Origin of the sequence: Falsiroseomonas sp. HW251 (genome assembly GCF_050563545.1) — a bacterium.
Taxonomy (GTDB): domain Bacteria; phylum Pseudomonadota; class Alphaproteobacteria; order Acetobacterales; family Acetobacteraceae; genus Falsiroseomonas.
Map to the genome: position 1 here is coordinate 1 of NZ_JBNXUM010000035.1, position 55,078 is coordinate 55,078.

General features: G+C 72.3%; 52 protein-coding genes (1 of these 52 cut by a window edge). 28 read left to right on the forward strand and 24 right to left on the reverse strand.

All coding sequences use genetic code 11. The features are described 5' to 3' along the window. The first annotated feature begins 243 nt into the window (after positions 1–243). A complete protein-coding gene (locus ACLF3M_RS29445) occupies positions 244–426 on the forward strand; it encodes a hypothetical protein (RefSeq protein ID WP_430660652.1) in 183 nt (60 codons plus the stop codon). A gap of 41 nt (positions 427–467) precedes the next feature. Then, positions 468–578 carry a hypothetical protein gene (locus ACLF3M_RS29450; RefSeq protein WP_430660648.1) on the forward strand — a complete coding sequence of 37 codons (111 nt, stop codon included), beginning with the start codon at positions 468–470 and terminating at the stop codon, positions 576–578. A 196-nt stretch (positions 579–774) separates the two neighbouring features. On the opposite strand, the gene ACLF3M_RS29455 is transcribed toward ACLF3M_RS29450, so the two are convergent. Next, positions 775–1,170: a response regulator gene (locus ACLF3M_RS29455; protein ID WP_430660580.1), complete on the reverse strand. Its 396-nt coding sequence runs from the start codon at positions 1,168–1,170 to the stop codon at positions 775–777. Between the two features lie 253 nt (positions 1,171–1,423). Between ACLF3M_RS29455 and ACLF3M_RS29460 the strand changes: the two genes are divergently transcribed. Both ACLF3M_RS29460 and ACLF3M_RS29465 read left to right on the forward strand, forming a co-directional pair. Then, entirely contained in the window at positions 1,424–1,675 is a 252-nt protein-coding gene (locus ACLF3M_RS29460; protein WP_430660581.1) for a hypothetical protein, read from the forward strand. 356 nt (positions 1,676–2,031) lie between these two features. After that, positions 2,032–2,826: a DUF2189 domain-containing protein gene (locus ACLF3M_RS29465; RefSeq protein WP_430660582.1), complete on the forward strand. Its 795-nt coding sequence runs from the start codon at positions 2,032–2,034 to the stop codon at positions 2,824–2,826. 164 nt (positions 2,827–2,990) lie between these two features. Here ACLF3M_RS29465 and ACLF3M_RS29470 read toward each other — a convergent pair whose 3' ends face one another. From ACLF3M_RS29470 to ACLF3M_RS29505, 8 genes are all read right to left on the reverse strand, one after another. Then, positions 2,991–3,341, reverse strand: a complete 351-nt coding sequence (locus ACLF3M_RS29470) for a cytochrome C oxidase subunit IV family protein (RefSeq protein WP_430660583.1) — start codon at positions 3,339–3,341, stop codon at positions 2,991–2,993. Positions 3,342–3,351: 10 nt separating this feature from the next. Further along, positions 3,352–4,074: a heme-copper oxidase subunit III family protein gene (locus tag ACLF3M_RS29475; RefSeq protein WP_430660584.1), complete on the reverse strand. Its 723-nt coding sequence runs from the start codon at positions 4,072–4,074 to the stop codon at positions 3,352–3,354. 8 nt (positions 4,075–4,082) lie between these two features. Next, positions 4,083–4,784 (reverse strand): cytochrome c oxidase subunit 3, encoded by a 702-nt coding sequence (locus ACLF3M_RS29480; RefSeq protein ID WP_430660585.1) that lies wholly within the window; start codon positions 4,782–4,784, stop codon positions 4,083–4,085. Continuing rightward, positions 4,781–6,565, reverse strand: coding sequence for a cytochrome c oxidase subunit I (ctaD, locus tag ACLF3M_RS29485; RefSeq protein ID WP_430660586.1), 1,785 nt, complete (start codon positions 6,563–6,565; stop codon positions 4,781–4,783). The genes ACLF3M_RS29480 and ctaD overlap by 4 nt, the downstream gene beginning before the upstream one ends. Before the next feature lie 57 nt (positions 6,566–6,622). After that, positions 6,623–7,426, reverse strand: coding sequence for a cytochrome c oxidase subunit II (locus ACLF3M_RS29490; RefSeq protein ID WP_430660587.1), 804 nt, complete (start codon positions 7,424–7,426; stop codon positions 6,623–6,625). Between the two features lie 420 nt (positions 7,427–7,846). Further along, positions 7,847–8,824 carry a Bug family tripartite tricarboxylate transporter substrate binding protein gene (locus tag ACLF3M_RS29495; protein WP_430660588.1) on the reverse strand — a complete coding sequence of 326 codons (978 nt, stop codon included), beginning with the start codon at positions 8,822–8,824 and terminating at the stop codon, positions 7,847–7,849. A 46-nt stretch (positions 8,825–8,870) separates the two neighbouring features. After that, positions 8,871–10,262, reverse strand: coding sequence for an amidohydrolase family protein (locus ACLF3M_RS29500; protein WP_430660589.1), 1,392 nt, complete (start codon positions 10,260–10,262; stop codon positions 8,871–8,873). Between the two features lie 473 nt (positions 10,263–10,735). After that, positions 10,736–12,004 carry an FAD-dependent monooxygenase gene (locus ACLF3M_RS29505; protein WP_430660590.1) on the reverse strand — a complete coding sequence of 423 codons (1,269 nt, stop codon included), beginning with the start codon at positions 12,002–12,004 and terminating at the stop codon, positions 10,736–10,738. A gap of 230 nt (positions 12,005–12,234) precedes the next feature. Here ACLF3M_RS29505 and ACLF3M_RS29510 point away from each other — a divergent pair, with 230 nt between their 5' ends. From ACLF3M_RS29510 to ACLF3M_RS29530, 5 genes are all read left to right on the forward strand, one after another. After that, positions 12,235–12,573: a P-II family nitrogen regulator gene (locus ACLF3M_RS29510; protein ID WP_430660591.1), complete on the forward strand. Its 339-nt coding sequence runs from the start codon at positions 12,235–12,237 to the stop codon at positions 12,571–12,573. Between the two features lie 31 nt (positions 12,574–12,604). Then, positions 12,605–13,936 carry an ammonium transporter gene (locus ACLF3M_RS29515; protein ID WP_430660592.1) on the forward strand — a complete coding sequence of 444 codons (1,332 nt, stop codon included), beginning with the start codon at positions 12,605–12,607 and terminating at the stop codon, positions 13,934–13,936. A 249-nt stretch (positions 13,937–14,185) separates the two neighbouring features. Then, positions 14,186–14,593 carry an alternative ribosome rescue aminoacyl-tRNA hydrolase ArfB gene (gene arfB, locus ACLF3M_RS29520; RefSeq protein WP_430660593.1) on the forward strand — a complete coding sequence of 136 codons (408 nt, stop codon included), beginning with the start codon at positions 14,186–14,188 and terminating at the stop codon, positions 14,591–14,593. Between the two features lie 91 nt (positions 14,594–14,684). Further along, positions 14,685–15,662, forward strand: a complete 978-nt coding sequence (locus ACLF3M_RS29525; protein WP_430660594.1) for a tripartite tricarboxylate transporter substrate binding protein — start codon at positions 14,685–14,687, stop codon at positions 15,660–15,662. A gap of 1 nt (position 15,663) precedes the next feature. Then, on the forward strand, positions 15,664–16,572 hold the full coding sequence (locus ACLF3M_RS29530; protein WP_430660649.1) for a DUF1835 domain-containing protein: 909 nt from the start codon (positions 15,664–15,666) through the stop codon (positions 16,570–16,572). Here the strand turns inward: ACLF3M_RS29530 and ACLF3M_RS29535 are convergent. After that, positions 16,559–17,725, reverse strand: a complete 1,167-nt coding sequence (locus tag ACLF3M_RS29535) for a sensor histidine kinase (protein WP_430660595.1) — start codon at positions 17,723–17,725, stop codon at positions 16,559–16,561. The two genes, ACLF3M_RS29530 and ACLF3M_RS29535, sit on opposite strands and share 14 nt — an antisense overlap. Positions 17,726–17,793: 68 nt before the next feature. Beyond that, positions 17,794–18,234, reverse strand: a complete 441-nt coding sequence (locus ACLF3M_RS29540) for a nucleoside deaminase (RefSeq protein ID WP_430660650.1) — start codon at positions 18,232–18,234, stop codon at positions 17,794–17,796. Between the two features lie 54 nt (positions 18,235–18,288). On the opposite strand from ACLF3M_RS29540, the gene ACLF3M_RS29545 reads away from it, so the two are divergent. Genes ACLF3M_RS29545 through rsmD form a run of 3 tightly spaced genes read left to right on the forward strand, consistent with a single transcriptional unit; the run spans position 18,289 to position 20,442 of the window. Next, entirely contained in the window at positions 18,289–19,005 is a 717-nt protein-coding gene (locus ACLF3M_RS29545) for a gamma-glutamyl-gamma-aminobutyrate hydrolase family protein (RefSeq protein WP_430660596.1), read from the forward strand. Continuing rightward, positions 19,002–19,883: a pseudouridine synthase gene (locus ACLF3M_RS29550; RefSeq protein ID WP_430660597.1), complete on the forward strand. Its 882-nt coding sequence runs from the start codon at positions 19,002–19,004 to the stop codon at positions 19,881–19,883. The genes ACLF3M_RS29545 and ACLF3M_RS29550 overlap by 4 nt, the downstream gene beginning before the upstream one ends. After that, positions 19,849–20,442 (forward strand): 16S rRNA (guanine(966)-N(2))-methyltransferase RsmD, encoded by a 594-nt coding sequence (rsmD, locus tag ACLF3M_RS29555; protein WP_430660598.1) that lies wholly within the window; start codon positions 19,849–19,851, stop codon positions 20,440–20,442. Before ACLF3M_RS29550 ends, rsmD begins: the two co-directional genes overlap by 35 nt. Here rsmD and creD read toward each other — a convergent pair. Beyond that, complete coding sequence (gene creD, locus ACLF3M_RS29560) at positions 20,384–21,721, reverse strand: cell envelope integrity protein CreD (RefSeq protein WP_430660599.1); 1,338 nt, start codon at positions 21,719–21,721, stop codon at positions 20,384–20,386. The genes rsmD and creD overlap by 59 nt on opposite strands. Positions 21,722–21,825: 104 nt before the next feature. Here creD and ACLF3M_RS29565 point away from each other — a divergent pair, with 104 nt between their 5' ends. Both ACLF3M_RS29565 and ACLF3M_RS29570 read left to right on the forward strand, forming a co-directional pair. Next, entirely contained in the window at positions 21,826–22,494 is a 669-nt protein-coding gene (locus tag ACLF3M_RS29565; protein WP_430660600.1) for a response regulator, read from the forward strand. Between the two features lie 183 nt (positions 22,495–22,677). Further along, the gene (locus tag ACLF3M_RS29570; RefSeq protein ID WP_430660601.1) at positions 22,678–24,192 is read left to right on the forward strand and encodes an ATP-binding protein; all 1,515 of its coding nucleotides are present in this window, start codon (positions 22,678–22,680) and stop codon (positions 24,190–24,192) included. Here the strand turns inward: ACLF3M_RS29570 and ACLF3M_RS29575 are convergent. Together ACLF3M_RS29575 and purD are read right to left on the reverse strand one after the other, a co-directional pair. Continuing rightward, positions 24,170–25,543: a glycosyltransferase family 4 protein gene (locus ACLF3M_RS29575; protein ID WP_430660602.1), complete on the reverse strand. Its 1,374-nt coding sequence runs from the start codon at positions 25,541–25,543 to the stop codon at positions 24,170–24,172. The genes ACLF3M_RS29570 and ACLF3M_RS29575 overlap by 23 nt on opposite strands. A gap of 41 nt (positions 25,544–25,584) precedes the next feature. Continuing rightward, entirely contained in the window at positions 25,585–26,859 is a 1,275-nt protein-coding gene (gene purD / locus ACLF3M_RS29580; RefSeq protein ID WP_430660603.1) for a phosphoribosylamine--glycine ligase, read from the reverse strand. 62 nt (positions 26,860–26,921) lie between these two features. On the opposite strand from purD, the gene xseA reads away from it, so the two are divergent. From xseA to ACLF3M_RS29600, 4 genes are read left to right on the forward strand one after another with little or no spacing between them, the layout of a single operon-like run. Then, positions 26,922–28,397 carry an exodeoxyribonuclease VII large subunit gene (xseA, locus tag ACLF3M_RS29585; RefSeq protein ID WP_430660604.1) on the forward strand — a complete coding sequence of 492 codons (1,476 nt, stop codon included), beginning with the start codon at positions 26,922–26,924 and terminating at the stop codon, positions 28,395–28,397. Further along, complete coding sequence (locus ACLF3M_RS29590) at positions 28,394–29,194, forward strand: M23 family metallopeptidase (protein WP_430660605.1); 801 nt, start codon at positions 28,394–28,396, stop codon at positions 29,192–29,194. Before xseA ends, ACLF3M_RS29590 begins: the two co-directional genes overlap by 4 nt. 54 nt (positions 29,195–29,248) lie before the next feature. After that, complete coding sequence (locus ACLF3M_RS29595; protein ID WP_430660606.1) at positions 29,249–30,004, forward strand: SDR family NAD(P)-dependent oxidoreductase; 756 nt, start codon at positions 29,249–29,251, stop codon at positions 30,002–30,004. 11 nt (positions 30,005–30,015) lie between these two features. Further along, entirely contained in the window at positions 30,016–31,158 is a 1,143-nt protein-coding gene (locus tag ACLF3M_RS29600; protein ID WP_430660607.1) for an epoxide hydrolase family protein, read from the forward strand. Between the two features lie 54 nt (positions 31,159–31,212). Here ACLF3M_RS29600 and ACLF3M_RS29605 read toward each other — a convergent pair whose 3' ends face one another. Genes ACLF3M_RS29605 through ACLF3M_RS29620 form a run of 4 tightly spaced genes read right to left on the reverse strand, consistent with a single transcriptional unit; the run spans position 31,213 to position 35,703 of the window. Then, positions 31,213–31,746 (reverse strand): N-acetyltransferase family protein, encoded by a 534-nt coding sequence (locus tag ACLF3M_RS29605; protein ID WP_430660608.1) that lies wholly within the window; start codon positions 31,744–31,746, stop codon positions 31,213–31,215. Continuing rightward, positions 31,743–32,318: a helix-turn-helix domain-containing protein gene (locus ACLF3M_RS29610; protein ID WP_430660609.1), complete on the reverse strand. Its 576-nt coding sequence runs from the start codon at positions 32,316–32,318 to the stop codon at positions 31,743–31,745. The genes ACLF3M_RS29605 and ACLF3M_RS29610 overlap by 4 nt, the downstream gene beginning before the upstream one ends. Before the next feature lie 27 nt (positions 32,319–32,345). Then, a complete protein-coding gene (locus ACLF3M_RS29615) occupies positions 32,346–33,161 on the reverse strand; it encodes an alpha/beta hydrolase (protein WP_430660610.1) in 816 nt (271 codons plus the stop codon). A 1-nt stretch (position 33,162) separates the two neighbouring features. Next, positions 33,163–35,703, reverse strand: coding sequence for a DNA translocase FtsK (locus ACLF3M_RS29620; RefSeq protein WP_430660611.1), 2,541 nt, complete (start codon positions 35,701–35,703; stop codon positions 33,163–33,165). A 155-nt stretch (positions 35,704–35,858) separates the two neighbouring features. On the opposite strand from ACLF3M_RS29620, the gene ACLF3M_RS29625 reads away from it, so the two are divergent. The 5 genes from ACLF3M_RS29625 (at position 35,859) to ACLF3M_RS29645 (ending at position 42,829) form a co-directional block, all read left to right on the forward strand. Continuing rightward, the gene (locus tag ACLF3M_RS29625; protein WP_430660612.1) at positions 35,859–36,644 is read left to right on the forward strand and encodes an SDR family NAD(P)-dependent oxidoreductase; all 786 of its coding nucleotides are present in this window, start codon (positions 35,859–35,861) and stop codon (positions 36,642–36,644) included. 111 nt (positions 36,645–36,755) lie between these two features. Beyond that, complete coding sequence (locus tag ACLF3M_RS29630; protein ID WP_430660613.1) at positions 36,756–37,244, forward strand: hypothetical protein; 489 nt, start codon at positions 36,756–36,758, stop codon at positions 37,242–37,244. Positions 37,245–37,320: 76 nt separating this feature from the next. Further along, a complete protein-coding gene (locus tag ACLF3M_RS29635) occupies positions 37,321–39,045 on the forward strand; it encodes a GGDEF domain-containing protein (protein WP_430660614.1) in 1,725 nt (574 codons plus the stop codon). A gap of 91 nt (positions 39,046–39,136) precedes the next feature. Next, the gene (locus ACLF3M_RS29640) at positions 39,137–40,570 is read left to right on the forward strand and encodes a mannose-1-phosphate guanylyltransferase/mannose-6-phosphate isomerase (protein ID WP_430660615.1); all 1,434 of its coding nucleotides are present in this window, start codon (positions 39,137–39,139) and stop codon (positions 40,568–40,570) included. A gap of 153 nt (positions 40,571–40,723) precedes the next feature. Continuing rightward, on the forward strand, positions 40,724–42,829 hold the full coding sequence (locus ACLF3M_RS29645) for a glycosyltransferase (RefSeq protein WP_430660616.1): 2,106 nt from the start codon (positions 40,724–40,726) through the stop codon (positions 42,827–42,829). Positions 42,830–42,941: 112 nt separating this feature from the next. On the opposite strand, the gene ACLF3M_RS29650 is transcribed toward ACLF3M_RS29645, so the two are convergent. Genes ACLF3M_RS29650 through ACLF3M_RS29670 form a run of 5 tightly spaced genes read right to left on the reverse strand, consistent with a single transcriptional unit; the run spans position 42,942 to position 47,843 of the window. Then, entirely contained in the window at positions 42,942–44,780 is a 1,839-nt protein-coding gene (locus tag ACLF3M_RS29650) for a polysaccharide biosynthesis/export family protein (protein ID WP_430660617.1), read from the reverse strand. Continuing rightward, positions 44,780–46,003, reverse strand: coding sequence for a capsule biosynthesis protein (locus ACLF3M_RS29655; RefSeq protein ID WP_430660618.1), 1,224 nt, complete (start codon positions 46,001–46,003; stop codon positions 44,780–44,782). Before ACLF3M_RS29655 ends, ACLF3M_RS29650 begins: the two co-directional genes overlap by 1 nt. After that, positions 45,972–46,622, reverse strand: a complete 651-nt coding sequence (locus tag ACLF3M_RS29660; protein ID WP_430660619.1) for an ABC transporter ATP-binding protein — start codon at positions 46,620–46,622, stop codon at positions 45,972–45,974. The genes ACLF3M_RS29655 and ACLF3M_RS29660 overlap by 32 nt, the downstream gene beginning before the upstream one ends. A gap of 4 nt (positions 46,623–46,626) precedes the next feature. Further along, a complete protein-coding gene (locus ACLF3M_RS29665; RefSeq protein WP_430660620.1) occupies positions 46,627–47,451 on the reverse strand; it encodes an ABC transporter permease in 825 nt (274 codons plus the stop codon). Then, positions 47,448–47,843 (reverse strand): DVU3141 family protein, encoded by a 396-nt coding sequence (locus ACLF3M_RS29670; RefSeq protein ID WP_430660621.1) that lies wholly within the window; start codon positions 47,841–47,843, stop codon positions 47,448–47,450. The genes ACLF3M_RS29665 and ACLF3M_RS29670 overlap by 4 nt, the downstream gene beginning before the upstream one ends. 123 nt (positions 47,844–47,966) lie before the next feature. Between ACLF3M_RS29670 and ACLF3M_RS29675 the strand changes: the two genes are divergently transcribed. Together ACLF3M_RS29675 and ACLF3M_RS29680 are read left to right on the forward strand one after the other, a co-directional pair. Beyond that, positions 47,967–49,772, forward strand: a complete 1,806-nt coding sequence (locus tag ACLF3M_RS29675) for a hypothetical protein (RefSeq protein WP_430660622.1) — start codon at positions 47,967–47,969, stop codon at positions 49,770–49,772. Continuing rightward, complete coding sequence (locus ACLF3M_RS29680) at positions 49,769–50,542, forward strand: SDR family NAD(P)-dependent oxidoreductase (protein ID WP_430660623.1); 774 nt, start codon at positions 49,769–49,771, stop codon at positions 50,540–50,542. Before ACLF3M_RS29675 ends, ACLF3M_RS29680 begins: the two co-directional genes overlap by 4 nt. A 4-nt stretch (positions 50,543–50,546) precedes the next feature. Here the strand turns inward: ACLF3M_RS29680 and ACLF3M_RS29685 are convergent, their stop codons facing one another. Continuing rightward, the gene (locus tag ACLF3M_RS29685) at positions 50,547–51,119 is read right to left on the reverse strand and encodes a glycine zipper 2TM domain-containing protein (RefSeq protein WP_430660624.1); all 573 of its coding nucleotides are present in this window, start codon (positions 51,117–51,119) and stop codon (positions 50,547–50,549) included. A 366-nt stretch (positions 51,120–51,485) separates the two neighbouring features. Here ACLF3M_RS29685 and ACLF3M_RS29690 point away from each other — a divergent pair, with 366 nt between their 5' ends. From ACLF3M_RS29690 to ACLF3M_RS29700, 3 genes are all read left to right on the forward strand, one after another. Next, positions 51,486–52,829 (forward strand): transglycosylase SLT domain-containing protein, encoded by a 1,344-nt coding sequence (locus tag ACLF3M_RS29690; protein WP_430660625.1) that lies wholly within the window; start codon positions 51,486–51,488, stop codon positions 52,827–52,829. 136 nt (positions 52,830–52,965) lie between these two features. Then, a complete protein-coding gene (locus tag ACLF3M_RS29695) occupies positions 52,966–53,571 on the forward strand; it encodes a NeuD/PglB/VioB family sugar acetyltransferase (protein ID WP_430660626.1) in 606 nt (201 codons plus the stop codon). Positions 53,572–53,613: 42 nt separating this feature from the next. After that, positions 53,614–55,078 carry the 5' portion of an acetate--CoA ligase family protein gene (locus ACLF3M_RS29700; RefSeq protein ID WP_430660627.1) on the forward strand. 605 nt of this gene lie beyond the right edge of the window, so the window shows 1,465 of its 2,070 coding nt (coding positions 1–1,465); the start codon lies at positions 53,614–53,616; its stop codon lies beyond the right edge, outside the window.

Consider the following 55,078-nt stretch of genomic DNA (forward strand, 5'->3'; position numbering starts at 1 on the left):
CTAGCGCCTTTTCACATCATGCGTGGATAGCCGGAGTGGGCGATGTAGTTGGCGCACTCGGCGGAGGAGAAGCAGCCGAGGCTCTGTCCGATGGCGTCCGAGAGGGTCTCGACGTCGCGCAGTGCTGCGGCGCGGACGAGGCTCTTGAGCTTGGCGAAGACCTCTGGTGAAGTGCCTCTGGTCTGACGTTGTCGGCCTCTGCCTGCTGACCAAGCGCATCGAGCGCCGACCGGCCATTCCATCGTGCCCGATGACGTTATGGAACTGCGCAGCGCGCTCGCCGCGGCCGAGGCGCACATCGCCGGCCTCGAGCAGCTCATCCACGACCTGTGGCGAGCGCGCTTCGGGCAGAGCGCCGAGCATGTCGATGCAGCGCAACTCGCGCTGACCCTCGGGGCAGCACCTCCGGCACGCGCACGACGCTGATCCGCACCGCCATCATCAACGGCGTCAACCCGCAGGCTTGGCTGACTGACGTGCTGGAGCGGATGGTCCGCGGCGCGGTCCGATCGACAGAACTCGCCACGCTGCTGCCCTGGACCTGGCAAGCGCCCGGCACCGCAGTCGCCGCAGCATAGACCTAGAGGTCCGGTACCAGAGACTCGCCAGGCGCCCCGTGGGGTCAGGACAACGCCTACCGCATCTCCTCGCAGTCGTGAACGAGCGCTGGCGCACTGAAGTGTCGCCCTTCCGCAGCGCCAACGCGGACTTTTCCCGACGGCGTTCCTGTTCGAATGGTTCGGCGGCAATGAACAGCGGTGCTAGCGCATGACGCTACGGCACCGTTGCCACCGTCACTCGACGGAGTGCCGCGAGGAGATCGCGCGCGGCGACAGGTTTGTGCAGAAGAGCAAGGGGCCCATGACCTCCGCTCCAACGCTGCAATGCCTCTGCACCACCAGCGGGCGCCGACCCAGTCACGACGACCACCGGAAGCGCAGGTCGGGTCGAACGCAATGCACGGATAAGCTCCTCACCCCGCATACCCGGCATGTTGAGGTCGGTGACGAGCAGGTCGAAGTTGCCCCTTAGGCACTGCGCCATGGCGAGGGCGGCGATCCCGTCCCACACGTGGTGGATTTCGTAGCCCTCGGCTTCCAGCAGATCGGTCAGCGAGACAGCGATCAGTGCCTCGTCCTCAGCGAACAGCACCCGCACTGTCGTGGGCATGACACCCGGTCCTATGAACATTTCGATCAGCGATACAATTAGTCCGTGTATTCACATAGGAAATACAACTTCTCGTGGGGCGGCAGACCCGTGGGGCGGGCGCCTGGCTCGAAAGCACAACGCCCGCTGCTGCCATCACTAGTTCGTTTCGCCGTTTCTAAAGACGTGCTTAGTCTTTACAATGGCGCAAAGAACGTAACGAGCCTGGCTACGGCCTGAATGGCGCACCAGCCCAGCGCGGAAGGAACCTCAGATGGGAGGGAACCGCGGCACCGGATCTGCTCGTCCGCGGGACGGTCCGGACAAATTCGCCGAGCACCTGTATGTGGTCTACCGGCACGGGCTGGGCGGCGAGTTGCGCTTCGACGATTTCATCAAGCACCAGCTCGCGAACGATCTCCTCACCGAGTTCGCCAGATCGGATCGAGAGTGGCGGAAAAGCATTCTCGCCGACGTTGCGCGGCTACTGACAGCAGAAGACTTCGAGACCGATGACGACTGGTAACGTCAGCAACTCGCCACGTTCGCTGCTGCGTCCGTAGCGCGGCCTGGAGGTCTGCCGAGCACGTGATGCTTCGCCGTGGTCGAACAGGATGCGCGCGCGCTGGTCGGGCGTAGGCCAGAGCCTCCTGCTCCTCTGTGGATCAGCATGGAACACGGATCCCGCTGAGGGGGTGATCGGCGTCCAAACGGGACCCCTTTGGTGATGGGGTTCACGGTGGTTCCTGGGACGACCGGGGCCGAGTTCGGGATGCTAGTGTGAACGGACGAACTCGACGCACGTTGAAGTGGCAGCGCCCGGAAACCCGGCGCACGAATGCGCCGTCCGCGAACAATGGGCGCGGCACGGGAGAGATTGCGATGGCCAACAGTCACGCATCCAAGATCCTGATACCCGGCCACGACGAGCCCGCAGTTCGTACCATAGGCCTCTCAGACCTGCGCGAGGCGCTGCGGCGCGGTTGGGACGACTTCATGGAAACACCGACGCAGCTTGTTTTCCTTGGCGTCATCTATCCCCTCATAGGCCTTGTCGCGGCGCGCGCCGCAGCGGGCGGATCGCTGCTGCCGCTGTTCTATCCGCTCGTCGCCGGCCTCTCGCTGATGGGCCCCTTCGCCGCGCTCGGCATCTACGAGCTGAGCCGCCGGCGCGAAGCCGGGCGCGACGCATCCTGGGTCAATGCCTTCGACGTGCTGCGCTCGCCGGCCATCGGCTCAATCGCGGGGCTCGGGCTTTTCCTGTGCATCATCTTCGTCGCCTGGCTGTTCGCCGCGCAGCTGGTCTACCGCGCGACGATGGGCGGCCTTCCGGCGCCGACATCGTTGGAGGCCTTCGCCCGGCAGGTGCTCGGCACTGCCGAAGGCTGGAGGCTGATCGTCATCGGCAACGTGGTCGGCTTCCTGTTCGCGGCGGTGGTGCTCACCCTCACGGTGGTGTCTTTCCCGATGCTGCTCGATCGCAATGTAGGGCTGGCCGAGGCGGTGCAGACTTCGGTACGGGCCGTGCAGGCAAACCCTGTCACGATGGCCGCCTGGGGCCTGATCGTCGCCGGCCTGCTGCTGCTTGGCTGCCTCCCGGCTTTCGTGGGGCTTGCCGTCGTGATGCCGTTGCTCGGCCACGCGACCTGGCATCTCTATCGGCGTGTCGTGGCATAGCAGCGCGGGGGGGGGGGGCCGGCATAACCCGCAACTGATGCCGGGGCCGAGCTCACACCGCGCCAAGAAGCCAGGCAAGCAGCAGCGCGAGCAGGATGCAGGCCACGAGGCCAAGCCCGATGATCGCGCGGTTGCTCAGGCGTGGCGGCGGCGGGGAACCCACGTCACCCGCCATTCGGCCCAAGGAAGGTCTCGCGCGTGAAGAGCGTGTAGTCGGACTCCAGCACCATGATCAGCGCGAACACCACGACCAGGAGCGGCGGCAGCAGGATGGCGTAGCCCAGCGCCAGCCTTTCCCAGCGCATGTGCATGAAGACCGCCACGATCAGCCCGGCCTTCAGCATCATGAAGAGCAGGATCAGCGACCAGCGCAGCAGCCCCTGCAGGTGGAAGTAGTCCACCAGGTAGGAAAAGGTGGAGAGAACGAAGAGCCATCCCCAGACAACCAGATAGAGCCGGATCGGGTGCTGCTGGCCTTCCTCGGCCGCGGTTGCGTGGGCGGATGCGTGCGCCATCGCGGCCTCCTCACCAGAGATAGAACAGGGCGAAGATGAAAACCCAGACGAGGTCCACGAAGTGCCAGTAGAGGCCGGCGATCTCGACCATCTCGTAGCGGCCTCTGCGGCCGGTCAGGAAGCCTGGCCGCTGATCATCCAGCGCCCCGCGCGCGACCTTGCGGGCCATGACCAGCAGGATGATCACGCCGATCGTGACATGCGTGCCGTGGAAGCCGGTGATGGTGAAGAACGAAGCGCCAAACTGCGCGGCGCCCCACGGATTGCCCCAGGGACGCACGCCTTCGCGGATCAGCTTCGTCCATTCGAAGGCCTGCATGCTGACGAAGGTCGCGCCGAAGATCGCCGTCACCACCAGCAGCGCCGCCGTCTTCACGCGATCGCGGCGGTAGGCGCAGTTCACCGCCATGGCCATGGTGCCGCTGCTGCTGATCAGCACGAAGGTCATGATCGCGATGAGGATCAGCGGCAAATGCCTGCCGCCGATCTCGAGGGCGAAGACCTCGCTCGGGTTCGGCCAGGGCACCGTCGTCGAGCTGCGCACCGTCATATAGGACAGCAGGAAGCAGCTGAAGATGAAGGTGTCGCTGAGCAGGAAGATCCACATCATGACCTTCCCCCAGGACGCCCCCTTGAAGGAGCGCTGGTCGGACGACCAGTCAGCGACCACGCCGCGCCAGCCCTCCGGACGGACGGTGGTGCTGGCGCTGGCGGTAGCCGGGATGGTGTCCATCCTCTGTCCTATCTGAAGGGCGCCGTGCAGAGCGCGACGAGCCAGTCGAAGGAAGGCGAGAAGGCGAGTGTGGCGAACAGGACGAGCCAGGCGAGCAGCAGGAAGTGCCAGTAGGCCGCGCAGAGCTCGACGCCGAGCCGCAGCCTTTCCATCCGCGCCCCGCGACGCAGCGTCGCCCCGACACGGCCGAGCGCCACGAGACCGCCCAGCACGTGCAGCCCGTGCACGGCGGTGATGAGGTAGAAGAAGGCATCGGCCGGATTGCCAGCGGGCAGATAGCCGGCCTGCGCGAGCTGCCGCCAGGCGAGAAGCTGGCCCGCCACGAAGACCAGGCCGGCGACGCCGCCGGCGAGCAGGGCGTTCCCGGTGCCCTCGCGGTCGCCGGCTCGCACGGCGCGCACGGCCGCGTGCAGCGCGACGCTCGCCACCACCAGCACCGCGGTGTTCGCCCAGAGAAGCAGCGGGCGCGGCGGCGGGCTCCAGTCCGCCATCTCCCGCCGGATCGAGTAGGCGCTGAGAAGCAGCACCATCAGCGTCGTCGCCACGGCGATGAAGACGGCGAGCCCGATCTTGGCCGCCGGGATGGGCGGGGTGCGTGCCTCCTCCGCCACGCCGGTCTCGAGCCACGGCTTGGTCGCGATGCCCTGGCGCAGCAGCCAGACACCGGCAACCGTCGCCAGCACCGCGATGAGCAGCAGCGTGATGGTCATGCCGTCGCCTCGCCCTTGGCGGCGTGCGCCGGTGGCGGCAGTGGCTCGTTCTGCGGAACGAAGTCTTCGGGCGCGCCGGGCACCGCGTAGTCGTAGGCCCAGCGATAGACCACCGGCAGCTCGCGACCCCAATTGCCGTGGCCTGGCGGCGTCTCGGGCGTCTGCCACTCCAGCGAGGCCGCGCGCCAGGGGTTTGGGCCCGACGGCTTGCCATGCCGCAGGCTCCAGAAGGCGTTGAACAGGAACAGCATCTGCGCGGCGCCGACGATCAGCGCGACGGTGCTGATGAACATGTTGAGGTCGTGCGCCGACGCGGGGACGAAGGACGTCTCGCCGATATCATGGTAGCGCCGCGGCACGCCGAGCAGGCCTAGGTAGTGCATCGGGAAGAAGATGAGGTAGGCGCCGAGGAAGGTGACCCAGAAGTGGATCTTTCCCATGGTCTCGTCGAGCATCCGGCCCGTGACCTTGGGATACCAGTGATAGATCCCGCCATAGACCACCATCACCGGCGCGACGCCCATCACCATGTGGAAATGCGCCACAACGAACATCGTGTCGGAGAGCGGTACGTCGACCACGACGTTGCCGAGGAAGAGGCCCGTCAGCCCGCCATTGACGAAGGTGACGATGAAGCCGAGGGCGAACAGCATCGGCGTGGTGAGATGGATGTTGCCTCGCCAGAGCGTCAGCAGCCAGTTGTAGACCTTGATCGCGGTCGGGATGGCGATGATCAGGGTCGTCGTCGCGAAGAAGAACCCGAAATAGGGGTTCATCCCGCTGACATACATGTGGTGCGCCCAGACGACGAAGCTGAGCGCGCCGATGATGACGATCGCCCAGACCATCATGCGGTAGCCGAAGATGTTGCGCCGTGCATGGACGCTGATCAGGTCGGAGACGATGCCGAAGGCCGGCAGCGCGACGATGTACACCTCGGGGTGTCCGAAGAACCAGAAGAGGTGCTGGAACAGGATCGGGCTGCCGCCGCGATAGGGAAGCTGCTGACCCATCTCGATCAGCGTCGGCATGAAGAAGCTGGTGCCGAGCAGGCGGTCGAGCAGCATCATCACGCAGCCGACAAACAGGGCGGGGAAGGCCAGCAGGGCCATTACCGTCGCGGTGAAGATCCCCCAGACCGTCAGCGGCATGCGCATCAGCGTCATGCCCCGCGTGCGGGCCTGCAGCACGGTGACGACGTAGTTCAGCCCGCCCATGGTGAAGCCCGCGATGAACAGGCAGAGCGAGACGAGCATCAGCACGATGCCCCAGTCGTGCCCGGGCGTGCCGGAGGTGATCGCCTGCGGCGGATAGAGCGTCCACCCTGCGCCGGTTGGTCCGCCCGGGACGAAGAAGCTTGCCACCAGCACGAGGACGGCGAGCAGGTAGACCCAGTAGCTCAGCATGTTGACCCACGGGAACACCATGTCCCGCGCGCCCACCATGAGCGGGATCAGGAAGTTGCCGAAGCCGCCGAGGAACAGCGCGGTCAGCAGGTACACCACCATGATCATGCCGTGCATGGTGATGAACTGGTAATAGGCCTGCTGATCGATGAAATCGAAGGTGCCGGGAAAGCCGAGTTGCAGGCGCATCAACCAGGACAGCACCAGCGCGACCATGCCGATCGCCAGCGCGGTCAGTGCGTACTGCACGCCGATGACCTTGGCATCCTGGCAGAAGACGTAGCGCGTCAGCCAGGAATGCGCGTGCGGAAGCTCCATCTCCGGCACTTCGGCAGCCGGGATGGCCCTGTCGGCGCCGTGCGCGATCTCACTCATCGCAGTGCCTTCCTCCCGCCGTGTCGTACGGGGACCCGCCCCGCCGCACGGTCCTTCTCAGCGGGCCTGCAACTGCGCGTAGCTCCGCTGTCCGCTCAGCCAGGCGTGGTACTCGGCCTCGGTCTGCACCACGACGCGCCCGCGCATCACCGCGTGACCCTGGCCGCAGAGCTCGGCGCAGAGCACGTCGAAGGTCCCGGTACGGGTAGGGGTGAACCAGAAATACGTCACGGAGCCCGGGATCATGTCCATCTTCGCGCGGAACTCCGGCACGTAGAAATCGTGCAGCACGTCGATCGAGCGCAGCAGCACCCTCACCGGCTGCCCGATCGGCAGGTGCAGGTCGTCGGACTCGACAACGATGTCGTCCTGCCCGGCCGGGTCGCCCGGCACCAGGCCGACGGGGTTGTCGGGTGATATGAGCCGCGCATCCACCGCGCCGAGCCGCCCGTCGGGCCCCGGCAGACGGTAGCTCCACCGCCATTGCTGCCCGACGATCTCGACCTCGGTGGCGTTCGCCGGGACGCTGACGAACTGGCTCCAGACGAAGAGACCCGGTGCGAGCATCGCGGCGACACCGACCGCGGTCGCCACGGTCAGCCAGAGCTCGAGGCGCTTGTTCTCCGGCTCATAGGCGGCACGGTGCCCCGGCCTCGCGCGATAGCGGAACACGCACCAGGCCATGAAGAGCACGATGACCGAAAAGACGACGCCCGTGATCCAGAAGGTGATGATGATGGTGGCGTCGATGTAGCCCCAGTTCGACGCGATCGGCGTCCACCACCAGGGTGTCAGCAAGTGGAATACCACCGAGCCGACCACGACCAGCGTCAGCGCAGATGCGACCAGGAGCGCATTCATGCGCATCGCCCCCGGCCCGCGTCGCTCGACCGGGTGCCGCGAGGTAGGCCCGAAGCTGCTTCGCCCGTCGCCATTTCTTCACCTGATCCGCCACGTCATGAAGCGGAAGCTGCAGGCGCGATGTCAGGCCGCCGGCGCGCCAAGTGCCCGGCGCAATCGGCAGCACAATAGAGCGGCCCGAAGTTATGGCGGCTCACAATACGGCGCGTTCCAGCTGACCCGTGCCATCCGAACCTGCCCACAAGCGGGCCGTTGGACAGGAGCGCCGTACGGACCTAGGGCTTTGTCTGCGGCTCTCTGCCATTTCTACCGAGCGCGTCCGTCGTGCCAGAGGTCGGCCAGGGACGGGTTGAGTCCGGGTGCGCTCCCGGGGAAGGCGCCCCTGGCGCGTACCGGCGCGCGCCGTCGTTGCGATGACGATTACTCCACCTTGGCGCCGGATTCCTGCACCAGGCGCTGCCAGCGCGGCGTCTCGTTACGGATCAGCTGCGCCGCGGCGGCGGGACTGGCGCTGGACACCGCGTCGTAGCCCAGCGGCCGCAGCGCATCACGGAAGCCGCTGCCGGTCGCGACCTGGCGGATGCCGGCATGCAGCCGGGCGATCTCGGCCTCCGGCGTTGCCGCCGGGGCGAGGATCATGTTCCAGGACCGGACGTCGAACCCCGCCAGCCCCGCCGTCTCCGCGAAGGCCGGCACCTCCGGCAGGAGGGACAGCCGCGTGCCGGACGACGCGCCCATCAGCCGCACGCGCCCGCCCTCGGCCAGCGGGATCAGCGCCGAGGGCAGGTCGGCGGAGCCCTCGATCGTGCCGGCGACGACGTCCGTCGCGGCCTGAGCGCCGCCGCGATAGGGGACCAGGGTCAACTCCACCCGCGCCTGCGTGTTCAGCGCCGACATCACGAGGTGGCTGACCGTCCCCGCCCCGGCATGAGCGATGCGGATTGCGCCGGGATTGACCCGCGCCGAGGCGAGCATCGCGCCGAGGTCGGTCCAGCCGCGCTGCTGCGCCAGCGCCGCGTTCACCCCGATCAGCACCGCGCTGTCCGAGATCTGCGTGATCGCCCGGAAGTCGCGCGCGACGTCGAAGGGCATCGCCGCCTGCAGGAAGGGCGCGGCGCAGAGCGTCGCCGCGCCGATCACGCCGATGGTGGTGCCGTCCGCCGGCGCCTTGGCCACCGCATCCGCGCCGATCAGCCCGCCGCCGCCGCTGCGGTTGTCCACCACCACCGCCTGGTCCAGGACCGGCGGCAGCCGATCCGCCAGCACGCGGCCGAGGCTGTCCACCGCGCCGCCGGGCGGGAATGGGATGACGATGCGCAGCGGCCGCCGCGCCTGCGCGCGGGCCAGTGAGGGGATGGCGAGGCCGGCCAGCAGCACGCGGCGCGATGTGCGCGTCATCGAGGTCTTCTCCCGTTCCGATCAGGCCAGGATAGGGAGAGGCGGCTCAGCGCCGCAACGGGAAGGCCGCGCGCGCGGCGATGGAGGCCGGGATCGCGCCGCGCCTGGCGGCCTCCCGCCAGACGCGCCCGATCGCCGCGGCGCCGCGGCGGGTCACGGACGCCGCATCCGCGGTCAGCACGCGCCCGTCGCGCAGCAGCACGCGGCCTTCCACCATCGCCAGGACCGGGTCCGCCGCGCTGCCGTTGGTGATCAGCGCCTTCAGCGGATCCCAGACCGGCTGATAGCGAGAGGAGCCGAGGTCGAACATGATCAGGTCCGCGCGCTGCCCCGGCGCCACGAGCCCGAGGTCGTCGCGCCCGAGCGCCAACGCCGCGTCGCGTGTCGCCGCGCGCAGGATGCGCGGAGCCGACAGCCCGTGCGGCGTGCCCGACTGCACCTTGGCGAAGACCGACGCGGTGCGGATCTCCTGAAGCATGTCGAGCGTCACGCCATCGGTCCCGATGCCGAGCCTGAGCCCCGCCGCCTCCATCCGCGCCAGCGGCACGAAGCGGCCCGACCGCGCGAAGGCCAGCGGGCAGGACGCCAGCGCCGCGCCGGCCTGCGCGATGGAGGCGAATTCCTCGTCGGTCGCGAACATGCCATGCGCCAGCACCACCCCCGGCCGCAGCAGGCCGACGTCGCGCAGATGCTCGATCGAGCCCTTGCCGTGGCGTTCCTTCACCCGCGCGATCTCGATCGGGTTCTGCGCGGCGTGGATGGAGACGATGGTGTCGCGCTCCCGCGCCGCGGCGTCGATCCGGCGCAGCAGCTCCGGCGTGTTGGAATCCGGACCGTGCGGCCCGAAGCCGATGCGCGTGACGCCGCGCGGCCCTTCGTCGTAGCGGTCGAAGAGGTCGAGGATCGCCTCGAAGCCGGTCGCCTCCGGCCTCGTCCAGGTCGGCGTCCCGTCCGGCGTCATGCCGACGAGTTCGGAGAAGGTGTAGGGGCAGGACCAAGACCGCAGGCCGAGGCGCTTCGCACGCTCGACGAAGGGCCATTGCGCGACACGGTAGACGTCGAGCACGCCGGTCATGCCGGACCGCAGCCCTTCCAGCAGCGCCATCTCCGCGGCGTCGCCGATTTCCTCCTCCGTCATGACGGCGGCCGCGACGTCGCCGAGCGGCATGAGCAGCGAGAAGACGATGTGGCCTGGCAGGTCGCCCGGCGCGACGTCGTCGGCCAGGCCCCGGAACAGCGGCGCCGACAGCGCGTGGTTGTGCAGGTTGATCAGGCCGGGCAGCAGCAGCGCTTCCGGAACCACGATCCGTTCGGCGTCGAGCGTCGGCCGTTCCGTCACGACGTCCGCGATGCGCCCCTCGCGCACGATCACATGCACGCCGGTACGCAGGCCGTTCTCCGCATCCCAAGCCCAGCCAGGTTCGATCACGAGGGTCATGCGGCGAGCCTAGCAGCAAGCGCCGGGGCATGGCAGGCGCGGCGCCTCGATGCGCCGGGCTAGCGGCCCACCATGGCGTAGGACGATCGAGACAAAGCCCTTTGACGACGATTCCCCAGGCGCGGCGCCGGTGGCCGCGCGACGAAGAGCCGCAGGCGCCGCGCACGCCGGGTGATGCGATCGGCGTCGCGGACCCGCAACCGACGATGCCGATACACGACGGTGGCCATCTGACGCGCGTCGGGCTCTTGGACCGGGTTGGGCGCCGTGCCGACGCTCGCTCGCGCCGGCTTGCGAGCCGGCGCGCTTCGGAGCGCGCCCCGCCCCGCCCGAGGACCCAGGGTCGCAGGCGGCCGTCCGGGCGCCGGAAGAGGACCGCGTCGTGCGCCGCGAGGTCGCCCACACCGCCGGGCACCCCGCGGCGCCAGAGGTAGCGCGCAGCGACATCAATGATCCCACTGCGTGACAGGCCGTCACCCCAGCAGTCGCTGCCCGCCGAGCAGCCCCGTCAGCCCCGGCCGCATGCCCATCGCGCGCTCCGCGAAGGCGCGCTTCAGCGCGGGGATGCGGTCCACCGCGGCGATGCCAAGCCGCCGCGCGAGCCGCACCGGCCCGATGTCGTTGCCGAACAGCTTCTCCAGCGCATGCGTCGCGCCGAGCATCAGCATCGCATCGGGCCTGGCCCGCGCCTGGTAGCGCGCCAGCACCGCGGCGCCGCCAGGATCCTCGTTGGCGCTGACGGCCGCGATCACCTCCTCGGCCAGCGCGGCGACGTCGCGGAAGCCGAGATTGAGCCCCTGCCCCGCGATGGGATGGATGCCATGCGCGGCATCGCCCACCAGCGCCAGGCGCGTGTCGGTGAAGCGCTGCGCCCAGAGCGCCGACAGCGGATAGGACCAGCGCCCCCCGATCGGCCGCACCCCGCCGAGATGCCCGCCCAATCGCCGCGCAAGCTCGCGCCCGAAGCGCTCATCGTCCAGCGCGAGCGCGCGGCGCGCGACATCCGTCCGCTCCGACCAGACATAGGCCGAGGCATGCGGGAAGCCGGCACTGCCGAAGCCGCCGGGTCCGGCCAGCGGCAGCTGCGCGAAGGGCCCGTTCGGCAGGAACATCTCGAGCGCGGTGCCGCGATGGGGCTTCTCATGCGCAAAGGCGCCGACCAGGCCGAGCTGGCCGTAGTCCCAGCGCGTGACGGGGATGCCGGCCTGGCGGCGGAGCGGGCTGTCGCGCCCCTCGGCGCCGACGACGAGCCGCGCGCGGATGGTCGGGCCGCCGGCGATGCGGATCTCCGCCTGGTCAAGGTGGCGGGTGACGGTCGCCTCGGCGGGGGCGAAGGCGCGCAGGTTGGGCAGCCGCGGCAGGGCCGCGTTGAGCGCGACGCGGAGCGCGCGGGCCTCCACCATCCAGCCGAAGGGCTCGCCGGTGCCGACCTCGGCACTCTCGAAGTCGAGCCCGAGGCGGGAGGGGCGGGCGCCGGGCCGGCCGTCGCGTACGCGGATATGGCGGATCGCCTGGGGCTCGGCGGGCAGGCGGGCCCAGATGCCGGCGGCGTCGAGCAGGCGGCGGGAGGTCAGCGCGATCGCATAGGCCCGGCCGTCGAATTCCGGGAGCTCCATCGGCGGCAGGGGCGCGCGGTCCACCACGGCGGCGGGCAGCCCCGCCGCGGCGAGCGTGGCGGCGAGCGTCGCGCCCACCGGGCCGGCGCCGATGACGCAGGCCGTGACGTCGAGGGTCTCGGTCATGCCTGCCAAGGTCGCACGCCACCCGGATTCGGCAAGGGAGAGGCAATTGCCCAGGATTTGGGCAGCATCTGTGACCTCTGCGCGACGGCTTCGGCGGGCGCTCGAGCCCCAGGCGGGCGGGAAGCCAGGGCGGAGGCGCGGGAATCGGGCCGTGCCCGAACCGCCCCCGGGATGGCACGCGGCTTGGATTGCGCACCCCATTCCGCCCGGAAAAAGGGGATGACGGCGCGATGAAGCTCGTGATGGCGATCATCAAGCCCTTCAAGCTCGACGAGGTGCGCGACGCGCTCACCCCGCTTGGCGTGCAGGGGCTGACGGTGACCGAGGTGAAGGGGTTCGGCCGGCAGAAGGGCCAGACCGAGATCTACCGCGGTGCCGAATACCATGTGTCCTTCCTGCCCAAGCTGAAGATCGAGGTCGCAGTCCCCGGCGAGATGGCGGATGCCGTGGTCGAGGCGATCGCGGGTGCCGCGCGCACCGGCAAGATCGGCGACGGCAAGATCTTCGTCGTGGACCTGGAGCGCGCGCTGCGCATCCGGACCGGCGAGACGGACAATTCCGCGCTGTGAGGCGCGACAAGTCGAACAAGGAACACACGGAATGAAGACCCTCGCGCGCGCGGCGCTCCTCGCGCTTCCGGCGATGCTGGCGGCGGGCGCCAGCTTCGCCGCCGACGACGCCAAGATCGACACCGGCGACACCGCCTGGATGCTGGTCAGCACCGCGCTGGTGCTGATGATGACGGTGCCGGGCGTGGCCCTGTTCTACGCGGGCATGGTCCGCAAGAAGAACGTGCTGGCCACGATGATGCAGTCCTTCGCCGTCACGGCGCTGGTGACGGTGATCTGGATGGTGGTGGGCTACAGCCTGGCCTTCGGCGAGGGCAATGCCTGGATCGGCGACCTGTCGCGCCTGCTGCTGCGCGGCATGGCGGAAGGCTGGGACAAGCCCTTCACCCTGGGCTCGGGCGACGGCGCGGTGGCGACGACGATCCCGGAAAGCGTGTTCGCGATGTTCCAGATGACCTTCGCGATCATCACCGCCGCGCTGATCACCGGCGCGGTGGCGGACCGCATGAAGTTCTCGGCGCTGCTGGTCTTCATCACGCTCTGGGTGCTGGCGGTCTATGCGCCGATTGCGCACTGGGTGTGGCATCCGAACGGGTGGATCTTGGCGCTCGGCGCGCTGGACTTCGCGGGCGGCACGGTGGTGCACATCAACGCTGGCGTCGCCGGCCTGGTCGCCGCGCTCGTGCTGGGCAAGCGCGTGGGCTACGGCCACGACAACATGGCGCCCTTCAACCTCGGCTTCGCCGTGATCGGCGCGAGCCTGCTCTGGGTGGGCTGGTTCGGCTTCAACGCGGGCTCGGCCGTCGGCGCCTCGGGCCGCGCCGGCATGGCGATGCTGGTGACGCAGATCGCCGCCGCGACCGCGGCGCTGGCCTGGATGATCGCGGAGTGGGCGACCAAGGGCAAGCCGAGCGTGCTCGGCGCGGTGTCCGGCGCGGTGGCGGGCCTGGTCGCGATCACCCCGGCGGCGGGCTTCGTGCTGCCCGGCCCGGCGCTGATCATCGGCGTGGTCGCGGGCCTGGCGGGCTTCTGGGGCGCGACGGCGCTCAAGCACTGGTGCGGCTACGACGACAGCCTGGATGCCTTCGGCGTGCACGGCGTCTGCGGCATCGTGGGCGCGCTGCTGACCGGCGTCTTCGCCTATGGCGCGCTGTCCGCGACGACGGCGCTGCCCGAGGGCACGAGCGGCAGCCTGGATCAGTTCATCATCCAGTGCCAGGCGGTCGGCGCGGTCTTCGCCTACACCGCGGTGGCGAGCTTCATCCTGCTGAAGGTGGTGGACGTGATCGTCGGCCTGCGCGTCAGCGAGGAGGAGGAGCGCGAGGGCCTGGACGTCGCGCTGCACGGCGAGCGCCTGGGCTAGGTTCCCGAGAGGCCGGCGGCGCGCGAAAGGCGCCGCCAGGCCTGGCCTGGAGGGGCGTCGCGGGCGACCGCGGCGCCCTTTCCTTTCCGGTGCCGCGACATGCTTCGCCTGTCGCCCTCAAGCGCCGGCGCGCCTCCGGCGCTCGGCTCGCAGGACTGCCGGCAGGCCGCATTCGCGACCTCGGCGGCCTTCGGCCGGGGCCATCGCCACGCTGGACGTTGCGACGCCATTCCGCGTAAGGCCGACGCGATGGCCATCGAGATTCCAGACGCCGCGCTCGAGGAGATCTTCTCCCGCGCCTCCGGCCCCGGCGGGCAGAACGTCAACAAGGTCGAGACCGCGGTGCAGATCCGCCTCGACCTCGGCCGCGCCGGCCTGCCGGAGCGCGTGCTCGCGCGCCTGATCGCCCTCGCAGGCAGGCGCGTGACGAACGAGGGCGTGCTGGTCATCGACGCCTCGCGCCACCGCAGCCAGGACCGCAACCGCGCCGAGGCCCGCGCGAAGCTCGACGAGCTGATCGCCAGGGCCGCCGCCCCCCCGCCGCCGCCGCGCCGCCCGACCCGGCCGACCAAGGCGTCGAAGGAGCGGCGGCTGGAGGGCAAGGCGAAGCGCGCCGGGGTGAAGAGGCTGCGGCGCGACCGGCCCGGCACGGATTGACCGTCCCCGGCCTTGCGCGACCGCCGCGGCGGGGGCTTTTCTGGCGGCGAGCAGGCCCGCCAAGGGGCCGCCATTCGGGAGGATACCGTCCATGCCAAGCCCTCTTCTGCGCAAGGGCCGCCGTGCGACCCTCGGCCTCGGCGCCGCGCTGCTCGCCGCGCCGGCGCTCCGCGCGCAGGGACGCTTCCCCGACAAGCCCGTCCGCCTGCTCGTGCCCTGGGCCGCCGGCGGCACCACCGACATCCAGATGCGCGCACTGGCCGACCAGGCCTCGCGCCGCCTCGGCCAGCCCGTGATCGTGGAGAACAAGCCCGGCGCCGGCGGCGTGCTCGGCCCGCAGCAGCTGCTGCAGGAACGGCCCGACGGCTACACCATCGCCCAGATGCCGATCAGCGTCTTCCGCCACCCCCAGATGGCGAGCCGCGCCTTGTTCAACCCGCTCGAGGACTTCACCTGGATCGTCCACCTCACGGGCTATCTCTTCGGCGTCGTCGTGCGCGCCGACGCGCCCTGGCGGACGTTCGGCGAGTTCCTGGACTACGCGAAGGCCAATCCCGGCAAGGTCAACTACGGAAGCCCGGGCGTCGGCACCTCGCTGCACATCACGATGGAGCAGATCGCGACGCAGCGGGGCATCGAGTGGACGCATGTCCCCTTCCGCGGCTGGGCGGAGAACGCGACCTCCCTGCTCGGCGGGCAGATCCAGGCCAGCGCCGACAGCTCGGGCTGGGCGGACCTGGTGCAGGCCGGGCGGATGCGGCTGCTCGTGGTCTGGACGCCGGAGCGGTCGAAGCGCTTCCCCGAAGTGCCGACCCTGAAGGAGAGCGGGATCGACATCGTCTCGGCCTCTCCCTACGGGATCGCCGGGCCGAAGGGGATGAACCCCGATGTCGTGCGCGTGCTGCACGACGCGTTCAAGGAAGCGCTCTACGACCCCGCGCATGTCGCGGTGCTGGACCGCTACGACATGGCGCCGATGTATCTCGGCCCCGAGGACTACGCGGCCTTCGCCCGAAGGACCTATGCGGAGGAGGGCGAGATGATCCGGAAGATGGGATTGAGGTTGTGACCTGACCACCGCCCATCTCCGCTGCGGCGACGACCTGCGGGAGAAGCTCCCCGCCGCGGGCTGGCAGGGCGAATACCTCGCCTTCGCCGATCCCGTCTGCCAGGGGCCGGTCGGGGCGGATGGGCTGATGGCCTATCTCGGCATCCGCGCGCGCTTCGTGGCGGCGCATTACCGCGCCGACCTCCAGGAGGTGCGGCTGCGCCTCGGCGCGGAATACATGGCACTGAACGGGCTCGACCGGTTCGAGCGTGTCATCCTGTGGTTCGAGCACGACCTCTGGGACCAGGCGGCGCTGATCCGCGTGCTGTCGCTGCTGGCGGGACGACGGGGCCTCGACGGGCGCCTCTTCCTGGTGCCGGCGGATGGGCGCCGCGGCTTCGCCGAACTGCCGCGGGACGAGCTCGCCGCGCTGGAACCGGCGGCGCTGACGCTGCGCCAGGCGGAGGCCGGCGCCGAGGCCTGGGACGCCTTCGCGGACGACGACCCGCGCGCGCTGGACGCGCTCTGGCGCCGCGCCTCGGCGCTGCCGCACCTCGCCCAGGCGCTGCGGCGGCACCTGCAGGACCTGCCCTGGACGACCGACGGGCTGTCGCTGACCGAGCGCAACCTGCTGCGTGCCGTCGCCGCCGGCGCGGCCGGCGCGGCCGCGGCGCTGGCAGCGATGACCGCGGCCGACCCGGTCTTTCCGCCCACCGACCTGATCGTCCTGGACCACCGCGCGCGGCTGTCCGAGGGGCCGAAGCGGCTGCTGGAACGCGGGGATGCCTGGCGCCTGACGCCTCGCGGGGTCGCCGTGCTGGCGGGCGAGGAGCGGCACGTTCCCTCGCCCCACTTCCAGGCCGGGGTCACCGTCGGGCCCAAAGCGCCCTGGCGCTGGGACCCGCGCTTCGGGGGCGTCATCGCGCGCTGACGGTCCGGGGCGCCGCCGGCCCGTTCCCGCGCAGCGCGGCCGCCCCGTTCCCGCGCGGCCGGGCCATCCCGCTCCCGCGCGGCGGAGCCGCGACGAACCGCAGCTCCGCGACGGTCCCGCGCCCGTCCTCGCCCGGCCGGCGGGCGAAGCGGCCGCGCAGCTGGGCCGCCAGTGCGCGCAGCAGCCGCGTGCCGAGACCCGCGCCGCCCGCCGGGGCGGCCGGCGGCGCGTCCTCCAGCTCCGCCTCGGGCGGGATGCCGATGCCGTCGTCGGCCACGGTCAGCACGAAGCTCTCCCCGTCGCGGGCGAAGCGGACGCGCACAATGCCTGATCGGGCCTCTGGGAAGGCGTATTTGAGCGCATTCGTCACGGTCTCGTTCAGCACCAGCCCCAGCGGCACGGCGCGCTCGGCCGAAAGCGGATGCGACTCCGCGCTCGCCACCAGCCGCACCGGGCGAAGGCCCTCGTTGAACTGCGCAGCCTCGATGTCGGCGCAGAGGCCCTGGACGAAGTGGCGCGTGTCCACCGTCGCTTCCTCCTCACCGCGATCCAGCCCGTCGTCGAGCTCGAGCCGCGCATGCACCCGCGACAGGGCCAGGGCATGGTCCGCGGCCTCGCGCAGCGCTTCCCGCGCGGCGGCGGAGGGGGCGAGCCTCGCGCGCAGCATCAGCAGCCCGACGAGGGAGCCGAGGTCGTTGCGCGTGCGGTGACGGAATTCCCGCAGCAGGATGCCGCGCGCCCGTTCCGCGGCCAGCAGCGCTGCGTTCATGGCCTGAAGCTGCGCGACCGCGCGGTGCAGCGCCTCGATCACAACGGACATTGCGACCCCGACCGCGACGAAGAGGCCGAGCGCGATCCATTCGCGTTCTCCCATCGGCAGCAGCGAGCCCGTTGGCGGCAGGTAGAGCCAGGTGCCGAGCAGCGCCCCGAGCGCGGTCGCGAAGAAGCCCGCGCCGTGGTCGAACAGCGCGGACGCCGCCAGCACGGCGATCAGGAAATGCCCGAAGGCATAGCCCGGCGCCTGTCCCGCGGCGAAGGCGTGGCGCGCGGCGAACACCGCAAGGACCAGCGCAAGCGTCGCGGCGTAGCGGGTGGTGACGGGCCAGGCCCGGGTGCGCTGCAGGATGGAGGCGAGCGAGGGCCAGACCGGCATGCAGGCCCAACGGCGCAAAGCGAAGGCGGCTTTGCCCGGCCTTGGCGGATGGCCGGATCGTGAAGCCGTCAGGGGTCTTGCCGGATAGTGGCGAAGAACAAGCGCAGGAGTTCCGCCGCCTCGCTCTCCCGCATGCCGCCGATCGTCTCGGGGGCGTGGTGGCAGGTGGGTTGCGCGAAGAAGCGCGGCCCGTGCTCCACGGCGCCGCCCTTGGGGTCGTAGGCGCCGAAGACGACGCGCCGGACGCGGAAGAAGCTGGCCGCGGCGGCGCACATCGCGCAGGGCTCCAGCGTGACCCAGAGCGTGGCCTGCGGCAGGACCTTGTCGCCAACCGTGGCCGCCGCCTGGCGCAGCGCCAGCATCTCGGCATGGGCCGAGGGGTCGCGACGTGCCTCGACCTCGTTGCCGGCGCGGGACATCACCGCGCCGGCGCCATCGGTGACGACGGCGCCGACCGGCACCTCGCCGCGGGCAGCGGCAGCGCGGGCTTCGACCAGGGCCAGTTCCATCGGCGACATGGCGCATGCTTGCCGCGACACGGCGCGGAGGTCTAGCAACGCGGCATGGCGAAGAGACCGGTGATCGGCGTCACCCTGGATGCGGAACCCGCGGGCGGCTGGTCGAAGCTGCCGTGGTACGCGCTGCGCCGGAACTATTTTTCGAGTGTGATCGCCGCCGGCGGGCTGCCCGTCGCGCTGCCGCACCACCCCGAACTCGCCGCCGAGTATCTCGACGCGCTGGACGGGCTGCTCGTGACAGGCGGCGCCTTCGACGTGGACCCCGCACTATGGGGCGGCGGGGCGCCACATCCCAAGGTCACGCTGAAGCCAGGCCGCACCGATTTCGAGCTGGCGGCGGTGCGCGAGGCGCTGGCGAGGGACATTCCGCTGCTCGGCATCTGCGGGGGCCAGCAGCTCCTGGCCGTCGCCTTCGGCGGCACGCTGATCCAGCACATCCCCGACGAGGTCGAGGGCGCGCTGGCGCATGAGCAGCCCAACCCGCGCACCGAGCCCGGCCACGAGGTCGCGGTCGCCGGCGGCACGCTGCTGGCGTCCATCGTTGGCGCGAAGACGCTCGCCGTGAACAGCGCGCACCACCAGGCCGTGGCGACGCCGGGCAAGGGCGCGGTGGTGAACGCCGTGGCACCCGACGGCGTGGTGGAGGGGGTCGAGCATCCGGGTTACCGCTTCGCCCTCGGCGTGCAGTGGCATCCGGAATACGCGGTGGACCCGCGCGACCCCGCGATTTTCGACGCCTTCGTCCGGGCGTCGCGCGGATGAGCGGGGAAGAGGACGATCCTGGGAAGGGCGAGCGCATCGCCAAGTGGCTCGCCCGCGCCGGCGTCGCCTCGCGGCGGGAGGCCGAGAAGCTGATCGCGGACGGCAAGGTGAAGCTCAACGGCAAGGTCGTGGAGACGCCCGCCACCTTCGTCGCCGCCGGCGACAAGGTGAATGTCGAGGGCAAGCCCGTCGCGCCGCCGGAGCGCACGCGCCTCTTCCGCTACCACAAGCCCGACGGCCTTGTGACAACGCATCGCGACCCGCAGGGCCGGCCCACGGTGTTCGAGAAGCTGCCGCCGGGCCTGCCGCGCGTGGTCTCGATCGGGCGGCTCGATCTCAATTCCGAGGGGCTTCTGCTGCTGACCAACGACGGCGAGCTCGCCCGGCGGCTGGAACTGCCCTCCAACGGCTGGCTGCGCCGCTACCGCGTGCGCGTCCATGGCGCGGTGGACGAGAAGCAGCTGGCCTATCTTGCGCGCGGGATCACGGTGGAGGGCGTCGCCTATGGCCCGATCGAGGCCGGGCTCGATTCGCGCCAGGGCGCCAATGCCTGGCTCACCGTCAGCCTCAAGGAAGGCAAGAACCGCGAGGTCCGGCGCGTCATGGCGCATCTCGGTCTGCAGGTGACGCGGCTGATCCGGGTCGCCTATGGCCCCTTCCAGCTCGGCGCCCTGCCGCGCGCCGGCGTCGAGGAAGTGCATCCCCGCATCCTGCGCGACCAGCTCGGCATAGGGGAGAAGCCGGTGCGCCGCCGCGGCGCGGAACCGGCGCCGGAAGCACCGCCCGCGCCGCCGGGATCGCGCACCATCCCCCGCGCCCGCAACGCCGCGCCGCGCAGGCCGCATGCGAATCGTCGCCGGCCGTCACCGCGGTCGTAGCCTGGTCGCGCCGAAGGGCGAGGCGACGCGCCCCACCGCCGACCGCGTGCGACAGGCGCTGTTCGACATGCTGTGGCACGCGCCCTGGGCCGGCCGCGAGCGGATCGAGGGCGCGCGCGTGCTGGACGCCTTCGCCGGCACCGGCGCGCTGGGCCTGGAGGCGCTGTCGCGCGGCGCGGCGGGCGCGGTGTTCTTCGAGCCCGACCGCGCCGCGCTCGCGTCGCTGCGCGCCAACATCGCGGCGCTGAAGGAGGATGACGCGGCCCGCGTCATCCCCGGCGACGCGACTAGGCCGCCGCGCGCGGACGCGCCCTGCGGCCTCGTCTTCCTCGACCCGCCCTACGGGAAGTCGCTGGTGCCGCGCGCCGTCGACGCGCTGCGCGCCGCCGGCTGGATCGCCGGCGACGCGCTGATCGTCGCGGAAGTCGCGAAGACCGAACCGCTCGACCTGCCGGGCTTCGAGCAGGTCGCGGAGCGCGCGCATGGCGCGGCGCGCCTGGTCATCCTGCGTGCCACCGCACCTTCCGTGTCACCGCCATCACCACCGACAGCGCCGTGAACAGCGCGAGCGTGCCGACCAGCAGCGCATAGGCCTCGAGGCTGAGCACCACGTGCAGGAAGCCGAACAGCGCCGCCAGCACGCCGGCCAGCACCAGCCCGAGCGTCGGCCGCGTCACGACAGCGGTGTAAATGGAGGCCTGCAGCACCACCATCGCCGCGGCGAGCGCATAGGCCGCAGTGAAGCCCAGCGGTTCCCCGATAGCCAGCAGCAGCAGCGGGAACAGCACCACCGAGGCGCCGAGCAGGCCGTACTGCACGGCATGCAGCCGGACGCGGGCCGTCAGCTCGAAGATCGCGCAGGTCACGAAGGTCAGCGCCAGGAAGAACAGCGTGTATTTCGATGCGCGGCTGACCATGCGGTAGGTCGGCACGGCCTCCGGCAGGTCCACGCCGACGGCCTGCGCCATCAGCCCGGCGTCGTTGCGGCAGGCCCCGAGGTTGCGGCGGACGACCGGCACGCGCAGCCCCGTGCTCCACTCCGCCTCGAAGCCGGCTTCCTCCACGCTGCTGCGCGCCGGCAGCTCGGCGCCGCGGAAACTCGGCGTCGGCCAGGCGCCGGCGATGGCGATTGTGCTGCGCCGCGCGACGGGAACGACGCCGAAACCGGTGGAGCCCCGGAGTTCCAGCCGCAGGTCGAAGGCGAGCGGCCGGCCGGGCTCCGGCGGGCCGTCCAGGCCGAGCGGCCACCGCAGCGCCTCCTGCGGCCCGCAGAGGCCGATATCGGGCTCGATCTCGCCGGGCAGGATGCCGCGGCCGTCGAACGTCAGCAGCGGCGCCATGCCCGCTGGGCGCAGCTCGTTGCTGCCGGCGATGAGGTAGGCCTCGGACCAGAGCAGTTCCGCCTCTGGCACGCCGGGCACGGATACCTCCGGCAGGGCGAAGCTGCCGGCGAGGCCGAGCCGCGCCAGGTAGACCGTCGCCTCGAACAGGCCGCGGCGGCGTGTCTCCGGCGCGAGGTCGGCGCTGGCGCGAAGGCTGGAGGGCAGGACCGCGACGCTGCCGCGCTGCGTGGTCATGGCGCCGTTCGCGTCGCGCTGCACCGGCGCGCGCCAGGGGATGACGAGGGCTGGCCCGAAGACGGTCTGCGGCCCCGCCCATCCCCGCGCGATCTCGGCCTGCACGGCGGCGCGGCGGCCTTCGCGCTCCTCGATCAGGTCGCCGATCATCCATTGCGGGACGGTCAGCAGCAGCAGCATGCCGAGGACGGTGAGCACCTTGCGGGTCGTGGCGAAGCGGCCGGGCGTGGCGAGCGGCGGCGCGGCGATGGCGTCTGACATGGCGATGATCCCTCCTGGTGGAGGCGCCATGCTGGGCCGCGCCTGTGCAGCGCGGACGGAGGGCGCTTGCACGGCGCGTGATGTTTCGTGCAAATCCCGTGCAGATGCCCAAGATCCTGGTCGCCGACGACGACCCGCATATCCGCAGCGTGCTGTGCTTCGCCCTCTCGCGCGACGGCTTCGCGACGGTGGAGGCCGCCGATGGCGCCGCCGCGCTGGCGGCGATCGGGCGCGAGAAGCCGGACCTGGTGCTGCTCGACATCGTCATGCCGGAGATGGACGGGACCGAGGTCTGCCGGCGGCTGCGGAAGACATCCGCGCTGCCGGTGATCTTCCTCTCCTCGCGCGACGAGGAGATGGACCGCGTGCTCGGCCTCGAGCTCGGCGGCGACGACTACGTGACGAAGCCCTTCTCCCCGCGCGAGGTGGTTGCGCGCGTGCGCGCCGTGCTGCGGCGCGGGCAGCCGAAGGACGCGGAAGCCAGGCTGGTGCGCGGTCGGCTGACCCTGGACGCAGAGCGCTTCGAGGTCGCCTGGGACGGCACGAAGGTCGATCTGACCGTCACCGAATTCGCGATCCTGCGCGCGCTGGCCGCCGTGCCCGGCCGCGTGCTGACGCGCGACGCGCTGATGGACGTCGCCTATCCCGACCGGCGCGTGGTCAGCGACCGCACCATGGACAGCCACATCCGCCACATCCGCCAGAAATTCGCCGCACTCGGCGCCGATCCCATCGGGACCGTCCATGGCCTCGGCTACCGCTTCGCCGGGTGAGATGATGGCCCTTGCGCAATTGGTGGAGGATGGCGGCCCGCCGCTTCCTTGGCGGGCCGAGCGGCCGAACGGCTGCCGCCGCAAGTGCGGCGAGCCAAGCGCGCGGATGCGCGCGCCCGGCGCTTGAGGGCGGAGAACGACAGCGTATGGCCGGAGGCCATACGCAAACCGCGGATCCGCACGGTGCTGCTGGTCGCGAGCCTGCTGATCCTGGCGGCGCCGCTGGCCGGGATCTGGCTGCTGCGGATCTACGAAAGCGCGCTGGTGCGCCAGACCGAGACGGAGCTGATCGGCCAGGCCGCCGTCATCGCCGCGGCCTATCGCACGGGATACGCGGGCCCGCGCGCGTCGCCCGATGGCGAATGGGCGCCGCGGCCGGCGATGCTGGATCTCGCGCGCGATACCGTGCTGCCGTCGCCGGCGCCTGCGCGTCCGGTGGAGACGCCGCCCGATCCGCGCGCGCGCGAGGCCGGCGCGGCGCTGCAGCCCGTGCTGGCAGAGGCGCAGCGGACGACGCTCGCCGCCATGCGCATCCTAGATGCGCGGGGCATCGTCGTCGCGAGCAGCGGCGGCGATGCCGGCCTGTCGCTCGCGGACCAGAAGGAGGTGTCGGACGCGCTGGCTGGCCGCGCGGCCGCGGTGATCCGCGCGCGCGTGCTGTCGCCCGACCAGCCCACGGGATCGGGCGGCATCAGCCGCGCCGCGGCGATCCGCGTCTTCGTCGCCCAGCCCGTCACGCAGGACGGGCGGGTCATCGGCGCCGTCCTGCTCTCCCGCACGCCGGTCAGCCTCGACCAGGCGCTGCGCGGCAAGCGGGCGGAGATCGCGATCGCCGCGGCGATCCTGCTGCTGCTGGCCGGCGCCGTCGCGCTGTTCACCGCGACGACGGTCAGCCGCCCGATCCAGGCCGTCACCGCGCAGGCCCGCGCGGTCGCCGCCGGCGGCGCGCTGCCCGAAGGGCGCGTGCGCGGATCGGTGGTGCGGGAGGCCGACGAGCTCTCCGCCGCCATCCACGCCATGGCGGCGACGCTGAAGCGCCGCGCCGACTACATCGAGGGGTTCGCCACCGAGGTCAGCCACGAGTTCAAGACGCCGCTGGCGGCGCTGCGCGGCGCGCTGGAGCTGCTGCGCGACCACGGTCCGGCGATGACGGAGGCCGAGCGCGACCGCTTCCTGTCGCATGGCGTGGAGGACGTGCAGCGCCTCGACCGACTGGTGCGCCGCCTGCTGGATCTCGCACGGGCCGAGGCGCCGCAGCCCCGGGCGCCGGCGTCCTGCGCCCTGCGCCAGACGGTGGAGCAGGCGGCGGCGCCGCACCGCGCGGCGGGCCTCGCCGTCGCGATCGACCTGCCCGCAATCGAGGTCGCGCTGCCCGCAGAGACGCTGCGCGCGATCGTCGCCAACCTGCTCGACAATGTCCGCCAGCACGCCGGTGCCGGCGCCGCCGCGACCATCGCCTTCGAGGGCGAGCGGGACGGCATGGCGTGCGTGCTGGTCAGCGACGACGGCGCCGGCGTGTCGGAGGGCAACGCCGCGCGCATCTTCGACCGCTTCTTCACCACCGCGCGGGAGGCCGGCGGAACCGGGCTCGGCCTGCCTCTGGTGCGATCCAGCCTGGAAGCGGCTGGCGGCGGGATCGAGCTCGCCCGGCGCGCGCCCGGCGCGGCGTTCCGGCTCAGGCTGCGGCTGGCAAGGTGACGCCCAACCGCGCGTAGAGCTCGCGCAGCTTCGCGTCATAGGCCTCTGCGCTGAACATCGCGGCACGGCGCGGGCCGCGCGCGGCGAGCTCGGCGCGGAGATCGGCGTCGGCGTCCAGCGTGCGGATCGCCTCGGCCATCGCGCCGGTGTCGTAGGGATCGACCAGCAGCGCGGCGTCGCCCGCGACCTCCGGCAGCGAAGCCTGGTTGGAGGTCATCACCGGCGTGCCGAGCTGCATCGCCTCCAGCACCGGCAGGCCGAAGCCTTCATACAGCGAGGGGAACATCACGGCGCGCGCGCCGCGGATCAGCCCGACCAGCAGGCGGAAGGGCACGTAATCGATCAGGATGACGCGGTCGCGCAGCCGGCGCTTCAGGCGCTGCACGCCCTCGGCCGGGCCGCGCGGGATGAATTCGCGGCTGTCGTCCTCGTAGAGCAGGCCGAGTTCCTGGTGGCTGTTCCAGGCATGCTTGCCGCAGATCACCAGCGGATGCGGGGAGCCCGAGGCGATGTAGGCCTCGATCAGGCGGCCGACGTTCTTCTTCGGCTCGATCGCGCCGAAGAACAGGAAGTAGCCCTGCCAGCGCAGGCCGAAGCCGCCCTCGAGCTCCGCCGCGACCATCGATTCCGGCTTGGCCGCGATGCGCGGCGGGATGCCGACAGCCTGGCCGGTGTTGGTGACCTTCTCGCGCGGGACACCGAGGAGGTTGACGATGTCGGCCTTCGACGCCTCGCTGACCGTGACGATGTGGTCCGCGCGTTCGCCGATCGCGCGCACCGTGCCGAGGTAGCGCCGCTTCTTGTCGAGCGTCGCATAGGGCAGTCGCAGCGGCACGAGGTCGTGGATGGTGTAGATGTTGGGGACCGGCTTGCCGTCCGGCCCTTCGGCGGTCAGCGGCACGGGATAGGTCCAGTGCATCATCGCGGCCTGGCTGGGCAGGCGGACGCGGCCGAAGCGGTGGCTGGCGCCGAAGCCCAGCACGGCAGAGCGGTAGAGCCCCGGCACGTTCCAGATGCGGTCGAAGGCGGGCAGGCGCGCTTCCAGCGCCGCGGTCTCGACCTTGCCGGTGACGGGCACGGCGGTGGCGTCCACGCCGGCACGCAGCCGGATCATGCGCGAGAGGTCGTCGAAGGGCCGGCGCCACCAGGCCACGCCGCTGCGCGGGTCGAAGAAGGTGACCTCCCGCAGCAATTCGTCGGGGCCGGAGGAGGCGCGCTGGCCGTAGAGCACGCCGACCTCGGCGCCGAGCGCCTTCAGCCGGTGCGACAGGCCGCGGGCATAGGTCGCGACGCCCGTGCCCTGCTCGAGCGCGAGGTTGTAACCGTCGATCGCGATGAGTGGCTTGGTCACGTCTGTCTCCGACCGGTCGCGCAGCGATAGGCGCGAAACCCTTAACCCTTCAGTGCCCGCCAGCCGATGTCGCGCCGGCAGAAGCCGCCCGGCCAGTCTACCGCATCCACCGCGGCGTAGGCCGCATCGCGCGCGTCGCGAAGCGTCTTCCCCGTCGCCGCGATGCCGAGCACGCGGCCGCCATCGGCGACCAGCGCGCCGTCGGCCCGCAGCGCGGTGCCGGCGTGGAAGACCTGCGCGCCGGGGATCCGGGCGGCAGCTTCCAGGCCGCGGATCTCCGTGCCTTTGCGCGGCGTGCCGGGATAGCCCTCGGCGGCCATGACGACGACCATCGCGGGGTCGTTCTCCCAGCGGAGGTCGAAATTCGTCAGCGCGCCGTCGCAGGCCGCGAGCAGCGCGGCGAGCAGGTCGGAGCGCAGGCGCATCATCAGCACCTGGCATTCGGGATCGCCGAACCGGACGTTGAACTCGATGAGCTTCGGGCCGCTTGCGGTCAGCATCAGCCCGGCAAAGAGCACGCCGCGGAAGGGCGTGCCGCGGCGCGTCATCTCGTCCAACGTGGGCTGCACGATGGTCGCCATCACCTCGTCGCGCAGCGCGTCGGTGAAGGCAGGCGGCGGGGAATAGGCGCCCATGCCGCCGGTGTTGGGTCCCACGTCGCCGTCGCCGACGCGCTTGTGGTCCTGCGCGGCGGCCATGGGCAGCGCCGTGGTGCCGTCGCAGAGCGCGAAGAAGGAGATCTCCTCGCCGAGGAGGCATTCCTCGATCAGCACCGTCGCGCCGGCCGCGCCATGGATGCGGGATTCCATGATCTCGGCGACCGCTTCCTCGGCCTCGGCGACGGTCGCAGCGACGACGACGCCCTTGCCGGCGGCGAGACCATCGGCCTTGACCACGATGGGCGCGCCCTGGGCGCGGATGTAGGCCTTCGCGGCAGCGGGCTCGTCGAAGCGTCGCCAGTGCGCGCCGGGGACGCCGGCGGCGTCGGCGACTTCCCGCGTGAAGGCCTTGCTGCCTTCGAGCGTCGCGGCCGCGGCGGTCGGGCCGAAGCAGCGGATGCCGGCGGCGGCGCAGGCATCCGCCAGGCCGAGGGTCAGCGGCGCCTCCGGCCCGGCGACCACCAGGTCAACCCGTTCCGCCTCCGCGAAGTCCAGCAGCCGCGGGATGTCCGTCGCGGACACCAGCACGCATTCCGCGACTTCCGCGATGCCCGGATTCCCCGGCGCGCACCACAGCTTCGTGAGAAGCGGCGAGCCCGCCAGCGCCCAGCACAGCGCATGCTCGCGGCCGCCGCCGCCCACCACCAGGACCCGCATCCCATGCCCCCGTGACCGCGCGGAAGGTTCCGCGCGGCCGGGTCCTAGCATAGGGTGGGGCGATGGACACGACTCCGCCCGGACCCGGATCCCGCGCGCCTGACGGCGCGACGAATGTTCCGGAATTCAGCGTCGGCGAGATCTCCGGCGCCGTGCGCAAGACGCTCGAGACCGCCTTCGGCCGCATCCGCGTCCGCGGCGAGATCACGGAGTGCAAGCGCTACCCCTCCGGCCACATCTACCTCTCTCTCAAGGACGAGAACGCGAAGCTGGAATCGGTGGTCTGGAAGACCAGCGTGCCGCGGCTGTCGGTGCAGCCGGAGAACGGCGTCGAGGTCATCGCGACGGGCCGCATCACCACCTATGCCGACCGGTCGAAGTACCAGCTGGTCATCGACCGACTGGAATATGCGGGCGAAGGCGCTCTGCTCGCGCGGATCGAGAAGCTGAAGGCTAAGCTGGCGGCGGAAGGCCTGTTCGAGCGCAAGCGCGACCTGCCGCGGCTGCCGATCGTCGTCGGCGTGGTGACCAGCGAGGCCGGCGCGGTCATCCAGGACATCAAGACGACGATCGCGCGGCGATTCCCGCGCCGGATCATCCTGTGGCCCGTGCCGGTGCAGGGGCTGGGCGCGGCGGAAAGGATCGCCGCCGCCATCGCCGGCTTCGGGGCGCTGAAGCCGGGCGGGCCGATCCCGCGCCCCGACGTGCTGATCGTCGCGCGCGGCGGCGGCAGCCTGGAGGACCTCATGGCCTTCAACGAGGAGGTCGTGGTCCGCGCCGCCGCCGCCTGTCCCATCCCGCTGATCTCGGCGGTGGGGCATGAGACCGACACCACGCTGATCGACTTCGCCTCCGACCGCCGCGCGCCGACGCCGACCGCGGCCGCCGAGCTCGCCGTGCCGGCGCGGGCCGAGCTGCTGGCCGGGCTGGAGCAGACCGCCGCGCGGCTGCGCGGCGCGGCGGTGCGCGAGGTCAACGCGCGCCACACCGCGCTGCTGCGGCTGGAGAAGCGCCTGCCCGACATCCCGGCGCGGGTGATGGACTATCGTCGCCGCCTGGACGAGGCCGGGGAGAACCTGCCCGACGCGCTGCGCGCCTTCGTCCGCGCGAAGCGCGAGGCGCTGGCGCCGTTGTCCGTCCCGCATCCCCGGACCGCCATCGCGGCGAAGCGCCATGCGGTGGAGCTGCTGGACGGCAGGCGCTCGGCGGCCTTCGCGCGACGCCTGCAGCGCGCGCAGGGCGCACGGGCGCTGGCGGCCTTCTCGGCCTCCCCGGTGCTGGCGCTGATGCGCGAGAAACGGACCAGGCTGGACGGGCTGTCGCGGCAGCTCGAGGCACTTTCCTACAACGCGATCCTGTCGCGCGGCTTCGCGCTGGTCCGCGACGCCGCGGGGGAGCCGCTGACCCGCGCGGCCGATGTTGCGCCAGGCGCGAAGCTCACCATCGCCTTCGCCGACGGCCAGGTCGCGGCGACGGCGGACGGAGAGTCCGCGAAGCGCAAGGCGAAGCCCGCCATGGCTCAGGGCTCGCTGCTGTGATCGGGCGGCGCAACCTGCTGGCCTCGCCTGCTCTGCTGCTGGCGCGCGGCGCGGGCGCGGAGGAATGGCGGGGCTCGCCGGCGCAGGGCGCGCTGGTCGTCGGGCGCACCGATCCCGGCACGCGCATGACGCTGGACGGCCGCGCGGTGCGCGTCAGCCCCGCCGGCGATTTCTGCTTCGGCTTCGGTCGCGATGCCCCTGCGACGGCGACGCTGGTTGTGACGCCGCCGAGCGGCCGCGCGCAGACCCGCACGATCCAGGTCCGCAAGCGGCAATGGGACGTTCAGAACATCACGGGCCTGCCGCCCGCCCAGGTCACGCCAGACGAGGCCGCGCTGCGCCGGATCATGGCGGAACGCGAGACCCTGGCCGCCGCGCGCGCGACCGATAGCGACCTGACGGGCTTCACGGAGACGCTGGCCTGGCCGGCGCGCGGGCGGATCAGTGGCGTCTTCGGCAGCCAGCGCGTGCTTAACGGCCAGCCGCGCCAGCCCCATTACGGCTTCGACATTGCGGTGCCCACGGGCACGCCGCTGGCCTGCGTACTGTCGGGCCGCGTCACGCTCTCGGCCGAGCAGTTCTTCTTCGGCAACCTGATCGTGGTGGACCACGGCCACGGCGTGAACTCGCTCTACGCGCATCTGTCGGCGCGCATGGTCAATGTCGGCGACATCGTGAGCCGCGGGCAGGTCATCGCGCAGTCCGGCGCGACGGGACGCGTGACGGGGCCTCACCTGCATTTCTCGCTGTCCTGGTACCAAACCTGGCTCGATCCGCAGCCGCTGTTTCCGGCTTGATCCCGGGAAACACGCCCGCGACGCCGCGTTCACGACGGGAGGAGAATCGCACCCATGCCCGACGACACCTACGCCATCTACCCCAGCCTGAAGGGCAAGGTCGTGCTGATCACAGGCGGCGCGTCCGGCATCGGCGCCGAGATGGTCGCGCAGTTCGCGCGGCAAGGCAGCCGCGTCGCCTTCCTCGACTTCGACCGGGAACACGGCGCGAAGGTCGCGGAGGCCACTGGCTCGCTGTTCCGGTTTTGCGACCTCCGGGACATCGCGGCGTTGCGGGCCGCGATCGCGCAGGTCAAGGCGCAACTCGGCCCGGTGAACGTGCTGGTGAACAACGCCGCGCGCGACGACCGTCACCCCATGGAGACCGTCGAGCCCGAGTACTGGGACGAGCGGATGCACACCAATCTCCGCCACTTCTTCTTCGCCGCGCAGGCCGTGGCACCCGACATGCGCGCGGCCAAGGCAGGGTCCATCGTCAACATGGGCAGCGTGAGCTGGATGAAGGCGCAGGGCGGCATGCCGGCCTACACCACGGCGAAGGCGGCGATCCGCGGCATGACGCGCGGCCTGGCGCGCGACCTCGGCGGCGACGGCATCCGCTGCAACGAGGTCGTGCCGGGCTGGGTCTTCACGGAGCGGCAGGAGCATCTCTGGGCCACGCCGGAATCCGTGGCGCGCACGCTGGAAGGCCAGTGCCTGCACCGCAAGGTGATGCCGCCGGACCTGGCGCGGATGGTGCTGTGGCTTGCCGCTGACGACAGCGCGATGGTCACGGCGCAGTACTTCGTGGTGGATGGCGGCGCGGTGTAGGCTGGGGCGCCATGACGCCCTTCAGGCTGCACATTCCCGACGACGCGATTGCCGACCTGCGGGAGAGGCTTGCCCGCACGCGGCTGCCCGACCAGGCGCCCGGCGACCCCTGGGCCTACGGCACCAGCGTGGACTACCTGTCGGGGCTGGTCGCGCATTGGCGCGATGGTTTCGACTGGCGCGTGCAGGAAGCCGCGTTGAACGCCTTCCCGCAGTATCGCGCGCCCCTGCACGACATCGACCTGCATTTCCTCTTCGTGCCGGGCAAGGGCCCGAAGCCCCTGCCGCTGCTGCTGATGCATGGCTGGCCGGGATCGGTGTTCGAGTTCCTCGACATCATCCCACGCCTGACCGATCCCGCATCCTTCGGCGGCGATCCCGCGGACGCATTCACCGTGATCGCGCCGTCGCTGCCGGGCTACGGCCTGTCCTTCGCGCCGGGCCAGAGGCGCTTCGCGATCGAGGATATCGCGGACTGCCTGGCCGAGCTGATGACGGAGGTGCTGGGCTATCCGCGTTTCGCCGCGCAGGGCGGCGACTGGGGCGGGTTCACGGCGTCCTGCCTCGGCGTGCGGCATGCCGAGAAGCTGATCGGCATCCACCTCAACATGCTCTCGATCCGGCCCGACCTGCCGCCGCCGTCGAACCCGACGGAGGAGGAGCGGCGCTATCTGGCCGAGGTCGCGGCCTGGATGAGGGAGGAGACGGGCTATCAGTGGATCCAGGGCACGCGGCCGCAGACGCTGTCCTTCGCGCTGAACGACAGCCCCGCGGGGATGGCCGCCTGGATCGTCGAGAAGTTCCGCGCCTGGACCGACAATGACGGCAGCATCGAGAGCGCGGTGGATCGCGACCGAATGCTGGCTAACATCTCGCTCTACTGGTTCACCGGCTGCATCGGCGCGAGCTTCTGGCCGTACTACGCGCGGCTGCACGGCGCCTGGCCGATCCCGGACGGGCGGACGGTGGACGTGCCGATGGGCTATGCGGCCTTTCCGAAGGAGATCCGGCGGCCGCCGCGCAGCATCGCGGAGAAGACCTATACCGACATCCGCCGCTGGACGGTGATGGAGCGCGGGGGGCATTTCGCGGCACTCGAGCAGCCGGCCGCGCTGACCGGCGAGATTGCGACGTTCTTTCGCGGGTTGAGGTAGCGGGCTGCGTAAGCCCTCTCCCCCCTGCGGGTGGAGAGGTTTCTCCTGCTCGCCCTACCCCACTTCCTTCCAGAAGAAGGCCGACCCCTCCAGCTTCGCGTGATCCGGCGAGAGCGCAAACCGCGGCACCACGCCGAGCAATTGCCAGCCCAGCGCGCGATACAGGTGGTACGCCGCGCTCTGCTCCACCGTGTCCAGCGTCAGCAGCCGCCTGCCGGCGTCGCGCGCCACCGCCTCCACCCGCGTCATCAACGCGCGCGCGATGCCCAGCCGCCGCGCGGAGGGATCCACCAGCAGCTTCGCGACATCCGCGCGGTGCGCCTGGTTCGGCTGGCCGGCATACACGAGTTGCACGCTGCCGCGGATCGCGCCGTCCACCCGCGCGACCAGCAGCCGCTTCTCGCCGTCCTTCATGGGGCCGAGCACGTTGAACCGCCACCAGGCCTCGCTGTCGGCCTGGCTGAAGGGCAGGATGAAGTTGACGCTCGCGCCGCCCTCGACGCAGGCGCGCATGATGGCGGCGAGCGTCGCGAGCTGTCGCTCGGCGCCGTCGCTGTCGAGTTCCTCGATGACCATCGGTGTCCTCACGGGGGGCAGATCGCGACGACGTAGCGGGCCGGCCCGCGTCCGGCGTTGCGGAAACGCGTCGGGCCGCGCAGCTTCACGCGCGCGCAGTCGCCGGCGCGCAGCGCGAAGCTCTGGCCGGCGTCGCCGAATTCCAGCGCGCCCGACAACACCAGCACATGCTGTTCCATCCCCGGCACGGGCGGCGTGTCGTAGTCGATGGCGACGCCGGCGGGCAGCTCGGCCTCCACGATCTCGACGCGCAGCCCCGGCCCGGGCGGCGACGCCGCGCGGCGGCGGAAGCCGTTGCTGGGATCGGTCCAGAATCGCTGGTCGGCGGCGCGCACCAGGGCCGGCGCCTCGCCCTCGGCGGCCGCCATCAGCCGCGACAGCGTCCAGCCATGCGCGGCGCAGAGACGGTTGAGCTGCACCGCGGTCGGGCTGACCTCGGCGCGTTCGATGCGCGAGAGCGTGGCACGGCTGATCCCCGTTGCGGCGGCGAGGTCGTCGAGCGACATCGCATGCCCGACCCGCAGCGCGGCCAGGCGTTCCGCCAGGCGGCGGCCCATGACGTCGGGCTCGACATCCTCTCGCATGAGAGAATACCTCTCATACTCGAGACGTCAGCGCAAGCGTTCCCCGACAAAGGCGGCCGCGGCGTCCAGCCCGCCCCAGGTTGCGATGTCGTCATGGCCGGCGTTCGGCAGCTCGTGAAGTTCGACGGGCGCGGTCGCGGCGGCCTTCAGGCGATGCGCCATCTCCACCGGCACCAGCCCGTCGCGCGCCCCGTGCAGGATCAGGATCGGCGCGCGTACCGCGGGGATGCGCGACAGGCTGTCGTAGCGGTCACGCAGCAGCAGCGTCGCGGGCAGCAGCGGATAGTGCCGGTGCGCCAGGTCGAGCAGGCTGGTGTAGGGGCTTTCCAGCACGACCGCGGCCACCGCGTCGGGCTGTTCCGCCGCCAGCCGGATCGCGATGCCGGTGCCAAGCGACTCGCCCCACAGCACGATGCGCGACGGCGCGATGCCGGCCGCGCGCAACGAAGCCAGGCCCGCGCGCGCGTCCTCGGTCAGCCCGTCCTCGGACGGCGAGCCCGGGTTGCCGCCATAGCCCCGCCACTCCACGAAGAGCGCGCCCCAGCCCTGCCGCGCGAAATACCGCGCGCGCTCCGCGCGGTAGGCGACGTGGCCGCCATTGCCATGGAGATAGAGGATCACCGGCGCGCGGTCCGTCGCCGCCGGCAGCGACCAGGCGAGGAGCGACAGGCCGTCCGCGGTGCGAAGCCGAGTCTCCCTGATCTCGTTCAGGCCGAGCAGGGCTGGCGGCGGCGGCGGCGTGACGTCGGGGAAGTAGATCAGCCGGTCCTGCAGCGCGTAGAGCATCGCCCCCGCGCCGCCGAGCGTCAGCACGAAGGCGAGGGCGCCCGCGAGCAGCGCCACATCAATCCCTGTCCCGCGGCCCCGGCGCCAGGACCTCGCGCTTGCCGACGTGGTTGGCGGGGCTCACCACGCCTTCCTTCTCCATTTGCTCGATCAGCTTCGCGGCCTTGTTGTAGCCGATGCCGAGGTGGCGCTGGATGAAGCTCGTGCTCGCCTTGCCCTCGCGCGTCACGACGTCCACGGCGCGGTCATACAGCGAGCCCTCGCCATCCGTGTTGCCGCCGAGCATCCCCGCCGCGGCGCCGATGTCGCCGTCCTCGTCCTCGACCTCCGTCACCTCGTCCACGTAGCTCGGCTCGCCCTGGGCGCGCAGGAACTCGACGATGTGCTCGACCTCCTGGTCGGTCACGAAGGGGCCGTGCACGCGGCTGATGCGGCCGCCGCCGGCCATGTGCAGCATGTCGCCCTGGCCCAGGAGCTGCTCCGCGCCCTGCTCGCCCAGGATCGTGCGGCTGTCGATCTTCGACGTGACCTGGAAGGAAATCCGCGTCGGGAAGTTCGCCTTGATCGTGCCGGTGATGACGTCCACCGAGGGCCGCTGCGTCGCCATGATGACGTGGATGCCCGCCGCGCGCGCCATCTGCGCGAGCCGCTGCACCGCCGCCTCGATCTCCTTGCCGGCGACGATCATCAGGTCGGCCATCTCGTCGATGACGACGACGATCATCGGCAGCGGCTCCAGCGCCAGCGGCTGGTCCTCGAACAGAGGCTTGTTCGTCTCGGGGTCGAAGCCGACCTGGACGCGGCGCGTCATCACCTCGCCACGCTGGCGGGCGGCGGCGACCTTGTCGTTGTAGCCCGCGATATTGCGCACGCCGAGCTGGCTCATCGCCTTGTAGCGGCGCTCCATCTCCCGCACCGTCCACTTCAGCGCGCCGATCGCCTTGCGCGGGTCGGTGACGACCGGCGCCAGCAGATGCGGGATGCGGTCATAGACCGACAGCTCCAGCATCTTCGGGTCGATCATGATGAAACGGCACTCGTCGGGGCTCAGGCGATAGAGCAGCGACAGGATCATCGTGTTGATCGCGACCGACTTGCCCGAACCCGTGGTGCCCGCGATCAGCAGATGCGGCATGCGCGCGAGGTCGGCGATGACCGAGGCACCGCCGATGTCCTTGCCGAGCGCGAGGTTCAGCCGGCCGGGATGCCGCGCCCAGTCCTCGGAGGTGAAGAGCTCGGACAGCAGCACGGTCTCGCGCCGGGCATTCGGCAGCTCGATGCCGATGACGTTGCGCCCCGGGACGGTCGCGATGCGCACCGCGGTGACCGACATGGACCGCGCGATGTCGTCGGCGAGGCCGATGACGCGCGCCGACTTGGTGCCCGGTGCGGGCTCCAGCTCGTAGAGCGTGACGACGGGGCCGGGGCGGATCTCCGCGATGCGGCCGCGGACGCCGTAATCCTCCAGCACCGTCTCCAGCATGCGGGCATTGCCCTGCAGCGCCTCCTCGGACGGGCCGGCGGCGCGCTTGACCGGCGGCCCGGTGAGCAGATCGAGCGGCGGGAACTGCCAGCCGTCATGCAGAGGGAGCGTGGCTTGGCGCGCCGCCGGCGCCGGCTTCGGCGCGGCGCGTTCCGCCACGCGCGGGCCGGCGGGCTTGCGGGCCGGGGCCGCCGCTTCCTCGCGCGCGGCGGCGCGGGCGACGGCGAAGTCGGGCTCCTGCCGGCGCAGCACGGCGCCGGTGGGTGCTTCCTCCGCCACCTCGTCTGCGCGGCGCAGCATGTCGGCGAGCGGCACGCCGGCCTCGCGCCCGCGCCGCAATGCGCCGGCGATGGCGCGGAAGGGCCAGGCGATCGCGCCGCCGATGCCCCGTCCGATGCGGGAGAGGAGGCCGGTGCGCCGCGCGCCCTCGGCCGCCGCCGATGCCGCGCGGCCGGCGCCGGAGGCCGCGACCAGCGCGGCCGATCCCGCGGCCTTGCCGGCGCGGCGCCATTCGCCGGGCGTCAGCCCCAGCGCGACGAAGGACAGGAGCGCCGTGATGCTGAACAGCACGAGATGCGCGATGCCCGATCCGACCGGCCCCAGCACGCGGCCGAGCAGGCCGAGCACGGCTTCCGCCAGCAGCGGCCCGGCGGCGCCCGCGGCCCCGGCCGGCGCCGGCGCGCCGTCCGGCAGCGGCAGCAGCGCCAACGACGCCGCGGTCAGCGGCAGGGCCATCAGCAGGCAGATCAGGCGGATGACGAAGGGCGACAGGCCCCGATGCGTCGCCAGCCGCCAGGCCCAGGTCATCAGGCAGGCCACCGGCAGCCAGGCCGCATAGCCCACGCCCTGCAGCAGCACGTCCGAGACATGCGCGCCCCAGGGCCCGGCGAGGTTCGCGGTGTGGCGGGAGGTCGCGGTGGACCAGGAGGGGTCGGCGGGGTCGTAGCTCGCCAGCGCCACGATGCAGACCAGCCCGCCCAGCACCAGCAGCAGGGCGAGCAGTTCCTGCACGCGGCGCCTGATCGCGGTCTTGACGGCGGGCGAGGCGAAGCGGCGCTGGGCGGCGGCGAGCCGGTCCCCCACGGCGCCCTGGCGGCCCTCGATGGCGCGCGGCATGCGGTTCCCTGGTCCTGAAGCGGGTTCGCAGTTCTATACCGGAACCCCATGGAATTGCACGGCTGTCTTGGGGGGACCTCCCAAGGCCGGGCCGCGGCGCAACGAACGCGGCGCCGTCCCGCCCGTTAGGCCCCCTCCCCCGCAAGGAGATGCCCATGTCCGCCAGCCACAAGCCCCTCGCCCTCGTCACCGGCGCCTCCTCCGGCATCGGGCTCGAGCTCGCGAAGCTCTGTGCCCAGGCCGGTCATGATTTGCTCGTCGCCGCCGACCGGCCGCTCGACCAGGCGAAGCAGGAGCTTTCGGCCGCCGGCGCCAGAGTCGAGACCGTGCAGGCCGATCTTTCGACCGAGGACGGCGTGAAGAAGCTGGTCGAGGCCGCGAAGGGGCGCCCGATCGAGATCCTCTGCGCCAATGCCGGCCACGGGCTGGGCCAGGCCTTCCTCGACCAGGATTGGAAGGCGGTCCGGCACGTCATCGACACCAACGTCACGGGCACGCTCGCCCTGCTGCACGAGATCGGCCGGCAGATGCGCCAGGCGCATCACGGCAGGATACTGGTGACGGGCAGCATCGCGGGCTACGAGCCCGGCGCCTACCAGGCCGTCTACAACGGCACCAAGGCCTTCGTGGACAGCTTCGCGGTCGCGATGCGGGAGGAGCTCAGGGACACCGGCGTCACCGTGACGCTGCTGATGCCCAGCGCGACGGAGACCGAGTTCTTCGACCGCGCGGGGATGGAGGACACCAAGGTCGGCCAGTCCAGCAAGGACGATCCCGCCGATGTCGCGAAGACCGGCTTCGACGCCATGATGCGCGGCGACGCCGATGTCGTGCATGGCCTCAAGAACAAGATCATGACCGCCGCGGCGGACGTGCTGCCCGCCAGTGTCAGCGCGCGCCAGCACGCGAAGATGGCCAAGCCCGGCAGCGGGAAGGAGTAGCAACTTTCCGCCGCCGTATATGTCATGCGCGAAACCGACGCCGTCCTTGGTGACATCGGGGTGAAACGCGGGCCGGGTAGCCTCCCTCCTATCGACGGGAAGGAGACTGCCATGCGCCGCATTGCCATCGCGCTCACTGGCCTGCTGGCCGCCGCCTCGCCGGCCAGCGCGCAGATCCAGTACTGGCTGCCGAACGGGCCCGGCGGCACGACCTATAACAATCCGCAGGGCTCGCTCAGCGGCACTTATTACGAGCACGCGCTGCAGCGCTACGCCGACCAGCAGCGCTGGGCCCGCCAGCGCCAGCAGCAGGCCGCCGCCGGCGGCGGCGCACCGGCCGCGGTGTCGCGCGATCCGTCCTTCCGCCTGTCCAATGCCGGCGGGCGCACGATTCGCGAGGTCTATGTGTCCTCGGCGACCGACAGCGGCTGGGGCGCCGATCGGCTCGGCAGCGGCGTGCTGCAGCCCGGCCAGGCGCTGATGATCCGCCTGCCCGGCGGCCAGTGCGTCAACGACGTGCGCGTGGTCTTCATGAACGGCCAGGCGCAAGAGCGCCGGCAGGTGGATACCTGCGCGCTGACCGACATGGCCTTCCGCTGACACGGAATGCGGGTGCGGCGCGCAAGCGCCGTGCCCTTTAAGGCCGCGCCAAGCATTTCGGTCTAGGGCAGCGCGCATGCCGGCGCCGCCCACCCCCCTTCCCTCCATCGCGGGCCGGCGTCGGCTGGGGATGGCGCTGATCGCGGGGGCGCTGGTGCTGCTGTCGGCCCTCGGCGGCGCGGCGGCCTTCCACAGCAACCGCCACCTTAACCAGAAGCAGTCGCTGATGGTCGCGCTGCATGGCCAGGCGTCCGAGGGGCGGCGGCTCGCGCTGATGGTGGCGGACGCCATTGCCGCGACGCGGCAATGGCTGCTGACCGGCGGTGCTGAGGATCGCGCCGCCGCACAGCGCGCCGCGGATGCGCTGGCCGATGCCGGGCGCGAGCTCGCCGGGCGCCTCGCCCAGCCGCTCGCCGATCGCGGCCTGCCGCCAGTGGGCGACGCGCTGGAACATGTGCTGCGCCTGCGCGACCAGATCGCCTCGATCGCGGAGCGCGAGGGCACCGCCGCCGCCGCGTCCTCCACCCTCGTCGGCGCCGGGGCGGCGACGACGGCGGGGCTGCGCCGCGTGCTCGACGAGTTCGACCGCGCGGTGGAGCGGGAGGTCAGGCAGCTCGACGCCGACCTGCGCGACGGCCAGGTGACGGGGCTCGCGCTGATCGGCGGCTCCTCGGCCGCGATGCTCTCGCTGCTGCTGGCGGCGGTGGGGATGCTGGCGCGGCGGCAGCGCGCGGCGGAACGCGCGAGCCTGGCGATGGACCGCCGCGGCCAGGACGTCGCCACGCTGTTCCGCATGGGCGAGCTGCTGCAGAGCTCCGTCACGCCCGACGACATCCGCCGCATCGTCTCCCACACCGCGGAGGAGCTGCTGCCGGACCTGTCCGGCGCCTTCTATGTCTTCAACAACTCGCGCGACCGGCTGGATATCCTGGGCCTCTGGGGTCACGCGCGGCTGCCACCTGATCTGCCGGAGCACCTGGCGCCGTCGGATTGCTGGGCGCTGAAGCGCGGCCGGCTGCACGGGCGCGCCATCGGCGACACGCTGCGCTGCGACCATGCTGGGGACGCCGCGTCGCTCGCGCTCTGCGTGCCGATGCAGGCGCGTGGCGAGGTCTATGGCCTGCTGCAGTTCTACGACGATGGCGCGGGCCGGCTGCCCGCGGAGACGGTCGAGCTGGCGCAGGCGCTGGCGGATGGCGTGTCGCTGGCGCTGGCGAACCTCGCGCTGCGGGAGAAGCTCAGGAACCAGGCGCTGCGGGACGAGCTGACGGGCCTCTACAACCGCCGCTTCCTGGAGGAGACGCTGGCGCGGCTGGTCGCGCATGCCGAGCGGCGCGGCGCGCCGGTCTCGGTGCTGATGCTCGACCTCGACCATTTCAAGCAGGTCAACGACCGCCACGGGCACGCCGTGGGCGACGCGGTGCTGCGGGAGGTCGGGGCGCTGCTGACGGCGCGGCTGCGGCGGATGGACATCGCCTGCCGCTACGGCGGGGAGGAGCTGATCGTGCTGCTGCCGGATTGCCCTGCGACCGACGCGCTGGCGCGGGCCAACGACATCTGCGCGGCCGTCCGCGCGCTGCGGGAGCGCGCCGAGAGCATCCTGCCCGCCGTCACAGTCTCGATCGGCGTCGCGACCTGGCCCGAGCATGGCGAGCAGGTCGGCAAGGTGATCGAGGCCGCGGACGCCGCGCTCTATGCCGCCAAGCGGGCCGGGCGGGACCGGGCGGTGCCGGCGGAGGCCGCGGCGCCTGCCCTCGGGCTGCCGGTCGAGGGACACGGCGCGGTCCTGGCGGCGGATTGACCGCGACCGGCCCGCCGGCGCGGCCCCTTCGCCTTTCTTTTTCCCCAGTGCTGCGGTTTATGAGGGCGACCGTTCCGGCCAGGACAAGTTGATGCCGTCTGCTTCCCCCATTGTGCCCGTGATCCTCTCCGGCGGCACGGGCACCAGGCTCTGGCCCGTCTCGCGGGAAGCCTATCCCAAGCAGTTCTGGCCGCTGGCGACGGCGCGATCCATGCTGCAGGACACCGCCGCGCGCGCCGGCGGCGACGGCTTCGCGCCGCCCATGGTGGTCTGCAACGAAGGCCACCGCTTCATCGTCGCCGAGCAGCTCGCCGAAATCGGGATCGGGCAGCCCCGCATCGTGCTGGAGCCCGCGGGCCGCAACTCCGCCCCCGCCATCGCGGTCGCCGCCGTGCTGAACGAGGCGACGCCGGACGCGGTGCTGTGGATCCTGGCGGCCGACCATGCCGTTGCGAACCCCGCGGAACTCCACGCCGCCCTGTCCGCGGCCGCGGCCGCCGCGCGGGCCGGGCGCATTGCCACCTTCGGCATCCGCCCGACCCGCCCCGAGACCGGCTACGGCTACATCGAGGCCGGCGAGGCGCTGCCCGGCATCGAGGCCGTGGGCCACAAGGCCTATGCCGTCGCACGCTTCCTGGAGAAGCCCGACGCCGCGACCGCTGAACGCTTCGTCGCGGGCGGGCGCCATCTCTGGAACAGCGGCATGTTCGTCGCCACCGCCGGCACGCTGGTCGCGGAGCTGAAGACGCATGCGCCCGACGTGCTGGACGCCGCGCGGCGCGCGGTGGCGGAGGGCACGCAGGACCTCGGCTTCGTGCGGCTCGGCGAGGGCTTTGCGCAGGCGCCCTCCATCTCAATCGATCATGCGGTGATGGAGCGCACGCGGCTCGCGGCCGTCGTGCCCTGCGATCCCGGCTGGTCTGATGTCGGGGCCTGGGACGCGATCTGGGACATCGCGGCGAAGGACGCGCAGGGCAACGCCACGGCCGGGCCGGTCGCGCTGGTGGATGCGCGGAACTGCCTGGTGCGGTCGGAAGGCATGCTGGCCGCGGTCGTGGGCCTTGAGGACGTGGTGCTGGTCGTGACCGACGACGCCGTGCTCGCCTGCCGGCGCGACCGCGCGCAGGACGTCAAGAAGCTCGTGGAACGGCTGAAGGCGGAGAAGCGGAAGGAAGCGCGCGAGCACCGCAAGGTCTACCGTCCCTGGGGCAGCTACGAAGGGATCGCGCTCGGCACCCGCTTCCAGGTCAAGCGAATCACGGTGCGGCCCGGCGCCAAGCTCAGCCTGCAGAAGCACCACCACCGCGCGGAGCACTGGGTGGTGGTTGGCGGCACCGCGATCGTCGAGCGCGACAAGGAGCGCATCCTGCTGCGAGAGAACGAGAGCGTCTACCTGCCGCTGGGCTGCGTGCACCGCATGGAGAACCCGGGCATGATCCCGCTGACCATGATCGAGGTGCAGTCCGGCGCCTATCTCGGCGAGGACGACATCGTCCGCTTCGAGGACACTTACGGGCGGGCGTAAAAGGGCCCTCTCCACCCGCAAGGGGGGAGAGGGTGGGGTGAGGGGGGCGTGCAGGATGCGAAGGAAATCCCGGCGTCTGAGCGTCCCCCTCACCCACCGTCCGACGCCCTTGGCGTCGAACCCCCCATAAGCGGGGGAGAAGGCTTGGCGCCGATGGACACCTCACCTCCCGCCACCCTGATCGCTCAGGCCGACGCCGCGCGCGACGCCGGCGCCTGGCGGGACGCCGCGCGGCTATACGCCGCCCATCTCGGCACGGCCCAGAACGACTGGGGCATCTGGGTCCAGCACGGCCACTGCCTGCGCGAGGCCGGCGATGCCGAGGGCGCGCTGGCGAGCTACCGGCGCGCCGAGGCCGGGCGCCCGGACGATGCCGACGTGCAACTCCATCTCGGCCATGCGCTGCGGCTGACGGGCGACGCCGCCGGGGCGCGGGCGGCCTATGGGCGCGCGCTCGACCTCGATCCCGCGGCTGACGCCCCCTGGCAGGAGGTGCTGCGGCTGCTCGCCACGCCGGGGGGCGCCGCGGCGCCGGGGCTATCGCTGCTCGACGACCTGCGCCTGGTCTTCGACGTCTCCGACCTGTTTTCCTGGTTCGGGACGCATCGCGCGGCCTCCGGCATCCAGCGCATCCAGGTCGAGATCGCGGAAGGCGCGCGCGCCGGATTCGCGACGATCCGCCACGCCGTCTTCCTGCCGGAGCGCGCGGCCTGGCGCGAGATGCCGCCCGAGGCCTTCCGGCGCCTGGTCGGCCTCTCGCGCCTCGGCGCCGATCCCTCGGACCCCGCCTGGCGGGAGACGCGGTCGCAGGTCGCGGCCCTGCTCGACGCCTCGCCTGACATGGCCTTCGAGCCGGGCGAGTGGCTGGTGAACCTCGGCACGTCCTGGCAGCTCGACGGCTATCACCAGGCGGTACGGGAGGCGAAGGGGCGCGGGCTGCGTCACGCCGCCCTGGTGCACGACGCCGGGCCCGTGACGGTGCCGGAGCACGGCCCGCCCGAGGTGGCCGCGCGCTTCGCGCAGTGGTTCGCGGGGCTCGGCGCGACGGCCGACCTGGTGCTGGCGGTGTCGGAGGCGACGCGCGCCGACATCGAGCGCCTGGCGGCCAGGGCGATGCCCGGCCTGCCCTTCCCGCCCGTGCGCGTGCTGCGCCCCGACGCCGCGCCGCGGCCGCTCCCGTTGGGCGACCATCCGCGGCTCGCGGAGATGCTGGCCGAACCCTTCGTGCTCTTCGTGGCGACGATCGAGAGCCGCAAGGACCACCTGTTCGTCCTCAACGCTTGGCTGGCGCTGCTGCGTCGGGATGGGGCGCGGCTGCCGCGGCTGCTGCTGGTCGGGCGCGCAGGGTTCGGGGGCGAGCCCGCCATCGCGCTGCTGCGGCGCGCGCCGGCGCTGGAGGGGCGTGTCGTGTGGCTGGACGACGTGTCGGACGGCGCGCTGGCGGTGCTGCGCGCGCGCTGCCTGTTCGCCATCCACCACGCGGCGTACGAGGGCTGGGGCCTGCCGGTGACCGAGGCGCTGGCCGCCGGCAAGGCGCTGGTGGCGCCCGCGCATTCCGGCCTGCTGGAGGCCGCGCAGGGCCTCGCGCTGTCCTATGCCCCGGGCAGCGAGCCCGAATTCGTCGCCGCGATCGAGCGGCTCCTCTTCGAGCCCGGCGCGCGGGAGACGGCGGAGGCGCGCATCGCCGCGGCGCTCCGGCTGCGCGACTGGGGCGCGGTGGCGCAGGAACTGCTGGACATCCTGCACGAGGCGCTGCCGGCGCCCGCCGACGCGCCGCCGCCGGCTCTCGGCGTGACGCATCCGCTGGGGCTGCCGGTGCTGGCGCGGCCCTCCCTTCCGCTGGCCTGGGCGGAGCGGCTGCGGGAGGGGCGGGGATGGCGCGCGCCGGAGGCTTGGGGATGCTGGACGCGACCGGGCCGGGCCATGCTGCGGCTGCCGCTGCCCGACGGGTCGGGGAAGCTGCGCCTGCACCTCGCGCTGCGCGGCGCGCCGGCGGCGCGGCAGGTGGTGCTGCGCGTCGGACGCGGCGCGCGCGTGACGCTGGAGGTCCCGGCCGAGGCGCGGCCGGTGACGGTGCTGGCGGTGCCGGAAGGCGCGGCCGAGGCGGCAGTGACGATCGAGACCACGGTGGCCGAGGGTGACCCGGCGCCCGGCATCGGCGTCGGCGTGGTCGCGCTCATGGCCTGCGCCGCCGGCGACGTCGCGTCGCGCCTCGCCTTCCTCGAGAGGCTGAGCTTCGTCTGGCCCGATCCCGCCTAGGCCGATGCACGGCCGCGAATGCGGCCGCGCGCACAGTGCTTCAGTTCAGCCAGCGCCCAGCGCGTCGGCGCGCAAGCCAAGCGACCGGAGGTCGCGCCGGCGCTTGAGGCTATCAATTGAAGAACACCCTCGCCGACAGCGCGCTCTGGAAGATCAGGTTGAACAGGTCGCGCGTCAGCTGGAAGTTCTTGGGATCCAGACGCGGCAGGGCAATCAGCTCGTCGCCGGGCTGCGGCGCCTCGGTCGGGTCGATGACGAGCTCGCCGCTCGGCTTGCGGATCATCAGCGACTCGCCCTCGCCGCGCTCGGCATAGCCGCCGGCGGCGCGCACGAAATCGTCGAGCCGCATCGTGGGCCGCCAGACGACGGCCTGCGGCGCCCTCACTTCGCCCGAGACCAGCACCGTCTCCTGCTTCTCGGGGATGACGATGGTGTCGCCGTCCTGCACGCGGACATCGGCGCAGCGGCCGCTGCGGTCCATCACGACCAGCCGCCCCTCGGGCTGCACGCGGCGGGCGCGCTGGATGTAGCTGAGCACCAGGTTGGCTTCCGAGGCGCGGACCTCCGCGACGCCGGTGGTGGTGGACTGCGTCAGGAACATCTGCCGTTCCAGCCGGTCCATCGCCTCGTTGATGGTGCGCTGCTGAGCCTGCGCCAGGCCGGGGCGCAGGATGAAGACGCCGCGCGTGTCCGCCAGGCGCGGATCCACCTCGACGTAGTCGAGCAGCGTGCAGAGCGTGGTGTCACGCGCGGCGATCAGCACGGATGGCCCGATACGGCTGCCCTCGACGCTGACGCGCACGGTCTGCGGCGGCGCGTCGGTGATGAAGCTGACGGTGTCCTGGTCCAGCAGCTGGACCGTGTTCAGCTCCCGCAGGCTGACATAGCGCGCGAAGGGCTGGCTGTTGCGCGTGCCGCGGATCACCGCATTGGTGGCGGAGGGTAGCGGCGAGGCCAGGCGGATCAGCTCCCCGCCCGACATGGTGCGGCCGGAGACCTCGAAGAGGTAGTTGTTGCGCACCGCGCCGTCGGCGCCGACCACCGCGCCCTGGGCGGCCACGATGATGGTGTCGCCGAGCTGCATCTGCACCTCGGGCAGCTGTCCCGTCAGAAGGAAGCGGTAGAGGTCGATACGCGCGATGGTCTGCCCGCCGCGGCGGACCTGGATGTCGCGGTATGAGCCGCGGCCGGGATCCACGCCGCCCGCGCGGGAGAGGTAGTCGAGCACGGTCTCGGCGGCGGTGCCGGTGTGGCGTCCGGGCATGCGCACGAAGCCCGTGACGAAGATGCCGACCTGGCCGGTCGTCATCACCATCGCATAGACCTGCACCTGCTGGGCGTAGATCTTGCCGACCTCGGCCGCGACGATGCGCTGGATGTCGCCCGCGCGCACGCCGGCGACGCGCACCGGCCCGACCTGCGGGACGAAGATGTTGCCGTCATTGTCCACGGAGCCGACGATGTTGCCCTCGACGAAGCCCCAGAGCGTGACGGAGATGCGGTCGCCGACCTGGATGACGTAGTTCGGGTTCGGCGCGTCGGTCGGGCTCGGCGCGCCGCGGGTGAAGAGCGAGGCGCCGAAGACGGCGGTGGCGGGCCCGGCGATGCGGTTGGGATCGCCGAGCGGTCCGACCGCGATCGCGCCGGCCTCGGCCGCGGTGGCGGCGCCGACCCGGTTCATGTTCAGCGGGTCGTTGCGGTTCAGCAGCGCGTCGACGCCGGGCGCAGGGCCAACCCCGCTGGGCGTCATCTGGCCGGGCATCTGGCCCGGCATCGTCGGCAGCGCCGAGCCCATCGTACCCGGCGGCAGGCTCCCCGGCGTGGTGGAGGGCGCGGAGGGCGAGCCCACGCCGGGCCGCATCAGCGCGGGCGGCAGGACCTGCGCGCCCGCCGGCAGGGCAGCCGCCAGCATCGCCGCGACGGCGGCGTAACGAACCTTGGAGAGAAACATCAGGCGGCGTGCTCCCGCGCGCTCACGACCAGCAGCCAGCCGATGCCGAACAGCACGGAGAGGCTGAGGAAGACGGTGAAGGTGTTGAAGGTGGCCTTGGGGTAGGTCGCCGTCTCGGGCATGTGCGGCTCCGAGATGCGGGCGATGAAGACGGTCTGGCGCAGCGCGTCGGTGCGCGCCGTCTCGAGTGTCGCGGTGGCCGAGGCGAGCTGGCGTTCCGCCAGCTGCCGCTCGAGGTCGAGCCGCTCATAGGCCGCGACCTGCTGGGTCAGGCGCTCGTCGCCGCGGGTGGAACGCTCGCGCTCGGCGTTGATCTGCGCCTGCAGCGCGGAGATGCGGTTCTGCAGCGCCTGCAGCTGCGGGTTGTCCGGCCGCATGAAGGCGCGGCGTTCGGCGAAATCGGTGCGCGCCTGCGCCAGCGCGGCCTGCAGCGAGCTGATGGTGCCGACCTGCGCGCCGGCGGTCGCCTGCGGGTCGAAGGCCTGCTCGCGCTCGCGGAAGGCGATCATCGCCTCCCGCGCGTTGACCATGCGCTGCTCGGACTTGTCCACGTCCTCCTGCGCGACGCGCAGCGCGTCGGCGGTCAGGCGGTCGTTCAGCGTGTTGACCAGCGCTTCCGAGATGCGCAGCACCTGCTGGGCCAGCAGGCGCGCATCGGCGGCCTGGAAGGCCTGGACGCGCAGCTTCAGCACGCCGGTGTCGGCGTCCTGCTCCACCGCGACCCGGCGGCGGAAGTACCACAGCATCCATTCCAGCGGCGGCTGCTCCCACCAGAGGCGGGCGAGGAAGTCGGCCTCCGGCGCGCGCCACAGCGAGACGTAGTCCACCTCGCGCCGCAGCGCGATCAGCGCGGCGGGGCTGTCGAGGTAGGACATGATCGCACGCGCCTCGTCCTGCCCGGGGCGCGCGGCGGTCAGCGCGCTCAGCGCGGCCATGCGCCCGCCGGCCGATGCGTCGCCCGATCCGGTGGAGCCGCCCCCGGCGGCGCTGCTGCTGCGGTTCCGGACGAGGAAGCGCGCCTCCGATTCGTAGACGTCGGCGGCGACGAAGACGAAGTAGCCCGCGAGCGCCACGGTGGGCAGCACGACGAGCAGAAGGAACCACTGCCACACGCCGAGCCGCCGGCGCGGCGGCCGCCGGATGGCGCGCCTCGGCTCGGCGGTCGGCGTCAGCCCCGCCGCGACGAGCGGTTCAGAGACTCTCGTAGGTGGCGATAGCTTCATCGAGATCCTCGAAGAAGGTCAGGAAGCCGTCGTGCAGGATGGCGGCCGTCCGGCAGAAGGTCCGGACGTGGTTGGGCGTGTGCGAGACCAGCACGAGCGCGCTGTCCTGCAGCTTGTTCTCGAGCCGCTGCTGCGTGCGCTCGATGAAGCGGTGGTCGCCGACGCTGGTCGCCTCGTCGATGAGGTAGCATTCGAAATCCATCGCCAGCGACAGGCCGAGCAGCAGGCGCGACATCATGCCGGCGGAGTAGGTCCCGATCGGCATGTCCATGTAGTCGCCGAGCTCGGCGAACTCGTCCACCCGCTCCACCAGCTCTTCGGGATCGAGGTCGTAGATCCGCGCGACGAAGCGGGCGTTGTCCGAGCCGGTCAGCGCGTGGTGCACGCCGATCCCGTGCGCCAGCGGCCAGGACACGCTCATGCGGCGCTCGATCCGGCCGACATTGGGGAACTCGACCCCGCTCAGCAGCCGCATCAGCGTGGACTTGCCCGCGCCGTTGCGCCCGAGCACGCCGAGCCGATCGCCTGGCCGGATGACGAAGGTCGCGTCGCGCAGGATCCAGCGCCGCCCGACGCCTCGGACCTGGTAGAACTTGGAGACGCCCTCGGCCAGGATCATGGCCTCAGAACTCGAGCCGCGGGCGCACGGCGCGGAGCGCGGCCAGCCCGATCAGGTTGACGATCGCGACCCAGAAGGCGGTGTAGCCGACGTCGAAATAGGTCGGCATCAGGTGCCCGAAGAAGCCTTCCCGCACCATCTCGTGCATGTTGGCCTGCGGGTTCCACAGCAGGATCTCGCGCAGCTTCGGCGGCAGGCTGTCCAGCGTGACCAGCGCGCCGGAGAGCGGCAGCGACAGGTAGACCAGCGGGTGGATCAGCCTCTCCGCCACCTCCGACGCCGCCGCCGCTGCCGCGGCGCAGAGCCCGAGCCCGTGCGCGTAGAGGAAAAGCAGCACCAGCCCGACCAGCAGGATGGGCACGTTGTTCGGCGGCAGGTCCGCCCAGACCGCGACGCCGATCACGATCACCGCCATCACCGTGATCACCGCCGCGAATTCCAGCGCATGCCGCGCCAGCACCACGTCCAGCAGCTTGATCTGGGAGTGGTAGAGCAGCGACATGTTCGCCTGCAGCGTCCCCGGCGCGCGGGAGATGATCGCGCGGAAGGTGAAGTAGGGGAGGTAGCCGACCAGGGTGAAGACGAAGATCGGGATGCCGGGATAATGGCTCCCCATCCCCATCACCGACTTGATCGTCGCGATCGCGCCGGCGAGCATCAGCGGCTCGAGGAAGAGCCAGAGGAAGCCGACCTGGTTGCGCCCGAAGCGGGTCTGCATCTCCCGCAGCAGAAGCGCCTGGATCACCCGGAACTGCAGCTGGAATCCGCGCAGCGTGCGGGAGACGCCGCTTTCCTGCCCTGCCGGTCCGGACCAGGCGCTGCCGCTCACCGAGGCACCCCGCCGCCCGGCAGGAGAGGCCGCGCCAGCGCCCACTGCCCGCTCTCGGCGGCGCAGACGACCTGGACGCGCTGCGCCACGCCGGAGCCGATCATCAGCTCCCGGCATTCGCGCCCGCTCGCGGCGAAGTAGCGGCGGGTCATCTGCACCACCGCCGGACGGCCATCAGCCAGCAGGATGCTGCTGCGCTCGCCGGGGGTCGCCTGCACCGCGAAGGCGACGAGGGGGTCGGCCGGGACCGCCGGCGTGGCGGCGGCCGCGGCATCCGTGCCGGATGTCGAGCTGCAGCCGGCCAGCAGGGTCGCCAGGACCAGCGCCAGGCCGCCAGCCCTCGTGGCACGCCGGGCGAGTCGGCGGGCGCGCGGACACGTGTCTTGAATCATCGGGCCGGACACTAGCGGAAGGCCCCCCCAGAGGCAAAACGGTATGACCAAACGGAACGTGACGCGCGCGGTGGTTGCAGCCGCCCGGGTTCCGGCGGCGCGCTTCCGGTCTATCCTGCCGCCGTGCCGGACCGCCCCGAGACAGCGCCGCTTCGCCTGCCCGCCCGTCCGATCGCGGCCTGGCCGCACCTGCCGGCCTTCTTCCCCGGCCGCGCAATCGAGGCCGACGACGCTGCGCCGGAGCCCTTCGCCTTCGGTCCCTTTCGCCCGGCGCGTATCGGCGGGCGGGAGGTGCCGGTCGCGCTGGTAACGGGCGCGCCGCCCGACCCGCTCGGCGCCGCCCTGGCCGGCGTCGCCACGCCGCCGCCGGGGCTGCCGGCCCTGCTCGATCGAATCGTCGCGGCGCGGATCGGCGGGCCGCCGGGGCTGGCCGATCCCGGCGGCGGCGCGCTCGGGCTGGCGCCGCGCGGGGCGATCCTGGTGCTCGATCCCTGCAATCCCGCAGGGGCGGCGGAGGCCGCGGCGGTGCTGGACTCGGCACGCGCCACGGGCAGGCCCGTGCTGCTCGCCGCCGATCCCTTCGCCGGCGGGGCGCCGGTGCTGCCGGGCGCTCATGGGCCGCTCGATCCCTGGACGCTGCTGGACGCCGCGGCGGAGCTGCGCGGCGGATCGCGGGAGATGGCGCTGCTGGCCATGGCGGCCGGGGTGCGGGTGACGGCCGGGGCGCTCGCCGGCGCCGATCCCGCCGCGACCTGGGCCGCGCTGCTGGCGGCGACGCGCTGCGCCGATCCCTTCCGCGACGCCCCCTGTTCCCTGGAGGACGCGGTCGAGCTGATGGCGCTGTGGAAGACGCGCGCGGCGGAGGGGCGGCAGGTCGCCTCCTGCCTCGGCTTCCACCCGTACAAGCGGCCCGGCGTGATCGCGCTGCTCGGGGGCGAGGCCCGGCCGGAGTTCGGCTGGGACGCCGCCCGCGCCATCGCCACCGCCCGGGCGCGGGGCGGCGCCGTGCTGGCCTGGAGCGCCTCGGCGCCGGCCGACCTGCGCGAGCGCGCGGCGGCGGCGGGCGTCGGGCTGCTCTGGCTCGAAGATGGCTTCATCCGCTCCGCCGGTCTGGGCGCGGCCTTCCGGCCGGGCGCGTCCTTCGCGCTCGACACGCGCGGGCCCTACTACGACCCCGCCCAGCCAAGCGACCTGGAGCATCTGCTGCAAACCATTGACGCTTCGCCAAGGCTGCTGGCGCGAGCGGCCGCGCTGCGGAGGTCGGTCGTCGAGCGCGGCGTGACAAAATACAACGTCGGCGGCGCGGCGCCCGACATCGCCGCCCCCGCGGGCCGGCGCGTAATCCTGGTGCCCGGCCAGGTGGAGGACGACGCCTCGGTCCTGAAGGGCGGCGGCGGGATCCGGTCGAATCTGGCGCTGCTGGAGGCGGTCCGCGCGGCCGAGCCGGACGCCTTCCTCGTCTACAAGCCGCATCCCGACATCGAGGCCGGCTTCCGCCGCGGCCGCATCCCGGCGGCGCGCCTCGCCGCGCTCGCCGACCAGGTGCTGGAGAAGGCGGCGATGGACCAGGTGCTGAGGCGCGTGGACGCGGTGCACACCCTGACCTCGCTCACGGGGTTCGAGGCGCTGCTGCGCGGCGTGCCGGTGACCTGCTGGGGCCGTCCCTTCTATACGGGCTGGGGGCTGACCGAGGATCGCGCACCGATCCCGCGCCGGACGCGGCGGCTGACCCTTGACGAGCTCGTGGCCGGGGCGCTGATCCTCTATCCCCGCTGCGTCGATCCGCTGACAGGCCTGCCCTGCCCGCCGGAGGTGCTGCTGGAGCGGATGGGACGGCCGGAGCTGTTCCCGCCGGGCCGGCGGTCGCGGGTGCGCGCGGTGGAGGGCTTCGTGCGGCGCAGCCTGTCCCGGCTGCGGCGCCTGCGGTGACGTTCCAGGGCTTGGTCGTCACCGGCGCCTCGCGCGGGCTGGGCGCCGCGCTGGCACGCCGGTTCGCGGCGCCGGGCGTGCGGATGCTGCTGGTCGCGCGGTCGGAGGCGCCGCTGCGGGAGGTCGCGGCGGGCTGCGGGTCGCGCGGCGCGGCGGTCTCGGTCGCGGCGCTGGACGTCGCGGACGCCGCGGCGCTGGCGGCGGCGCTGGCAGCGTTCGAATCGGGCGGGCCCGTCGACCTCGCCATCGCGAATGCCGGGATCGCGTCGGGGACGGCGCCGGACGGAAGCCCCGAATCGGCCGGGGACGCGGCGCGGGTGGTGGCGGTGAACCTGCTCGGCGCGATGCACCTGGTCGGGCCGCTGCTGCCGGGGATGCGGGCGCGCGGGGCGGGATCGGTCGCGCTGGTCGCCTCGCTCGCCGGGCTGCGCGGGCTGCCGGATTGCCCGGCCTATTCCGCCAGCAAGGCCGGGATGATTGCCTGGGGCGAGGCGTTGCGTGCTGCCGAGTCGCGGCGCGGCATCCGCGTCACCGTCGCCTGCCCCGGCTTCTTCGAGAGCGCCATGGGCGACCGCTTCCACGGCTGGAAGCCGCTTCGCCTGACGACCGAGCAGGCCGCCGCGCGCGTCGAGGCGGCCATCCGCGCTGGCCGCGGTCGGTTGGCCTTTCCTGGGCCGCTCGCCTGGCTCGCGCGACTCGGGGCCGCGCTGCCGCCCGGGATCGGCGACCGGGCGGTCAGGGGGATGCGGTTCAGGGTGCGGAGCGAATAGGTCCCTACTTTACCGTGCCGCCCATGGGCTGGCTGCTGAAGCCGGGCTGCGCACCATAGCCGGGCTGCACGCCATAGCCGGGCTGCGCGCCGACGCCGGCCACCGGCCCGCCCGCCGCGCGCGCCAGCCGCACACGGTCGCCGCGGGAGATCATCACGCGCTCGCCGGGCTGCAGGCCGAGCTCGTTGGTCTGCACCACCGCGATGTCGCCGCCGCGATCCTCGCGCACGATGAACTCGACGGCCTGGCCCTGGCCCACGGTGCTGCCGATCGCGTTGCCGGCCATGCCGCCGAGGATGGCGCCGCCGATGCCGGCCAGCGCGTTGGACCGCCAGTCGCCGCCGATGAAGCTGCCGGCAACGCCGCCGGCCACCGCCCCCGCCACCGTCCCGACACCCCCGCCGCCGCCCTGCACCTGCACCGGACGGGCGCCGACGATGGTGCCGTAGGACACGCTCGCCGCCTGGTTCATGCCGCCGGGGCCGAAGGTGGTGCCCGTGTTCTGCGGCGCGCAGGCCGCGACCGCGACCAGCGACAAGGCGGCGATCAGGGGAAGGGTAGGCGTGCGCAGGCGCATGGTCTCGACTCCTCCGGCTGGTGGGACGGCTGCCCACCTGGGGTTGCCGCATCCTGCACGATTTCGGCGTCGCTGGCGAACCCGTCAACACGAACCCGCGCGCAGGGCGACTCGCTGCCACGATTCCGCCCCTATCCCATCCTTGCCTGTCCGCGACGCAGGGGAGTAAGGGTTGGGTTCTTGGACTTGCGTCGGGCCCTGAACCGGGGCCCTGGGGTTGCCGGAAGGCAGCCCCGAACCGCGTGCTTGAACGACGGGACGGATGTCGGGGTTGGCCCGAGGATGCCTTTGCCGCAGGGGAGCGGCCGGCGTCAGGGGGGGCGGGCCTCGGTTGAACCGGCTCCCGGCAACCGACGGAGTGCGAGCATGGACCGGTCCCGGTCGAGCAGGCGTGCGCGGACCATCATGGCTGTCCTGATGGTGGGCGCGCTGGCGGCCTGTGGCGGCACGCAGCAGGTCGTGAGCGACGGCCCGGGCTGGCACCGCCCGACGAGCTACGATCCGCCGGGGCCGCCGCACGATCCCTGGGGTCCTTACATCCAGCAGGCCTCCCGCCGCTACGACGTGCCGGAGCGCTGGATCCGCGAGGTGATGCGCCAGGAATCCGGCGGCCGCGCCTCCGCCACCTCGCGCGTCGGCGCGATGGGGCTGATGCAGGTGATGCCCGGGACCTATGCGGAACTCGCGCGCCGGCACGGTTTCGGTTCCGATCCCTACCACCCCTGGGACAACATCATGTCGGGCACGGCCTATATCCGGCAGATGTACGATCTCTATGGCTCGCCGGGGTTCCTCGCGGCCTACAATGGGGGGCCGCGGCGGCTCGAGGATTACCTCTGGGGCAATCGCGGCCTGCCGAACGAGACGCGCAACTACGTCGCGCGCATCGGGCCGCGCATCCAGGGCGCCCAGCCCAACCGCCCGGCACCGCCCGAGGTCTACGCCGCCGCCGAGATGCCGCTCGACATCCCGCCTGGGCCGCGGCGCGCCGACCCCTCCACCATGCTCGCGCTGCGGCAGCAGCGCCAGGTCGCCGAGCCGCAGATCCAGGTCGCCCAGCTGCCGCCCGGCCCGGTCGTGCGGATGGAGCCGGTGGACAGCGCGTCACTGCCCGCGGCGCGCACGCAGATCGCCTCGGCCGGCAACGTGGTCGCGATGGAGCCCGTGGTCAGCGCCGGGGATTTCCAGCGCCGGATGGAGCCGATCGTCAGCCCCGGGGACCGTGTCTCCGGCGACCGGATGCAGATCGCCGCGCCGCTCACGCTTGGCGCGGTGACGCGGATGGAGCCCGTGGTCAGCCCCGGCGATCCCGGCACGGTCCGCGCCGAGCCGCTGGCTCCGCCGCCGGCGGCGCGGCCGACGAGCGGCGTGCTCGCCTCGAACCAGCCCCTGACGCGGGGCGGGCTGTCGCTGATCCCGCAGGCGCATGCCGGCACGCTGCCCGCGGCGCCGCGCCAGGCCGCGCCGGCGATGGGCGGGAACTGGGGCGTGCAGGTCGGCGCCTTTGCCTCGGAGAATCTGGCGCGCAGCGCGGCCGCGCAGGCGCGCGATGCGGCGGGCGCGTCCGGCGCCCGCGTCGTCGTGGAGCGGGCGGGCGGCGGGCTGTTCCGTGCGCGCCTGGTCGGCTTCGGCAACCGCGGCGCGGCGGACCAGGCCTGCGACCGCCTGCGCGGGCGCGGCGCGTGCATGATCGTCGCGCCGGGGGCCTGAGCAGGCGCCAGGCCCCCACCCCGACCCTCCCCCGCTGCGCGGGAGAGGGAGCGGTGGCGCCATTTTCCCTCTCCCGCTTGCGGGGCAGGGTGGCCGCGCAGCGGCCGGGTGGGGGTCAGCGCTACCGGGCGGCTTCATGACCCCCCTCGTCATCCTCGGCGCCGGCGGGCACGCCAAGCCGGTCATCGAGACGCTCCGCGCCATGGGCATGGAGCCAGTCGGCGTCCTTGACGACGCACCGCGCGGCGTCGTGCTCGGCATCGCGCAGCTCGGGACGCTGGCCGACCTCCCCCGCTTCGCAGGCCAGGCCGCCGCCATCGCGATCGGCGACAACGCGACCCGCGCGCGGCTCGGCCAGGCCTGCCGCGACGCGGGCATCGCGCTGCCCGCCCTCGTCCACCCCGGCGCGATCGTCTCTCCCACCGCCGTGATCGAGGCCGGCGCCCAGGTCATGGCGCGCGCCGCCATCGGCGCCGAGGCCCGGATCGGCAGGCTGGCCCTGGTCAACACCGGCGCCATCGTCGAGCACGACTGCGTGCTGGAAGAGGCCGCGCATCTCGGCCCGGGCGCGGTCCTCTGCGGCTTCGTCCGCCTCGGCGCGCGGGCGCTGGTGGGGGCGGGCGCCGTGGTGCGGCCCGGCGTCGCGATCGGCGCGGACGCGACGGTCGCGCCGGGCGCGGCGGTGGCCGAAGCCGTCGCGGAGGGCGCGCGGGTCGGCGGGGTTCCCGCTAAACCGATCTGAGCGGGGGTTTGCGCCGCCGGCGCCGCGCTGCAAGGTCGCGCCATGCACGCCCTCGACCCGCTGCTGCGCCCGCGCTCCCTCGCCATCGTCGGCGCCTCCGACGATCCCACGCGCATCGGCGGGCGCCCGATCGCCAACATGCTGAAGTTCGGCTTCGCCGGCCGCCTGCTGCCGGTGAACCCGAACCGCGCGACGGTGCAGGGCCTGCCGGCCTTCCCCGACATCCCATCCCTGCCAGAGACCCCCGACGCCGCCATCATCGCCATCCCCGGCGAGGCCGCGATCGCGGCGGCCGCGGCACTCGGCGCACGAGGCTGCAGGGCCGCGATCGTCTACACCGCGGGCTTCGCGGAGACCGGCGAGGCCGGCGCCGCGCTGCAGGACCGCCTGGTCGCCGCGGCGCGCCAGGGCGGCATGCGGATCGTCGGGCCGAACTGCCTCGGGCTCTTCAATGGCGGGCTCGGCTATTTCCCGATCTTCACGGCGAGCCTCGAGCGCGGCTGGAAGCCCGGGAAGCTCGGCATCGCGAGCCAGTCCGGCGCCTATGGCACGCATCTGTTCGCCGCCGCGCGCGCGCGCGGCATCGGCACGGCGGTGCTGACGACCACCGGCAACGAGGCCGACCTGCAGGTCGCCGACTTCATCGAATGGATGGCCGGCGCCGAGGAGGTCGAGGTCATCGCGGCTTACGCCGAGGGCATCCGCGACGGCGCGCGCTTCGTCGCCGCGCTGGAAGCCGCGAGGCGCGCGAGAAAGCCGGTGACACTCATGAAAGTCGGGCGCAGCGAGGTTGGCGGCGCGGCCGCGCAGTCCCACACGGCCTCCATCGCCGGCGACGACCGCGTGCTGGACGCGGTGCTGGCCGATCTCGGCGTGCATCGCGCGCGCACGACGGAGGAGCTGCTCGACGTCTGCTACGTCGCGCAGAAGCGCATCTACCCCGCGCGCAATACCCTCGGCGTCGTCACGATCTCGGGCGGCGCCGGGGTGCTGATCGCCGACGCCGCGGAAGCCGCGGGGCTGGCCATGCCGCCGATGCCGGAGGCGGCGCAGGAAAGGCTGAAGGCCCTCGTGCCCTTCGCCAGCCCGCGCAATCCCGTGGACTGCACCGCGCAGGCCTTCAACGACATGGGCGTGGTCGAGGCCTTCGCAGAGAGCATGGCGCGCGACGGCGGCTACACGAGCCTGCTGGCGTTCTTCACGGCGTGGGGCGACAGCACGACGATGACGCCGCCGCTGCGCAAGGCGCTGAAGGCGGTGCTGGACCGCCATCCCGACCGGCTGTTTGTCCTGTCCATCCTCGCCTCGCCGGAACGGACGCGGCAATGGGAGGAGGACGGCTTCCTGGTCTTCGAGGATCCCTCCCGCGCCGTCGTCGCGCTGACGGCGATGGGCCGCTTTGGCGAAGCCTTCGCCCGCCATGCGGCCGCGAGCGCTGCGCCGCCGGCCATTGCGCTGCCCGACGCCGCGCCGAACGAGGCGGAAGCGAAGAACATCCTGGCCGCCG

Excerpts from the sequence above, each read along its gene's own strand:
- ACLF3M_RS29455 (WP_430660580.1), bottom strand. The coding sequence starts at position 1,170 with ATGCCCACGACAGTGCGGGTGCTGTTCGCTGAGGACGAGGCACTGATC.
- ACLF3M_RS29460 (WP_430660581.1), top strand. The coding sequence starts at position 1,424 with ATGGGAGGGAACCGCGGCACCGGATCTGCTCGTCCGCGGGACGGTCCG.
- ACLF3M_RS29465 (WP_430660582.1), top strand. The coding sequence starts at position 2,032 with ATGGCCAACAGTCACGCATCCAAGATCCTGATACCCGGCCACGACGAG.
- ACLF3M_RS29470 (WP_430660583.1), bottom strand. The coding sequence starts at position 3,341 with ATGGCGCACGCATCCGCCCACGCAACCGCGGCCGAGGAAGGCCAGCAG.
- ACLF3M_RS29475 (WP_430660584.1), bottom strand. The coding sequence starts at position 4,074 with ATGGACACCATCCCGGCTACCGCCAGCGCCAGCACCACCGTCCGTCCG.
- ACLF3M_RS29480 (WP_430660585.1), bottom strand. The coding sequence starts at position 4,784 with ATGACCATCACGCTGCTGCTCATCGCGGTGCTGGCGACGGTTGCCGGT.
- ctaD (WP_430660586.1), bottom strand. The coding sequence starts at position 6,565 with ATGAGTGAGATCGCGCACGGCGCCGACAGGGCCATCCCGGCTGCCGAA.
- ACLF3M_RS29490 (WP_430660587.1), bottom strand. The coding sequence starts at position 7,426 with ATGAATGCGCTCCTGGTCGCATCTGCGCTGACGCTGGTCGTGGTCGGC.
- ACLF3M_RS29495 (WP_430660588.1), bottom strand. The coding sequence starts at position 8,824 with ATGACGCGCACATCGCGCCGCGTGCTGCTGGCCGGCCTCGCCATCCCC.
- ACLF3M_RS29500 (WP_430660589.1), bottom strand. The coding sequence starts at position 10,262 with ATGACCCTCGTGATCGAACCTGGCTGGGCTTGGGATGCGGAGAACGGC.
- ACLF3M_RS29505 (WP_430660590.1), bottom strand. The coding sequence starts at position 12,004 with ATGACCGAGACCCTCGACGTCACGGCCTGCGTCATCGGCGCCGGCCCG.
- ACLF3M_RS29510 (WP_430660591.1), top strand. The coding sequence starts at position 12,235 with ATGAAGCTCGTGATGGCGATCATCAAGCCCTTCAAGCTCGACGAGGTG.
- ACLF3M_RS29515 (WP_430660592.1), top strand. The coding sequence starts at position 12,605 with ATGAAGACCCTCGCGCGCGCGGCGCTCCTCGCGCTTCCGGCGATGCTG.
- arfB (WP_430660593.1), top strand. The coding sequence starts at position 14,186 with ATGGCCATCGAGATTCCAGACGCCGCGCTCGAGGAGATCTTCTCCCGC.
- ACLF3M_RS29525 (WP_430660594.1), top strand. The coding sequence starts at position 14,685 with ATGCCAAGCCCTCTTCTGCGCAAGGGCCGCCGTGCGACCCTCGGCCTC.
- ACLF3M_RS29535 (WP_430660595.1), bottom strand. The coding sequence starts at position 17,725 with ATGCCGGTCTGGCCCTCGCTCGCCTCCATCCTGCAGCGCACCCGGGCC.
- ACLF3M_RS29540 (WP_430660650.1), bottom strand. The coding sequence starts at position 18,234 with ATGGAACTGGCCCTGGTCGAAGCCCGCGCTGCCGCTGCCCGCGGCGAG.
- ACLF3M_RS29545 (WP_430660596.1), top strand. The coding sequence starts at position 18,289 with ATGGCGAAGAGACCGGTGATCGGCGTCACCCTGGATGCGGAACCCGCG.
- ACLF3M_RS29550 (WP_430660597.1), top strand. The coding sequence starts at position 19,002 with ATGAGCGGGGAAGAGGACGATCCTGGGAAGGGCGAGCGCATCGCCAAG.
- rsmD (WP_430660598.1), top strand. The coding sequence starts at position 19,849 with ATGCGAATCGTCGCCGGCCGTCACCGCGGTCGTAGCCTGGTCGCGCCG.
- creD (WP_430660599.1), bottom strand. The coding sequence starts at position 21,721 with ATGTCAGACGCCATCGCCGCGCCGCCGCTCGCCACGCCCGGCCGCTTC.
- ACLF3M_RS29565 (WP_430660600.1), top strand. The coding sequence starts at position 21,826 with ATGCCCAAGATCCTGGTCGCCGACGACGACCCGCATATCCGCAGCGTG.
- purD (WP_430660603.1), bottom strand. The coding sequence starts at position 26,859 with ATGCGGGTCCTGGTGGTGGGCGGCGGCGGCCGCGAGCATGCGCTGTGC.
- xseA (WP_430660604.1), top strand. The coding sequence starts at position 26,922 with ATGGACACGACTCCGCCCGGACCCGGATCCCGCGCGCCTGACGGCGCG.
- ACLF3M_RS29595 (WP_430660606.1), top strand. The coding sequence starts at position 29,249 with ATGCCCGACGACACCTACGCCATCTACCCCAGCCTGAAGGGCAAGGTC.
- ACLF3M_RS29600 (WP_430660607.1), top strand. The coding sequence starts at position 30,016 with ATGACGCCCTTCAGGCTGCACATTCCCGACGACGCGATTGCCGACCTG.
- ACLF3M_RS29610 (WP_430660609.1), bottom strand. The coding sequence starts at position 32,318 with ATGCGAGAGGATGTCGAGCCCGACGTCATGGGCCGCCGCCTGGCGGAA.
- ACLF3M_RS29620 (WP_430660611.1), bottom strand. The coding sequence starts at position 35,703 with ATGCCGCGCGCCATCGAGGGCCGCCAGGGCGCCGTGGGGGACCGGCTC.
- ACLF3M_RS29625 (WP_430660612.1), top strand. The coding sequence starts at position 35,859 with ATGTCCGCCAGCCACAAGCCCCTCGCCCTCGTCACCGGCGCCTCCTCC.
- ACLF3M_RS29630 (WP_430660613.1), top strand. The coding sequence starts at position 36,756 with ATGCGCCGCATTGCCATCGCGCTCACTGGCCTGCTGGCCGCCGCCTCG.
- ACLF3M_RS29635 (WP_430660614.1), top strand. The coding sequence starts at position 37,321 with ATGCCGGCGCCGCCCACCCCCCTTCCCTCCATCGCGGGCCGGCGTCGG.
- ACLF3M_RS29640 (WP_430660615.1), top strand. The coding sequence starts at position 39,137 with ATGCCGTCTGCTTCCCCCATTGTGCCCGTGATCCTCTCCGGCGGCACG.
- ACLF3M_RS29645 (WP_430660616.1), top strand. The coding sequence starts at position 40,724 with ATGGACACCTCACCTCCCGCCACCCTGATCGCTCAGGCCGACGCCGCG.
- ACLF3M_RS29650 (WP_430660617.1), bottom strand. The coding sequence starts at position 44,780 with ATGTTTCTCTCCAAGGTTCGTTACGCCGCCGTCGCGGCGATGCTGGCG.
- ACLF3M_RS29655 (WP_430660618.1), bottom strand. The coding sequence starts at position 46,003 with ATGAAGCTATCGCCACCTACGAGAGTCTCTGAACCGCTCGTCGCGGCG.
- ACLF3M_RS29660 (WP_430660619.1), bottom strand. The coding sequence starts at position 46,622 with ATGATCCTGGCCGAGGGCGTCTCCAAGTTCTACCAGGTCCGAGGCGTC.
- ACLF3M_RS29670 (WP_430660621.1), bottom strand. The coding sequence starts at position 47,843 with ATGATTCAAGACACGTGTCCGCGCGCCCGCCGACTCGCCCGGCGTGCC.
- ACLF3M_RS29685 (WP_430660624.1), bottom strand. The coding sequence starts at position 51,119 with ATGCGCCTGCGCACGCCTACCCTTCCCCTGATCGCCGCCTTGTCGCTG.
- ACLF3M_RS29690 (WP_430660625.1), top strand. The coding sequence starts at position 51,486 with ATGGACCGGTCCCGGTCGAGCAGGCGTGCGCGGACCATCATGGCTGTC.
- ACLF3M_RS29695 (WP_430660626.1), top strand. The coding sequence starts at position 52,966 with ATGACCCCCCTCGTCATCCTCGGCGCCGGCGGGCACGCCAAGCCGGTC.